This is a genomic window from Rhodoferax sp. (assembly GCF_018063565.1).
Lineage (GTDB): Bacteria > Pseudomonadota > Gammaproteobacteria > Burkholderiales > Burkholderiaceae_C > Rhodoferax.
Window position 1 is genome coordinate 1 of the sequence record NZ_JAGPBB010000024.1, and the last position, 47,221, is coordinate 47,221.

Annotated in this window: 46 protein-coding genes; 35 read left to right on the plus strand and 11 right to left on the minus strand. The window is 60.9% G+C overall.

What is annotated here, in order from left to right; genetic code table 11:
- From KBF66_RS07690 to KBF66_RS07715, 6 genes are all read left to right on the plus strand, one after another.
- Positions 1 to 1,721, plus strand: a 1,721-nt coding sequence (locus KBF66_RS07690) for a nickel-dependent hydrogenase large subunit (RefSeq protein ID WP_296654756.1), incomplete at its 5' end; no start/stop codon positions are given.
- Between the two features lie 44 nt (positions 1,722 to 1,765).
- The gene (locus KBF66_RS07695; protein WP_296654759.1) at positions 1,766 to 2,365 is read left to right on the plus strand and encodes a HupE/UreJ family protein; all 600 of its coding nucleotides are present in this window, start codon (positions 1,766 to 1,768) and stop codon (positions 2,363 to 2,365) included.
- 38 nt (positions 2,366 to 2,403) lie between these two features.
- Positions 2,404 to 3,144 (plus strand): Ni/Fe-hydrogenase, b-type cytochrome subunit, encoded by a 741-nt coding sequence (gene cybH, locus KBF66_RS07700; protein WP_296654761.1) that lies wholly within the window; start codon positions 2,404 to 2,406, stop codon positions 3,142 to 3,144.
- A gap of 7 nt (positions 3,145 to 3,151) precedes the next feature.
- Positions 3,152 to 3,799, plus strand: a complete 648-nt coding sequence (locus KBF66_RS07705) for a HyaD/HybD family hydrogenase maturation endopeptidase (RefSeq protein ID WP_296654762.1) — start codon at positions 3,152 to 3,154, stop codon at positions 3,797 to 3,799.
- A gap of 3 nt (positions 3,800 to 3,802) precedes the next feature.
- Positions 3,803 to 4,120: a HypC/HybG/HupF family hydrogenase formation chaperone gene (locus KBF66_RS07710; protein WP_296654765.1), complete on the plus strand. Its 318-nt coding sequence runs from the start codon at positions 3,803 to 3,805 to the stop codon at positions 4,118 to 4,120.
- A 42-nt stretch (positions 4,121 to 4,162) separates the two neighbouring features.
- Positions 4,163 to 4,627, plus strand: coding sequence for a hydrogenase (locus tag KBF66_RS07715; RefSeq protein ID WP_296654767.1), 465 nt, complete (start codon positions 4,163 to 4,165; stop codon positions 4,625 to 4,627).
- A gap of 54 nt (positions 4,628 to 4,681) precedes the next feature.
- Here KBF66_RS07715 and KBF66_RS07720 read toward each other — a convergent pair whose 3' ends face one another.
- Positions 4,682 to 4,810, minus strand: a complete 129-nt coding sequence (locus tag KBF66_RS07720; protein WP_296654768.1) for a hypothetical protein — start codon at positions 4,808 to 4,810, stop codon at positions 4,682 to 4,684.
- Positions 4,811 to 4,841: 31 nt separating this feature from the next.
- On the opposite strand from KBF66_RS07720, the gene KBF66_RS07725 reads away from it, so the two are divergent.
- The 13 genes from KBF66_RS07725 to KBF66_RS07785 all read left to right on the plus strand — a co-directional run bounded on the left by KBF66_RS07725 (position 4,842) and on the right by KBF66_RS07785 (position 17,495).
- Positions 4,842 to 5,735, plus strand: a complete 894-nt coding sequence (locus KBF66_RS07725) for a hydrogenase expression/formation protein (protein WP_296654770.1) — start codon at positions 4,842 to 4,844, stop codon at positions 5,733 to 5,735.
- Positions 5,732 to 5,959, plus strand: a complete 228-nt coding sequence (locus KBF66_RS07730) for a rubredoxin (RefSeq protein WP_296654771.1) — start codon at positions 5,732 to 5,734, stop codon at positions 5,957 to 5,959. The genes KBF66_RS07725 and KBF66_RS07730 overlap by 4 nt, the downstream gene beginning before the upstream one ends.
- The gene (gene hybE / locus KBF66_RS07735) at positions 5,956 to 6,501 is read left to right on the plus strand and encodes a [NiFe]-hydrogenase assembly chaperone HybE (RefSeq protein ID WP_296654773.1); all 546 of its coding nucleotides are present in this window, start codon (positions 5,956 to 5,958) and stop codon (positions 6,499 to 6,501) included. Before KBF66_RS07730 ends, hybE begins: the two co-directional genes overlap by 4 nt.
- Positions 6,498 to 7,772 carry a nickel-dependent hydrogenase large subunit gene (locus KBF66_RS07740; protein WP_296654776.1) on the plus strand — a complete coding sequence of 425 codons (1,275 nt, stop codon included), beginning with the start codon at positions 6,498 to 6,500 and terminating at the stop codon, positions 7,770 to 7,772. Before hybE ends, KBF66_RS07740 begins: the two co-directional genes overlap by 4 nt.
- A gap of 24 nt (positions 7,773 to 7,796) precedes the next feature.
- Positions 7,797 to 8,921, plus strand: a complete 1,125-nt coding sequence (gene hypB / locus KBF66_RS07745; RefSeq protein ID WP_296654778.1) for a hydrogenase nickel incorporation protein HypB — start codon at positions 7,797 to 7,799, stop codon at positions 8,919 to 8,921.
- 248 nt (positions 8,922 to 9,169) lie between these two features.
- Positions 9,170 to 10,366, plus strand: a complete 1,197-nt coding sequence (locus KBF66_RS07750) for a carbamoyltransferase HypF (RefSeq protein WP_296654780.1) — start codon at positions 9,170 to 9,172, stop codon at positions 10,364 to 10,366.
- Complete coding sequence (locus KBF66_RS07755) at positions 10,366 to 10,734, plus strand: VOC family protein (RefSeq protein WP_365732530.1); 369 nt, start codon at positions 10,366 to 10,368, stop codon at positions 10,732 to 10,734. Before KBF66_RS07750 ends, KBF66_RS07755 begins: the two co-directional genes overlap by 1 nt.
- A 107-nt stretch (positions 10,735 to 10,841) precedes the next feature.
- A complete protein-coding gene (locus KBF66_RS07760) occupies positions 10,842 to 11,081 on the plus strand; it encodes a HypC/HybG/HupF family hydrogenase formation chaperone (protein ID WP_296654785.1) in 240 nt (79 codons plus the stop codon).
- Between the two features lie 17 nt (positions 11,082 to 11,098).
- On the plus strand, positions 11,099 to 12,238 hold the full coding sequence (gene hypD / locus KBF66_RS07765; protein WP_296654787.1) for a hydrogenase formation protein HypD: 1,140 nt from the start codon (positions 11,099 to 11,101) through the stop codon (positions 12,236 to 12,238).
- Entirely contained in the window at positions 12,235 to 13,290 is a 1,056-nt protein-coding gene (gene hypE / locus KBF66_RS07770; RefSeq protein WP_296654789.1) for a hydrogenase expression/formation protein HypE, read from the plus strand. The genes hypD and hypE overlap by 4 nt, the downstream gene beginning before the upstream one ends.
- A gap of 276 nt (positions 13,291 to 13,566) precedes the next feature.
- Positions 13,567 to 15,027 (plus strand): sigma-54 dependent transcriptional regulator, encoded by a 1,461-nt coding sequence (locus KBF66_RS07775; RefSeq protein WP_296654791.1) that lies wholly within the window; start codon positions 13,567 to 13,569, stop codon positions 15,025 to 15,027.
- Entirely contained in the window at positions 15,020 to 16,033 is a 1,014-nt protein-coding gene (locus KBF66_RS07780; protein WP_296654793.1) for a HupU protein, read from the plus strand. The genes KBF66_RS07775 and KBF66_RS07780 overlap by 8 nt, the downstream gene beginning before the upstream one ends.
- A 10-nt stretch (positions 16,034 to 16,043) precedes the next feature.
- Positions 16,044 to 17,495 carry a nickel-dependent hydrogenase large subunit gene (locus KBF66_RS07785; protein ID WP_296654795.1) on the plus strand — a complete coding sequence of 484 codons (1,452 nt, stop codon included), beginning with the start codon at positions 16,044 to 16,046 and terminating at the stop codon, positions 17,493 to 17,495.
- Between the two features lie 39 nt (positions 17,496 to 17,534).
- Here KBF66_RS07785 and KBF66_RS07790 read toward each other — a convergent pair whose 3' ends face one another.
- Positions 17,535 to 19,895 (minus strand): EAL domain-containing protein, encoded by a 2,361-nt coding sequence (locus tag KBF66_RS07790; RefSeq protein WP_365732531.1) that lies wholly within the window; start codon positions 19,893 to 19,895, stop codon positions 17,535 to 17,537.
- A gap of 2 nt (positions 19,896 to 19,897) precedes the next feature.
- A complete protein-coding gene (locus tag KBF66_RS07795; RefSeq protein ID WP_296654798.1) occupies positions 19,898 to 20,944 on the minus strand; it encodes a substrate-binding domain-containing protein in 1,047 nt (348 codons plus the stop codon).
- A 231-nt stretch (positions 20,945 to 21,175) separates the two neighbouring features.
- Here KBF66_RS07795 and KBF66_RS07800 point away from each other — a divergent pair, with 231 nt between their 5' ends.
- From KBF66_RS07800 to KBF66_RS07810, 3 genes are all read left to right on the plus strand, one after another.
- The gene (locus tag KBF66_RS07800; RefSeq protein WP_296654800.1) at positions 21,176 to 22,531 is read left to right on the plus strand and encodes an ATP-binding protein; all 1,356 of its coding nucleotides are present in this window, start codon (positions 21,176 to 21,178) and stop codon (positions 22,529 to 22,531) included.
- 94 nt (positions 22,532 to 22,625) lie between these two features.
- Positions 22,626 to 24,248, plus strand: coding sequence for a mechanosensitive ion channel domain-containing protein (locus KBF66_RS07805; protein ID WP_296654802.1), 1,623 nt, complete (start codon positions 22,626 to 22,628; stop codon positions 24,246 to 24,248).
- A gap of 84 nt (positions 24,249 to 24,332) precedes the next feature.
- The gene (locus tag KBF66_RS07810) at positions 24,333 to 24,557 is read left to right on the plus strand and encodes a zinc ribbon domain-containing protein (protein WP_296654803.1); all 225 of its coding nucleotides are present in this window, start codon (positions 24,333 to 24,335) and stop codon (positions 24,555 to 24,557) included.
- 2 nt (positions 24,558 to 24,559) lie between these two features.
- Here KBF66_RS07810 and KBF66_RS07815 read toward each other — a convergent pair whose 3' ends face one another.
- Positions 24,560 to 25,462 carry a radical SAM protein gene (locus KBF66_RS07815; protein WP_296654804.1) on the minus strand — a complete coding sequence of 301 codons (903 nt, stop codon included), beginning with the start codon at positions 25,460 to 25,462 and terminating at the stop codon, positions 24,560 to 24,562.
- A gap of 20 nt (positions 25,463 to 25,482) precedes the next feature.
- On the opposite strand from KBF66_RS07815, the gene KBF66_RS07820 reads away from it, so the two are divergent.
- The 5 genes from KBF66_RS07820 to KBF66_RS07840 all read left to right on the plus strand — a co-directional run bounded on the left by KBF66_RS07820 (position 25,483) and on the right by KBF66_RS07840 (position 29,551).
- The gene (locus tag KBF66_RS07820; RefSeq protein WP_296654805.1) at positions 25,483 to 26,247 is read left to right on the plus strand and encodes a sulfite exporter TauE/SafE family protein; all 765 of its coding nucleotides are present in this window, start codon (positions 25,483 to 25,485) and stop codon (positions 26,245 to 26,247) included.
- Between the two features lie 17 nt (positions 26,248 to 26,264).
- Positions 26,265 to 26,477 carry a DUF3079 domain-containing protein gene (locus KBF66_RS07825; protein ID WP_296654807.1) on the plus strand — a complete coding sequence of 71 codons (213 nt, stop codon included), beginning with the start codon at positions 26,265 to 26,267 and terminating at the stop codon, positions 26,475 to 26,477.
- Between the two features lie 129 nt (positions 26,478 to 26,606).
- A complete protein-coding gene (locus KBF66_RS07830) occupies positions 26,607 to 27,902 on the plus strand; it encodes an ATP-grasp domain-containing protein (protein ID WP_296654809.1) in 1,296 nt (431 codons plus the stop codon).
- Positions 27,903 to 27,949: 47 nt separating this feature from the next.
- Positions 27,950 to 28,546, plus strand: a complete 597-nt coding sequence (locus tag KBF66_RS07835) for a YHS domain-containing (seleno)protein (protein ID WP_296654810.1) — start codon at positions 27,950 to 27,952, stop codon at positions 28,544 to 28,546.
- Positions 28,547 to 28,648: 102 nt separating this feature from the next.
- A complete protein-coding gene (locus KBF66_RS07840) occupies positions 28,649 to 29,551 on the plus strand; it encodes a patatin-like phospholipase family protein (RefSeq protein WP_296654814.1) in 903 nt (300 codons plus the stop codon).
- Here the strand turns inward: KBF66_RS07840 and KBF66_RS07845 are convergent.
- A complete protein-coding gene (locus tag KBF66_RS07845) occupies positions 29,538 to 30,953 on the minus strand; it encodes a heavy metal sensor histidine kinase (protein ID WP_296654817.1) in 1,416 nt (471 codons plus the stop codon). The genes KBF66_RS07840 and KBF66_RS07845 overlap by 14 nt on opposite strands.
- A complete protein-coding gene (locus KBF66_RS07850) occupies positions 30,941 to 31,627 on the minus strand; it encodes a heavy metal response regulator transcription factor (RefSeq protein WP_296654820.1) in 687 nt (228 codons plus the stop codon). The genes KBF66_RS07845 and KBF66_RS07850 overlap by 13 nt, the downstream gene beginning before the upstream one ends.
- A 168-nt stretch (positions 31,628 to 31,795) precedes the next feature.
- Here KBF66_RS07850 and KBF66_RS07855 point away from each other — a divergent pair, with 168 nt between their 5' ends.
- From KBF66_RS07855 to KBF66_RS07870, 4 genes are read left to right on the plus strand one after another with little or no spacing between them, the layout of a single operon-like run.
- Positions 31,796 to 32,119, plus strand: a complete 324-nt coding sequence (locus KBF66_RS07855; protein ID WP_296654823.1) for a copper-binding protein — start codon at positions 31,796 to 31,798, stop codon at positions 32,117 to 32,119.
- 50 nt (positions 32,120 to 32,169) lie between these two features.
- On the plus strand, positions 32,170 to 33,441 hold the full coding sequence (locus KBF66_RS07860; protein WP_296654826.1) for a TolC family protein: 1,272 nt from the start codon (positions 32,170 to 32,172) through the stop codon (positions 33,439 to 33,441).
- On the plus strand, positions 33,438 to 35,036 hold the full coding sequence (locus KBF66_RS07865; protein WP_296654829.1) for an efflux RND transporter periplasmic adaptor subunit: 1,599 nt from the start codon (positions 33,438 to 33,440) through the stop codon (positions 35,034 to 35,036). The genes KBF66_RS07860 and KBF66_RS07865 overlap by 4 nt, the downstream gene beginning before the upstream one ends.
- Before the next feature lie 9 nt (positions 35,037 to 35,045).
- Positions 35,046 to 38,240 (plus strand): CusA/CzcA family heavy metal efflux RND transporter, encoded by a 3,195-nt coding sequence (locus KBF66_RS07870; RefSeq protein ID WP_296654832.1) that lies wholly within the window; start codon positions 35,046 to 35,048, stop codon positions 38,238 to 38,240.
- 238 nt (positions 38,241 to 38,478) lie between these two features.
- On the opposite strand, the gene KBF66_RS07875 is transcribed toward KBF66_RS07870, so the two are convergent.
- Genes KBF66_RS07875 through siaB form a run of 5 tightly spaced genes read right to left on the minus strand, consistent with a single transcriptional unit; the run spans position 38,479 to position 43,317 of the window.
- The gene (locus tag KBF66_RS07875) at positions 38,479 to 39,465 is read right to left on the minus strand and encodes an ABC transporter substrate-binding protein (protein WP_296654833.1); all 987 of its coding nucleotides are present in this window, start codon (positions 39,463 to 39,465) and stop codon (positions 38,479 to 38,481) included.
- A gap of 12 nt (positions 39,466 to 39,477) precedes the next feature.
- Entirely contained in the window at positions 39,478 to 41,559 is a 2,082-nt protein-coding gene (locus KBF66_RS07880; RefSeq protein ID WP_296654835.1) for a SpoIIE family protein phosphatase, read from the minus strand.
- Between the two features lie 33 nt (positions 41,560 to 41,592).
- Complete coding sequence (siaD, locus tag KBF66_RS07885) at positions 41,593 to 42,372, minus strand: biofilm regulation diguanylate cyclase SiaD (protein WP_296654836.1); 780 nt, start codon at positions 42,370 to 42,372, stop codon at positions 41,593 to 41,595.
- Positions 42,372 to 42,749 (minus strand): biofilm regulation phosphoprotein SiaC, encoded by a 378-nt coding sequence (gene siaC, locus KBF66_RS07890; RefSeq protein WP_296654837.1) that lies wholly within the window; start codon positions 42,747 to 42,749, stop codon positions 42,372 to 42,374. Before siaC ends, siaD begins: the two co-directional genes overlap by 1 nt.
- Before the next feature lie 16 nt (positions 42,750 to 42,765).
- Positions 42,766 to 43,317 (minus strand): biofilm regulation protein kinase SiaB, encoded by a 552-nt coding sequence (gene siaB / locus KBF66_RS07895; RefSeq protein WP_296654838.1) that lies wholly within the window; start codon positions 43,315 to 43,317, stop codon positions 42,766 to 42,768.
- Positions 43,318 to 43,705: 388 nt separating this feature from the next.
- Between siaB and KBF66_RS07900 the strand changes: the two genes are divergently transcribed.
- From KBF66_RS07900 to KBF66_RS07915, 4 genes are all read left to right on the plus strand, one after another.
- A complete protein-coding gene (locus tag KBF66_RS07900; RefSeq protein ID WP_296654840.1) occupies positions 43,706 to 44,305 on the plus strand; it encodes a VTT domain-containing protein in 600 nt (199 codons plus the stop codon).
- 105 nt (positions 44,306 to 44,410) lie between these two features.
- Positions 44,411 to 45,577, plus strand: coding sequence for a GGDEF domain-containing protein (locus tag KBF66_RS07905; protein ID WP_296654843.1), 1,167 nt, complete (start codon positions 44,411 to 44,413; stop codon positions 45,575 to 45,577).
- Positions 45,574 to 46,677 (plus strand): hypothetical protein, encoded by a 1,104-nt coding sequence (locus KBF66_RS07910; protein ID WP_296654845.1) that lies wholly within the window; start codon positions 45,574 to 45,576, stop codon positions 46,675 to 46,677. The genes KBF66_RS07905 and KBF66_RS07910 overlap by 4 nt, the downstream gene beginning before the upstream one ends.
- 60 nt (positions 46,678 to 46,737) lie before the next feature.
- A partial coding sequence (locus tag KBF66_RS07915) for a nuclear transport factor 2 family protein (RefSeq protein ID WP_296654847.1) occupies positions 46,738 to 47,221 on the plus strand: 484 nt, incomplete at its 3' end.

Genomic DNA, 47,221 nt, shown 5'->3' on the forward strand with positions numbered 1-47,221 from the left:
TCAGCACCGGCACTATGTGGCGCGGGCTGGAAGTGATTTTGCGGGGCCGTGACCCGCGCGATGCCTGGGCATTTGTGGAACGCATCTGCGGTGTCTGCACCGGCACCCACGCGCTGACCTCGGTGCGCGCGGTGGAAGACGCGCTGGGCATCAAGATCCCGAAAAATGCGCACCTGCTGCGCGAGATTTTTGACAAGACGCTGCAAGTGCATGATCACGTCGTGCATTTTTATCACCTGCACGCACTCGACTGGGTCGATGTGGTGTCTGCCCTGAAAGCCGATCCAAAAAAGACCAGCGAGTTGCAGCAACTGGTATCCAGCGCACACCCCATGTCATCGCCCGGCTATTTCCGCGACATCCAGAACCGGCTGAAAAAGTTTGTCGAATCCGGTCAGTTGGGCCCGTTTTCCAATGGCTACTGGGGCAGCAAAGCCTATGTGCTGCCGGCTGAAGCCAACCTGATGGCGGTGGCGCACTATCTGGAAGCTCTGGACCTGCAAAAGGACTGGGTCAAGGTGCACACCATCATTGGTGGCAAGAACCCGCACCCCAACTTCCTGGTCGGTGGCATGCCCTGCGCCATCAACATGGACAGTGATGGAGCGTCCGGCGCGCCGATCAACATGGAGCGGCTGAACTTCATCAAGGCTCGCATCGACGAGATGAACACCTTTGTCGCCAATGTTTATCTGCCCGACGTGCTGGCCATTGGCACCCTGTACAAACACGCGGGCTGGCTACATGGTGGCGGGCTGGCGGCCACCAACGTGATGGACTACGGCACATTTTCCAAGGTCAACTATGACAAGAGCACCGACCAGCTGCCCGGCGGCGCCATCATCGGCGGCAAGTGGGATGAAATCCTGCCGGTCGATCCGCGTGACCCCGAGCAGATTCAGGAATTCGTCACCCACAGCTGGTACAAGTATGGGGATGAGACCAAGGGCCTGCACCCTTGGGACGGTGTGACCGAGCCTAACTTCGCGTTGGGGGCGAAGACCAAGGGCACCAAAACCAACATCCAGCAGATCGACGAAGAGGCTAAATACTCTTGGATCAAGGCACCACGCTGGCGCGGCCACGCGGTTGAGGTCGGCCCGCTGCCGCGTTACATCCTGGCCTATGCGCACGCGCTCAAGGGCAACAAATACGCCCAGCGTCCGAAAGAGCAGCTGGAGTTCTCGGCCATGATGGTCAACAGTGGCATCCCCAAGGCGCTGGGCCTGCCCGAGACCCAGTTCACCCTGAAGCAAATGCTGCCTTCCACCATCGGACGCACGCTGGCACGCTGCCTCGAAGGGCAATACTGCGCCGAAATGCTGGTGGACGACTTCAACGAATTGGTCGCCAACATCAAGGCCGGCGACAGCGCCACCGCCAATGTTGAGAAATGGGACCCGACGACCTGGCCCAAGGAATGCAAGGGTGTCGGCACCACCGCAGCACCGCGCGGCGCGCTGGCGCACTGGATCAAGATCAAGGACGGCAAGATCGACAACTACCAGTGTGTAGTGCCGACCACCTGGAACGGCAGCCCGCGCGATGCCAAGGGCCAGATTGGCGCGTTTGAAGCCGCACTCATGGGCACACCCATGGTGAACCCCGAGCAGCCGCTGGAGATATTGCGCACGCTGCACTCGTTTGACCCCTGCCTGGCCTGTTCGACCCATGTGATGAGTCCGGACGGCCAGGAGATGGCCAAGGTCAAGGTCCGTTGACCTGAGCGTCCGCCTAAGCAACCCTATAAGCATTGGAGAGGTTCATGAAATTTTCAACTCGTTTCTCGCGCCCAGTCGCGGTCGTCGGCCTGGGTTTGCTGGCCGCCACGGCACAGGCCCACACCGGCCATGGCACGTCAGGTCTGGCCGAAGGGCTGGCGCACCCGCTGGGCGCAGACCACCTGCTGGCCATGCTGGCAGTGGGTGTCTGGTCGGTGTCAGCGCTGCCCGCTGGCAAGACCTGGTGGGGGCCGGCGGTCTTTATGCTGTCCCTGGCAGTCAGCGCTGCCTTGGGCGCGGCGGGCGTCAGCCTGCCGTATCTGGAACAGATGATTTCACTCAGCGTGGTGCTGTTTGGAGTGATGCTGGTGCTGAGCCGGTACAAACTGCCGTTCGCGCTTGGGCTGGGTCTGGTCGCGTTGGCCGCCTCGCTGCATGGCCTGGCACACAGGGGCGAGACGCCTGAGTCCGGCTTTGCAGCTTATGCCGTCGGTTTTCTGGCGACCACCGCAACGCTGCACCTTGGCGGGGTGGCTACTGGCCTGAGTCTGCGAAAACTGCTTGCAGAGAAAGCCGCCTGGGCCATGGCCGCGTTGGGCACGCTGTGCGGTGGTGCAGGCTTATACCTGTTTGGCCAGCTCTGATGCATCTGCAGCGCCCGCCCGGCCCCTAAGGAGACACCATGAACTCAAGCGCAACCCCCGCCGTGGAAGAACTCCACGCCGCTTTGCCCTCCGAAGAACAGGAGATGTCGCACAGCCAGTCAATCAAGTCGGTTTATGTGTATGAGGCGCCGGTGCGCCTCTGGCACTGGGTCAACGCCCTGTCGATCACCGTGCTGTGCCTCACTGGCTACTTCATCGGCTCGCCGCTACCCAGCATGCCGGGTGAAGCCAGCGATCACTTTCTCATGGGTTATATCCGCTTTGTGCATTTCAGCGCCGGCTACATCCTGGCCATCGGTCTGCTCGGGCGTACCTACTGGGCACTTGCTGGCAACCACCATGCCCGTGAACTGTACTGGGTGCCGCTGACGCAGCGCGCCTATTGGCACGAAATGGTCTCCATGCTCAAGTGGTACGCCTTCATGGGGCCACGTCCTGGCCCCTACATCGGCCACAACCCGATGGCGCGTTTTGCCATGTTCTTCATGTTCATGTTCACCGCCGTATTCATGATCTTTACTGGCTTTGCCATGTACGGCGAAGGCGCGCAAGCGGGTTCGTGGGCACATACGATGTTTGGCTGGGTGATTGCGGCCATGGGCCAGTCGCAGGACGTGCACACCTGGCACCACATGGGCATGTGGGTGATCGTGATCTTTGCCATCGCGCACATTTACGCCGCCATCCGCGAAGACATCATGGGCCGCCAGAGCGTGGTCAGCACCATGATCTCGGGCTACCGCACCTTCAAGGATTGAACCGACCATGGCGCGCGACAAACATATTCTGGTGCTGGGCATTGGCAACGTGCTGTGGGCCGACGAAGGTTTTGGCGTGCGCTGTGTCGAGTCTCTGCAACGGGAATGGACTTTTGCGGACCACGTCGAGCTGATGGACGGCGGCACCCAGGGCCTCTATTTGTTGCACAACGTACAGTCGGCCAGCCATCTGCTGATTTTTGACGCGATCGACTACGGCCTTGAGCCCGGCACACTCAAGCTGGTTGAAAACGACGACGTGCCTCGCTTCATGGGCGCCAAAAAAATGAGCCTGCATCAGACCGGCTTTCAGGAAGTGCTGTCACTGGCGCAGTTCACCGGACATTTCCCTGAGCAAGTGTTGTTGATCGGCTGCCAGCCTGAAGAGCTGGAAGACTATGGCGGCAGTCTGCGCCCGATCGTGCGCCAGACCATGGTGCAGGCGCTTGAACGTGGCCTGGAGCGCCTAAGCGCCTGGGGTGCCGAGCCGCAACGCCGCGCCGTGCCGTTGCCCGAAGACGCCACCCTGACCGGTGCCATGCTGACGCTGGACCGCTACGAGAGTGAGCGCCCCAGCGCCGAGCTGGCTTGCCGCATTGGTGATGACCGCTTTATGCCCGACGGCGTCGCTGCGGCAACGGCGGCAGTGAGCTAAGTCATGTGTATCGGCATCCCCATGTTGGTGACCGCCACCGAGCCCGGTTTTGCCCAGGTGAGTGGTCGCGGTGAGCAACGCCGCATCACCACCACCCTGATTGGCGACGTGTGCACCGGACAGTGGCTGCTGGTGTTTCTGAACGATGCACGCGAGCTGCTGACGCCTGAGCGTGCGGCCGAAGTCAACGCCACGCTGGACTTGCTCGCCGCCGCCATGGGCGCTGGCGATGTGCAGGATGCCAGCGCAGATGCAGCGTTTGCCTTACCCTCAACGATGGACATCGATACCCTGCGCAGCCTGACCGGGCTTCAGGTCTAGACTTTAAAGCTATTTTGCCTTCCAGCTCTTATAGGACAAACGATGACAGCTATCGACATTGAAGCACCCGTATTGCTGCGCCAACTGGTGGACAAACACCAGGCATGCTGGGTAGAGCCCGACAACATTGACACCTGGCTGGCCGGACAACCTGGCAACCAGGTATTGCTGTTTGCCGGTGATGCGGTACGTTTTCCCGAGGGTATGGACGTGGCGGTGGTGTTGCCCGAGCTGCAGAAAGTCAGCGCGGCGACCGGCAAGCCCTTTGGCATTGCCGTGGCAGTGCCAGAAACAGCCGAAGACCTGGCCAAACAATTCGGCTCGAATCGGTGGCCCACCCTGATGTTTTTTCGCGATGGCCGGTATGTAACAACCGTGTGCGGCATGCACGACTGGACCGACTATCTGGCGCTGGTGGCCCAGGCCCTCGACGCCCCCATCAGTCGGGCGCCAACCATTGGCATTCCTGTGGTCAGCGCCGTGGCCAGCGGTAGCCACTGTCATTGACCTGGGTATGACGCGCATGAACCGGTCTGACGTTCGCGAGCACGAAATGCGCGTTCATCGCGCGTTCTCTGTTTCGGCGGTGCGCTGCGCGGATTCAGGGCGCAGCGCTCGCAACAGCACAACCCGGCCCAACCACCATTCGTGATGACGACGTTCGGTCACCCAGAAAATTGAATCAAACATTCCCTGTCCACAGACCCGAGGCCAGCAGCATATGAACTTTACCCGCGACATCAAGCCCTTCCCCATCCCGGTGGTGGCCAGCGGCGGTCCTGATGACTTTGGCCAAGAAGATGGGCTGGACTACCTGGCCATGCCCAAAGACATGGAAACCTATCGCCCGCCACAGATGCCCGAACCCGAAGACATCGCCCAACACGCCGGCGCGGTGCAAGTGCTGCACCAGGTGCTGGCTGCGCTGCGCCAAGTGGCTGACGGTGGTGCGCCAGCGCGACAAACGCTCAGTGTCTCGCTGTCGGGCTTATCGCCGAAAGATCTAACTCTGATCAACCAGGTGCTGGGCGAAGGTGAAGTCAGTGCCCAGGTGCTGGCCGGCCAGGAGGCACCCACGGTACAGATTCAGGAATCTGTATTTGCCGGTGTCTGGCGGGTGATAGAACTGCTCAGCGATGGGGCGGTGCGTGACAGCATTGAGGTAGGTGCGGTGCCCGAGGTGTTGCGGCACACGGCACAGGTCGATGGTCAGCAGCTTTCAGCCGACCCAGCCGAAGTGCCGCCGCAGGTGATGAACGTGCCCAGCGTGCTGGTGGAGCTGCGCGACCAGCAGCAGAACTGGCAGGCCGGGCAATCGGTCCATGTGGTCAATCTGAGCCTGCTGCCGCTGTCGCCCAGTGACATCGCTTTTCTGGACCATCGGCTGGGCACCGGGCGCGTGCTGATTTTGTCGCGCGGGTATGGCAACTGCCGCATCACCAACTGCTGCGTGCCCAAGACCTGGCGCGTGGTGTATTACAACTCGCAGGACGCGGTGATTTTGAACTCGGTTGAAGTGACCGACATGCCCGAGGTGGCCTGCGCTGCCCCCGAAGACCTGCAGGACTCCGTGGATCGGCTGACAGAAGTACTGCAGTGGGTGAACCAGGCGTGAGTGGAATTAGCGGCCAGCAGTTTGAGGGCAGCTACCTGGGCGACCGCACCCGCCTGCCCGTGGATGCGCGCCTGGAGTGCAAGATCTGTTGGTGGGTGTATGACCCGGCCGAGGGCGACCCGCAATGGCAAATTGCACCGGGTACGCCGTTTGCCGACCTGCCAACGCATTGGCGCTGCCCCCAATGTGACGGCGCGATGGATCAGTTCATGGTGGTGACGTGAGTGATGGGGCAGCCAGTGCAGCCACCTTAGGGCTGGCTGACGCGCTGAGGCAGCGGGTGGCCGCACTGGAGGCGCTGTTTGACGACATTTCAAACACCCGGATGGCCGGTGTGCCAGTCAAAAACCCGGCGCTCAAGGTCCAGGCTGTTGGTTTTGCGCCGGTGCCACATCAGCCAGACATGTTGCAGGGGGTGCTGATCACGCCGTGGTTCATGAACCTGGTGCGCCTGCCGCTGCGCAATGAAACCGCCTCAGACCGGGTGCTGGCAGAGCGCCAAAAAGCCACGCGCCAATTCGGCAACACCGACTTTGAATTCATCGGGTCTTTCGAGGTGAGAATCGGCGCTTTTGAAGTCTGCTCGCTGTATTCGCCCATGTTTGAATTTGCCGACCACGCCGCCGCAACGGCCACCGCGCAAGAGGTGTTGAACCAGTTGCATCGGCCAACGCCCGGGCCCGCCCGCACTGCGCCAGCGGTGCCGAGCCGGCGCGGCTTTTTGCTGGGTCGCAGCGCGGGCGGCGCGCCGGGCGACCGCACATGAGCGGTTTTGCCGGCTTGGCGGGCAGCTACACGCTGCATCCGGGGGCAGCTGTCAGCATCACCGGTCATCGTCCGGTCCTGGGTCAGGGTTTGCTGACACGCCTGTTGCGCGGGCAAAGTGGTGACCAGGTGGAGCGCACGTTGGCGGCGCTGTTTACGCTGTGCTCGCACGCGCACCGACGCGCGGCGCGCCTGGCTCTGAATGCAGCGCGCTTGCCAGATCAGGTGGCGCTATCGGAACCGTCGGCACTGTTGCTGACACCGGAAACCGTGCGCGACCATCTGCGCAGCATAGCGCTGGACTGGCCGCGTCAATTGGCCCAGTTGGACCTGGTTAACGGCGAAAATTACATATCAAATCAGCCTCTAGCCCAGGATGGTAGTGCGCCAAAAGATATTGATAGTGAAGCACTGAACTGGCTCAGGGCCTGCCCACTGCCGCTGGCGCAGCCTGCTCAGGCGCTGAACGAAGTGCAGACGCAAGAGGTGCTGATGGCGCTGCACGCCTGGCTGCAAGATTGCGTGTTGCATCAGCCCCTGGAAGACTGGTTGGCTCACCACCGTGCACCTGAGGTGCTGGCGCACTGGTGCCACAGCCGGACTGCCGACCTGCCACCGGCGCGCTTTCTGGCCGCTTGTCATACTCAAGCCAGTGCTTTGTCGCTGCAAGGCTTGTCGCTGGAGGTACTGGATCTGGATGCGCCTACTCAAGCCGTGCTGCTGGCTGACCTGGCACAACACATCACCACCCAAGCCGGTTTTGCCCAGTTCCCGACCTGGAGTGGCCAGTGTCAGGAAACCGGCCCCTGGACGCGCCTGCGCCATCGTCTGCCATCCACCGATGGTCAGAGCGCCGCTGCGACAAGCGCCTGGACCCGCCTGGCCTCACGCTGGCTGGAGTTGATCGAGCTGGTCTTTCTCGGCACTCAGCGCGCGCACGATGCAGGTTTTTTAGGGTCGGATTCCAATTTCCATGCGAAGCATCTGCCGCCTGCACCACTCGCAAGCGGCGCCCTGAACCTCGCCCCCGGCCAAGCCATCGCCTGGGTCGAGATGGCGCGCGGCCTATTGCTGCACTGGGTACAACTCGATGAGCAGGGCAAAGTGGCCGACTACCGCGTGATCGCCCCCACCGAATGGAACTTTCACCCCGAAGGCGCACTGGCCCTGGCACTGAGCGCTTTGCCCCCCGATGACGCGGCTTCGGCATGGGTTTTGGCCGCTGCTTATGATGCGTGTGTGGAATGCAGCGTGGCGGTCAGCTCAACTTAGAACGATCAAGATAAGGAAGACAACATGTGCGTAGTTTGTGGATGCGGCAATACCGCTGATGCGTCGGGCACCCCGGGCGTGACCGTACAACCTGGCACCGGTGACCTGCACTTTGGCGCAGGGGCGGCCAAGGTATCGGTACCCGGCATGAGCCAGGAGCGTGCCATCAAGCTGGAGGCCGATGTGCTAGGCGCCAACAACGCCATTGCCGCACAAAACCGTGCCCACTTTGCCTCGCATGGCGTCACCGTCTACAACCTGGTCTCCAGCCCCGGTTCTGGCAAAACCACGCTGCTGTGCGCCACCATCGAAGCCCTGCGCCAGCGCCAGCCCGAACTGGCCGTCGCCGTGATCGAGGGCGACCAGCAAACCAGCTTTGATGCCGACCGCATCCGCGCAACCGGTGCGCCCGCCATTCAGGTCAACACCGGCAAAGGCTGCCATCTGGACGCGCCCATGATCGCCCAGGCGTTCTCCAGGCTCGATTTGCATACCAGCGGGCACCATCATGACCACAGCGGACACGGCCATGTGCACAGCCACCCGCACGATCACGAGCACGCTGAGCACGCGCATGGCCATGAACACGGCGAGGTAGCGCACACCCACGCTCACCCGCATTCGCATCAGCACACGCACGATGACGGCCACGATCATGCCCATCCCCATTCGCACTCGCATCACCAGGAAGATGGTCATGAACACGCTCATGTGCATCCACATCAGCACGACCATGCCCACGAAAAGCAGGCGCTGCTGTTTGTCGAAAACGTCGGCAACCTGGTCTGTCCGGCGATGTGGGACCTGGGCGAGAAGGCCAAGGTGGCGATCCTCTCGGTCACCGAAGGCGAGGACAAGCCGCTGAAATATCCCGACATGTTTGCCGCTTCCAAACTGATGGTGTTGAACAAGATCGATCTGCTGCCGCATGTGTCGTTTAACGTAGCACGCTGCAAGGAGTTTGCGCGCCGCGTCAACCCGGGCATTCAGATTCTGGAGTTGTCGGCCACCACGGGCGAAGGCATGGGCGCTTGGCTGGACTGGCTGCTGGCGGAACCGTCTGCAGCTGCGGCCCCTGTTGAAGCGGTGGCTGCCCGGATTGCGGCGCTGGAGGCTGAGCTGGCCAAGTTGCGCGCGTTACCAGCCTGACGCTTCTTTCGACTTGGATTGATGATGTTTTTTGGTTCTAGCACTTATCTGAACTGCGCTTATCGCTACGTTTTTGAAAGCATTTGCTTGGTCAGTGCTATAGCAAAACTGGGGTCAGATCCCGATTCGGCCCCATGCCATCAAGTTCGTGGGATCGGCTCATTCGAACCAAGCTCTGACCCCAATTTTGCGTGCCATCGTTCACAAAACTCGCAAAAACCAGAGATTTCGACTAGGAAAGTCCGGCCATGGCACTGATCCTGGCTTTTGGCGCTTTCCTGAAAAACACCGCCTGCTTGTTGGACACGCAGGCGCCAAAAGATGTGCGCTGGTCTGCCGTCCACGGTGACCTGTCCGACCCAGCGGCCTGCGGTGCCCTGCGCGATTCAGTAACACGGCTACTGGCGCAAGCGCACAGCCCCATCGACGCCGTAGCGCACGATCTGCACCCTGACTTTTTCAGCACGCATCTGGCACTGCAAACTGCCGCCGAACTGCAGGTACCCGCTATTGCCGTACAGCACCACCACGCGCATGTTGCCGCGGTCGTGGCCGAACACGGTTTGAGCCAGCTGGTACTCGGCCTGGCGCTGGACGGTGTCGGCCTGGGCAGTGATGGTTTGGCCTGGGGCGGTGAACTGCTGCGTGTTGACACTGCCGGGTTTGAAAGGCTGGCACACCTGCTGCCGCTGGCCTTGCCCGGTGGCGACGTTGCAGCGCGCGAACCCTGGCGCATGGCTGCATCCGTCTTGCACGCGCTTGGAGCAAGCGATCAAATCGTTCTGCGTTTTGGTCCGCCGGTGGGCGATCAAGCCGCTAAAACGATTTCCACCATGCTTCAACGAGGGCTGAATTGCCCACAAACCACCGCCGCTGGCCGCTGGTTTGACGCGGTGGCGGGGCTATTGGGCTTAAGCGTGCGACAAGAATTTGAAGCCCAAGCCGCCATCGCGCTAGAGCAAGCCGCCGCACGCCACATGCAACGTCATGGGGTCGCCGCGGTCGATCCGGCTCTCTGGCACATTACCCCGGACGGTACCATCGACCTGCGACCTTGGGTGGGTGAGCGCCTGTTGCAGGTGGACACGCAAAACCCCGCCGACGTGGATGAAGCTGCGCTGAGCTTTCACCTGACTCTCGCGTCTGCCTTGTGCCAGCGCACCATTGCCCTGGCACGAGCCCACCAGATCACCCACGTGGCGTTGGGCGGTGGTTGTTTCTTCAACCGCATCCTGACTGATTCCACCATCTCGCAGCTGGAGCAGGCGGGTTTGAATGTGCTGCAAACCCGAAGCCTGTCATGTGGCGACGCGGGGCTGGCGCTCGGGCAGGCGTGGGTGGCCAAGCATGTGCTGACGACGGGGCTGGACCCAAAGCAACAGAAAAATACGGCTTTAGCGCATGTGGAACATGCGCAGAAAGCTCCTTACTTGATAGCGCAATGATGTCAACCCTTAAGATCACTGAAATCAAGGCGTTTGTTCCCTCAAAGGACTTCGAGCTTTCCAAGCAGTTCTACAAGGATCTGGGATTCACGATGGCCTCTGAAGGGGGTGGCATCGCATACTTTCATTTTGGTCATGTCAGTTTCCTGCTTCAGGACTTCTGCGCAGAATCATTTGCTGAGAATTTCATGATGCATATCCTCGTCGAGGATGTGAACGCATGGTGGAATCATGTCCAAAAGAGTGGCGTGCTCACAAAGTACGGGGTCAGAATCACGGCGTTGGAAGACCAGTCGTGGCGTATGCGGGACTTCTGCCTCTACGACCCGTCGGGTGTTCTATGGCGCATTGGACAGAATACCGACTAAATCGGAATTGAATCCCGTGTTACCCATAACAACCATCCCGTCCTTCCAACGGACCGACTCGGTGGCCGCTCAATTCCAGCTTTGAATACATCCAAAAGGACCCCATCATGTGTCTAGCCCTCCCCGCCCGCGTGGTGGAACTCTTACCCAATCAACGTGCCGTGGTCGATCTCGGTGGCGTGCGCAAAGAAGTGTCGATTGACCTGGTCGATGACGCGCAGGTTGATGACTACGTGATCATCCACGTCGGTTACGCCATCGGCAAGATCGATCCTGAAGAGGCCGCGCGCACACTGGCGCTGTTTGCCGAGCTTTCTGATGCTCAAACCACCAATCAGCCCATATAAACACAGCGCGAACCGCTATGAAATACATTGATGAATTCCGCGACGGTGCCGCCGCCCGGCGTGTTGCCGACACCATTGCCGCTGAGGCCAGGCCGGATGTGGCCTACAACTTCATGGAGTTCTGCGGCGGCCACACGCACGCCATTTCGCGCTACGGCATCAGCGGCATGTTGCCCGCCAATGTACGCATGATTCACGGCCCGGGTTGCCCGGTGTGTGTGCTTCCGATTGGCCGCATTGATCTGGCTATTTCGTTGGCGTTGGACCGGGGCGTGATGCTGTGCACCTATGGCGACACCATGCGGGTGCCGGCATCCGAGAATCTGTCGCTGATCAAGGCCAAGGCGCGCGGGGCTGACATTCGCATGGTTTATTCCGCTGCAGACGCGCTGAAACTGGCCGAACAGCACCCGGACCGCGAAGTGGTGTTTTTTGCCATCGGTTTTGAGACCACCACGCCACCCACCGCCCTGGTGCTGCGCGAGGCACAGGCGCGCAACGTGCCCAACTTCAGCGTGCTGTGCTGCCATGTGCTGACGCCTGCGGCCATCACCCACCTGCTGGAATCTGCCGAGGCACGAGAACTCGGTGCCGTGCCCATTGACGGTTTTATCGGCCCGGCGCATGTCAGCATCATCATTGGCTCTGAGCCTTATGTGCACTTCGCCAAGACTTACCACAAGCCGGTGGTGATCACCGGCTTTGAGCCACTGGATGTGATGCAGGGCATTTTGATGCTGGTGCGCCAGATGAACAGCGGTCGTGCCGAGGTTGAAAACGAGTTCTCACGCGTCGTCACGCCCACGGGCAACCAAGCGGCCCAGAAAGTCATGGCGCAGGTGTTCGAGCTACGCCAGAGTTTTGAGTGGCGCGGCCTGGGCGAGGTGCCCCACAGCGCCCTGAAAATCCGCCCCGAGCTGGCGGCCTGGGACGCTGAAGTCAAGTTCGGCCTGACCTACGCCAGCGTGCCCGACCATAAACAGTGCGAATGTGGCACTATCCTGCGCGGGATCAAGCGCCCGGCCGATTGCAAGCTCTTTGGTACCGTCTGCACGCCCGAGACGCCCATGGGCTCGTGCATGGTGTCCAACGAAGGCGCGTGCGCCGCGCATTACTCTTATGGACGGTTTCAGGACATGGCGGTGGTAACAGCATGACATCCAAGAAAAATTACCTGCGTCCGATTGACTTCAAACACGGACGCATCGACATGACGCACGGCGCCGGTGGCCGGGCTGCGGCGCAACTGATCGACGAGCTGTTTGCCACCGCGTTTGACAACGACTATCTGCGCCAAGGCCACGACGGTGCCTTGCTGCCGCAGCCGCAAGGCCGGCTGGTGATGGCCACCGACGGCCATGTGATCTCACCGCTGTTCTTCCCCGGTGGTGACATTGGCTGCCTCTCGGTGCACGGCACGATCAACGACGTGGCCATGTCGGGTGCCCAGCCGCTGTACCTGGCGGCAAGCTTCATCATTGAAGAGGGTTACCCGCTGGCGGATCTCAAACGCATTGTCGAGTCCATGGCCGCCGCCGCGCGTGAGGCGGGTGTTCCAGTCGTCACCGGCGACACCAAGGTGGTCGAAAAAGGCAAGGGCGATGGTGTCTTCATCAGCACCACCGGCGTTGGCGTGGTGCCCGATGGCTTGTTGATTGACGGTCGCCAAGCCAAACCAGGTGATGCGATTCTGGTGTCGGGCACCTTAGGTGAACACGGTGTGGCGGTGATGTCGTTGCGCGAGTCGCTGGAGTTTGAGACCGCCATCATCTCCGACACCGCCGCGCTGCACACGTTGGTGCAGGCCATGCTCGCGGCGTTACCCACCCCGGGTGACTTGCATGTGCTGCGCGACCCAACCCGTGGCGGGTTGGCCACCACGCTCAATGAGATTGCGCGTCAGTCCCAGGTCGGCATGAGCCTGGTCGAAGGCGACATCCCGGTGCTGCCGCAAGTCGAAGCCGCGTGCGAGCTGCTGGGCCTGGACCCGCTGTATGTGGCCAACGAAGGCAAGCTGATTGCCATCTGCGCCCCCGAAGTGGCCGACACCCTGCTGGCCGCGATGCGTGTTCACCCGCTGGGGGCAGCGGCCAAGCGCATCGGCACGGTGACCGCAGATGACAACTGCTTTGTGCAAATGGCCACCCGATTTGGCGGCCGACGGGTCGTCGATTGGCTCAGCGGCGAGCAACTGCCGCGCATTTGCTGATTGGCGTGATGTGGTGAACGTTGCTATGTTTGGTGAAGCTTGTAGCGCAATGTGCCGAATCGGGATCCGACCCCATTTCAGCTACACCGGGGCGCATTTGACAAATACCAGCCGTATCCAGTCCGTCGTGCAACACGCGGCTAATTACCGTAGCCGGCCAAATAGGGCTGTTCAGCTCCCCCGCGCCCGGCGGGGCGAGGGGGCCGCGGGGAGTGGGGGGAAAACCAAACTCACCATCTACCCCAACCAGCAGGCGCAGCAACAAAGTCCGAACTCATGAATCCGCCGTCCGCATTACCCTGCGTTCTGGTCGTCGACGACGAAACCCGCTCGCTCGACGCCATCCGCCGCAACCTCGACGAAGATTACACGGTGCTCACCGCCACCAGCGCCGACGAGGCCCGCGGACTGCTGCAGCGCCACGAAGTCAGCGTGATCCTGTGCGACCAACGCATGCCTGGCATCACCGGCGTGCAGTTTCTCAAAGACGTGCGCGACCAGTGGCCTGACGTGGTGCGCATCATCATCAGCGGCTACACCGATTCGCAAGACATCATCGCCGGCATCAACGAAGCCGGCATTTACCAGTTCATCGCCAAACCGTGGATGCCCGAACACCTGTTGGCCAGCGTTGGCAACGCCATCGAAGCACGCAGCCTGCAGTTGCAAACCCAAAGGCTGAGCCTGGAGCTGCGCACCAGTGCCCCGGTGCTACGCCAGCGCAAGCAGTCGTCGCAGGCGAGCGCGCAGGCGGCGTTTGGCTTTGAATCGATGGTGCGCGCACCCGGCAGTCCGCTCGACGATGTGTGCGAAATGGCGGCGCGGGTGGCGCGCTTCGACCTGTCGGTGCTGGTCACCGGCGAATCCGGCACCGGCAAGGAACTGCTGGCCCGCGCCATCCACTACGCCAGCCCGCGCAGTGAACGCGCGTTTGTGATGGAAAACTGCGCCGCGATGAGCGACACGTTGCTGGAGTCCGAGCTGTTTGGCCACAAACGTGGCTCGTTCACCGGTGCCTTTGAAGACCATGTGGGCCTGTTTGCTCGCGCTGATGGCGGCACGATCTTTCTGGATGAGATCGGAGACACCTCGCCGGCTTTTCAGGTGAAGCTGCTGCGTGTGTTGCAAGAAGGCGAGGTGCGTCCAGTGGGGGCCAGCCGCGCCGTGCCGATCAATGTGCGCGTCATTGCCGCCACCCATCGCGACCTGGAAAAAGCCGTGCAGGCAGGGCAGTTTCGCGAAGATCTATATTACCGCGTGGCCAGCCTGACGCTCTCCATGTCGCCGCTGCGCCAGCGCCCGGGCGACATCCTGCCCATTGCCCAGATGCTGCTGGCCCGCGCAGCACAAGAGCTGGGCCAGGCCCATTTGCGCTTTGCCGATGATGTGCCGGCCAACCTGCTGGCCTACGCCTGGCCCGGCAATATCCGCGAGCTGCGCAACGAGATTTACCGCGCCGTGGCCTTGTCAGACGGGCAAACCGTGTCAGCTACCGCGTTTTCGCGGCGCGTGCTGTACGGTCAGACCGGGCAGACGGCGCAAGCGCAAGCCGCCGGCTTGCCCCAGACCGGCAGCCTGCAGGAGCGGCTCGATGCGATGGAGGCGGTGATCCTGCGCGAGTGCCTGTTGCGCCATCGCTGGAACAAGACCCATGCGGCCAAAGAGCTCGGCCTGTCGCGCGTGGGCTTGCGGCAGAAACTGGCGCGGTTTGGGTTGGATGGGCAGGTCGATGCGTGATCCGCCCTTGAACGTCCTGTGGCTGCAGTCTGGCGGTTGTGGCGGCTGCAGCATGGCGCTGCTATGCGCCGACACAGCGGATTTTCACGCCCAGTTGCGCCAGGTGGGCGTGAATTTGCTGTGGCATCCGTCTTTGTCGCTGCCAACCGGCCACGAGGTGCTCGAAGTGATCAACGACTGCCTGAGCGGGCGCACGCCCCTGCACGCGTTGTGCATCGAAGGCTCGGTACTGCGCGGACCCGAAGGCAGCGGGCGCTTTCACATGATGTCGGGCACCAACGAGCCAATGATGAGGTGGATCGAACGCCTGAGTGCAGTGGCGCAGCATGTGTTGGCCATTGGCAGTTGCGCAGCGTTTGGCGGCATCACCGCCGCTGGCAGCAACCCCACCGATGCCTGCGGCTTGCAGCATGAAGGGGATCAGGCTGGCGGTTTGCTGGGCGCACATTGGCGTGACCGCAGCGGCCTGCCGGTGATCAACGTGGCCGGTTGCCCGACCCATCCCGGCTGGGTGCTGGAAACACTGGCCGCGCTGGCTGATGCGCAGCCACTGCAAGCCGAGCAGCTTGATGCGCTGGGACGCCCCCGAGCCTATGCCGATCAACTGGTGCACCACGGCTGCACCCGCAACGAGTATTACGAATACAAAGCCAGCGCCGAGTCGCCCGGCGACCTGGGCTGTCTGATGGAGCATCTGGGCTGCAAGGGCACGCAGGCGCACGCCGACTGCAATATCCGGCTGTGGAACGGCGAGGGCTCGTGTGTGCGTGGCGGCTACGCCTGCATCAGCTGCACCGAGCCGGGTTTTGAAGAGCCGGGCCACGCCTTTCACGAAACACCCAAGGTGGCCGGCATTCCGATAGGCTTGCCCACCGACATGCACAAGGCATGGTTTGTAGCGTTGGCGTCACTCTCCAAGTCCGCCACACCGACACGGGTCAAGCGCAATGCCACCTCCGACCATGTGCTGGTGACGCCGCAAATCAAGAAAACGCGACTCAAATGAGGCCGCAACCATGAACCGCCTGATCGTTGGCCCCTTTAACCGGGTTGAAGGTGACCTGGAAGTGCACCTGGATGTGGCCGATGGCCGGGTGCGCCAGGCCCGGGTCAACGCGCCGATGTACCGGGGTTTCGAGCAGATTTTGCAAGGCAAACACCCGCTCGATGCGCTGGTCTATGTGCCGCGCATCTGCGGTATCTGCTCGATCACCCAGTCGGTGGCGGCCGCGCGTGCCTTGGCTGCTGCTTGCAATGTCTCGGCCCCGCCCAACGGCCAGCATCTGATCAATCTGATGTTGGCGTGCGAAAACGCCGCCGACCACCTGACGCATTTCTACCTGTTCTTCATGCCGGATTTCACCCGTTCGGTGTATGCCGGGCGGCCCTGGCACGCGCAGGCGCTGCAGCGCTTTGCGAACGGTACGGGCGAGCATGCGCGCGAAGCGATTGCGGTGCGCCAGCGCTGGTTTCACATCATGGGCACGTTGGGGGGCAAATGGCCGCACACCCAGTCGATTTTGCCGGGGGGCAGCACGCGCAACCTGAGCGCCACCGAACGCTATCGGCTGGGCGCGCGGGTGGCGGAAATGCGCAGCTTTCTGGAGCGGGTGCTGCTGGCTTGCCCACTCGAAGAAGTGCTGGCACTGCCGGATGAGGCGGCTTTGGCGAATTGGCACGGGCAGCACCCCACGGGCGGCGACCTGCGCCTGTTTTTGACAATGGCCGGGGATCTGAGCCTGGACGCGTTGGGCTGCGGGCCGGCATTGACGCTGAGTTACGGCGCATTTGCCCAACCCGAGGGCGGCTTTACGATGACCCCCGGGGTGTGGGACGGGCTCACCTTGCAAGACGTTAACCTGGCACAGATCACCGAAGACGCCTGCCACGCCTGGCTGAGTGATGACGGAGCGCCCCGCGCGCCCGCCCAGGGCCTCACCCAAGCCGACAGCGGCAAACCCGGGGCCTACACCTGGTGCAAGGCGCCGCGCCTGGCCGGTCAAGTGCTGGAAACCGGCGCCCTGGCGCGCCAATTGGCCGACGGGCAGCCGCTGATCCGCGCCCTGTGGCAGCGCAGCGGTGGAAATGTGCTGACGCGGGTACTGGCCCGCATGCTGGAGCTGGCCCGCCTGGTGTTGCTGACCGAGCACACCTTGCGCGCCATCGCACCCGACGCCCCCAGTTGTGTCAATGCCCAGGTGCCGCAACACGTCGATGCCTACGGCCTGTGCGAGGCCGCACGCGGCAGCCTGGGGCACTGGCTGTCGATCCGCGATGGCCGCATTGCCAACTACCAGATCATTGCCCCGACCACCTGGAACTTCTCGCCGCGGGACCGGTCGGGCGTACCCGGCGCGCTGGAAGCCGCACTGGTCGGCGCCCCGGTGGCAGACGGTGATAAAACCCCGGTGTCGGTGCAGCACATCGTGCGTTCGTTTGACCCATGCATGGTCTGCACTGTGCATTGATCCGCCCAGGCGCAGACCACTGCCGCCTGCGACACCGCATCAATCTGCGGATTCCCGTGCAAATGCCTCCAGAGCAACCAACGGCAGCGGTCGACTGAAAAGGTAGCCCTGGTACGCGTGGCAACCCAGATGCGCCAGGAAGTCAGCCTGAGCTTGCATCTCCACGCCTTCGGCAATGACCGCCAAGCCCAGACTCTCGGCCAGGGCCACCACCATTTTGGCGATGGCCGCATCGTTGGGGTCGGTGACGATGTTGCGCACAAACCCCTGGTCGATCTTGAGCTGATCCAGCGGCAGGCGTTTCAGGTAGGTCAGCGAAGAGTAACCGGTGCCAAAGTCGTCCAGCGAGAAGCCGACGCCGTGGCTTTTGAGAGCGCCCATCTTGCCGATGATGGCTTCAACGTCCTGCACCAGCATGCTCTCGGTCAGTTCCAGCTTCAACAACCTGGGTGTGGCCCGGGTCAGCGCCAGCGTGCGCAGCACACCATCGACAAAATCGGCCTGCTGAAACTGCCGAGCACTCACGTTCACAGCAATCGTCAGGTGTGCCATGCCGGGCTGTTGCGCCCAGGCGGCCAATTGGCTGCAGGCTGACTCCAGCACCCACTGGCCAATCGGCAGTATCAGGTCGGTTTCCTCTGCCAATGGAATGAATTCCCCCGGTGACACCATACCCCGCTGGGGATGTTGCCACCGCAGCAAAGCTTCCACACCGGTCAGACGGCCATCACCCACCACCTGTGGCTGGTAATGCAAAAGGAACTGCTGTTGCTGCACGGCCACGCGCATATCCGCTTCCAGTGCGGCACGGGTGGTCACTTCGGCTTGCATACGTGTATCGAAAAAGCGCAAAGTGTTGTGCCCTGCGGCCTTGGCTTGGAACATGGCCAACTCGGCCCGTTGCAGCGGTTGATCCTTCTCTTCCAGTGTCATGCCGCCGAACAGGGTGATGCCGATACTGGTGGTGGCGTGATGGGCGCCACTATCGAGCGTGAAGTCTGAAGCGAAAGCGTTGCGAATTTTGTCGCCAACGGTTTCGGCCTGCGTGGCGGCCTCGATATCATCTTCGCTGAGGTCTTCGAGCATCACGACAAACTCGTCAGCGCCAAGTCGCGCAACGGTGTCACCCTCGCGGATGCAGGTTCTCAGGCGTTGCGCCACCTGATGCAGCAGCAGGTCACCCTGAAAGTGCCCGAGTGTGTCGTTAAGTGTCTTGAAATCATCCAAATCAACGAACAGCAAGGCATTTTTGCGCTGATGCCGGGTGCTGGCATTGCATGCCTGTTCAAGCCGGTCCATCAACAAGCGACGGTTGGGCAGTTGTGTCAATGGGTCGTAAAAGGCCAGGGTATCAATTTGCGATTGTGCTTTGACGCGCTCGGTGATGTCACTGAAGATGGCCACGTAGTGCGTGGTCACACCCGCCCGATCTCGCACGGCACTGATGCTGAGCCACTCGGGGTAAACCTCACCACTCTTGCGTCGATTCCAGATCTCACCCTGCCAGGCACCGCTGTCCTGCAGGCTTTGCGCCATCGCAGCATAAAAGGCACGGTCATGGCGACCAGACGCCAACAAGCTGGGGGTTTGACCAACGGCGTCCTCGGCGCTAAAGCCGGTAATGACCGAAAAGGCACGGTTGACCCTGAGAATCACGTTGTTGGCATTGGCAATCACCATCCCCTGCTGGGACTCAAACGCGGTGGCAGCGATGCGCAACGCTTCATTGGCTTGTTTGCGCTCCGTCACAAACTGGTTGACAGCGTCCACCAGGACATCGATCTCATCGCGACGGAGACTCTTCTTGCGGTCCAGAACCAGCCTTGTTGCCTGATCGGCATCCCCAAGCTTGGTCACATCATTCGCCAATTGATGCAGATGCCGCGCAACCTTGCGATAAACGATGGCAAACAGCACAAGTGCCAGTCCAATGATCTTGATCAGATCGGTCAGTACCAGCGTGATCATCGTATCTGCAACCTGCGCGTTGGCCTGTGCGTACGATTCCGATATGCGCAGTGTTCCGATGACCGTCTTTTGATCCTGAGCCAACACTGGCAGAGACCAGACCCGGTCAACCGACGAGGTGAAGCCAGGCTGGCGCACATCGGCAATGACCTTGTCCAGACCCAGCACTTCGGCGCGAACCACCGATCCGGTGAGCACCAGCCCATTGAGCACGGCATGGAGTCCAGCCACATCGAATTGCCACAACGACATGCCGATTGCCGCAAGGCTTTGTCGTGCGGCATCCGCGGCATCGATCTGGGCATGCTGCAGCGCCTTGTTGCGCTCGTAGGCGATGCCAAACGCGGTCGCGACTGCAAAAACGGCAAAACTGGCCAGCAGAACCCAAAGCAGGACTTTGAGCGCCAGCACCGATTGCCTGAAAAACCCCATCGCTATTTCCCGTTCCAGATGGCCGAATATGCGGACTCAAACCCCAATGTCGCTTCAATGCCGCGACTACCGGTGGCTTTGAGCAACTCGGTGGTGACAAGAATCGGCCTGGTCTGGAAACCGCTGGGCGGCGCACCAGCCAAAGCCCGGTTAAGCTCATCCGCGAGCTGATACCCCTGCATTTTCAGGGGTTCAGCCACCGTTGCGACCTGTTGGGAGACGCCGGACCCAATGCGGCCCAGCGCCTTGGTGGATCCGTCACCCGCCGAGACGTTGAGAATATCGGCCCGCTTGGCCAACAGCAAGGGATAGTTGATCTCGTCAAAATAAACGTCGTTGATGGCAAGCGTGTAGGTCCAGGCTGCCCCATGCGCTGTCACCAATTTCGGAACAACCTCCGGCATGGCGGTTGCCGCTTGCGAGATGAACACATTTTCGACCGCCAGCACCCTGCACCCCTGGTACCCCGGGCACGCCTGAAGGGTTTTCTTCATCGCCTCGGTCTTGGCATTGGCCACGGCATACTGGTTGTCGTTGAAGATGACCACACCCACTGGGCGCTGCCTGGCCTTGGCATCATGGATCACAAACTCGGCCGCCAATGCCGCCACATCATCCGGTTTGGTGGACACATTGGCGAACAGATCTTGGGTGGGGCCCGGGTCCTGCGCGGCGTGCCAACCCAGCAAAGTGACCCGGTTTAGTCTGGCGCGTGCCACCTGCTCCTTGAAGTCGTCCGGGTCAAAGCCGCCAAAAACGAGGCCATCGGGTCGGCTCGCCAGCACCTGAGTGAGAAGCGCACCCTGCGTGGCTTTGAGTCCTCGTCCATCTTCCAGGCGAATCTTCCAGCCGAGCTTTTGTGATGCCTCCTCGAATCCCCGAAAAACACCCATCACACCGCCATTGCGGAAGTCGGAGGCTATAAACGCCACGGTTTTGCCCGACTGTGCAGTGGGGCCAGGCGGCGGTGTCTGACTCAAACCCTGTGCGCACGACACAGCCGCCAGCAACGCAAAACCACCAGCGATACACCTTTGGATCTTCGTCATGGTTCTCCTCGCTTCAAACAATGCAGCCGCTGCGCAACTCATGCCTGCGCGAACCACATTTTTTGCCCAAAGAACCTGGGGCCATGGCACCCAGCGAATTTCGCATGGTACACCGCGGGCCTCACGGTGGGAGACCTTTTGATGATTTGGGCCAGGTGGCCGATCTGAGCAGCTGGTTTGGCATCCCGGGCAACCTGATGCCGGCCCTTGAAGATGCAAAATAGCCCACTCATGGATCTGACCCGTACCACCCCGACCCGTGCAACCGCGCCTCTCGACGGCATGGACGAGGGCGCCTGGTTGGACGTTATCCAGAAAATGGACGAGGTGTACTCGCGCCTGCTGACGGACGAAGTCGCCCTGGAACAAAAAAATGCCGAGCTTGAAGCCTCTCAACAATTGGTCTTCAGCTTGCTGTCATCCATGTCGGACGTGCTGGTGGCCGCCAATGCGCAAGGTCAGATTGAACAAACCAACCAGGCTTTGTGTGACATGGTAGGCTGCACGGACCAGAAGCTGCTGGGTCAACCCATGCAGCGACTGCTGCACAACAGCGAGCAAACGCAGCGCCTGAACGAGATGATGCACCGCACCACCAGCCTGCGCCAGGGCGAAACGGTAGAACTGTTGCTGCACGACAAAGCGGGTCAGGCCGTGCCTGTCGATTTCACCGTCACGCCACGCTTTGATAGCCGCAAACGTTGTGTCGGTTATGTTTTTGTGGGCCGTCCGATGGCTGAAATCAAACGTGCCTACCGACAGTTGCACGAAGCACATGAGGCCCTCAAGCTGACGCAGCAACAACTGTTGCACGCCGAAAAAATGTCATCTCTGGGACGCCTTGTGGCAGGTGTTGCGCACGAGCTCAATAACCCGATCAGCTTTGTGCTGGGCAACGTGCATGTGCTGAATCGATATACCAACCGCCTGCGTCAGTACCTTGATGCCCTGCATGCGCAGGCCGCCATCAGCCAGGACCCCGCGCTGGTGGCACTGGCACAAAAACTGCGGATCGAGCACATCCTGCATGATTTGCCCTCGTTGATGGACGGCACCATGGAGGGCGCCCAGCGCACTGCTGCCATTGTGGATGGGCTCAAGCGTTTCTCGGTACTCGATGGTGAAGACCACGAAAGGGTCGCCATCAACAGCCTGATCGAACGTGCCATCCACTGGGTGCGCACCGGTATGAAACTGGAGTTCGAGGTGAGTTTTGAGCCTTGCCCTGGAGGCACGGTGACGGGCAACGCTGGTCAGCTGTTGCAAGTGCTGATGAATTTGATCCAGAACGCTTTTGATGCCGCTTTTCGTCCTGACGGTCCTGTGCCCAAACTGCTCATCAGCGTGCGCCAGACGCATGCTGTGCTGGAGATCAATCTGCACGACAACGGACCCGGTATCGCACCCGACGTGATGTCACGGATCTTCGAGCCATTTTTCACCACCAAGCCGGTAGGCAAAGGCACCGGCCTTGGCCTGTCAATCAGCTACGGCATTGTTGAACGCCATGGCGGCACACTGACGGCCATCAATCACCCACAGGGTGGGGCGGTTTTTGTATTGCGACTACCCGCATGCGAAGCGTGATTCGGCCGTTCAAGCAGGTCAGTATCCATGGCTGGGCCATCAGGATCTTGCTCAACACCAGCGGCAGTCCGGTCGGATTTCAAGGAAACCAATGATGAAGCGCATTTTGATCGGCCTTGTGATTTGTTTTGTCAGTGTGGCCTTTGCACAAACACCACCACCGCAGGTCGTCGCGTCCGGCATCCACATGAATGGCGCTGAGGCGACGGTGCGGGTCCTGAATCGAGAGATTTTCACCGCTCGTTCGAACCTCAGTGGCATTTCAGCAACTGACCGTGCCCGACGTGCCGTGACCCGAATCAAGGAGCAGTTGGAGCAACCCGGCCCAAACAAGGTCACGCTGGTGCCAGACAGCATCGGAATTCTGGTCCAAATTGATGGAGCGACGTCCTTTGCTGTGACCCCCGGTGACGTTGACCTGTCCCACGGTGAAACGCTGGAGTCTCGGGCCAATGCCGCCAAGGCCGCTCTGGAGACTGCCATCAATGAAAGCCGTGAAAGTCGCAACGCCCATTTCCTGCTGCTGGCCGCGCTCAAAGTTGCGCTGGCAACTCTGGTCGTGCTGGGCTTGATCCGGCTGGCCCTGTTGACTCGCCGCAAACTCCTGTCGGCGATGCTGAGTGCAACCCAGCGGCATTCCGAGCGGCTTCAGCTCGGCGGTGTCAAACTGGTGCGCAGCGAGCGTGTGGCCATGACTGTGCGCATGGGCTTGAACGTGGTGTACCGCGTTGTCTTGTTCGTTCTGGTTTACAACTGGCTGAGTTTTGTGTTGTCGTGTTTTCCTTACACTCGCATCTGGGGCGAGACACTCAATGCCTTTTTGATTGACCTGCTTGCCAGCATGGGAGCGGCCATATTGCATGCCGTTCCGGGTATCGTCACCGCCGGCGTGATTTTTTTTCTGGCCAAATGGGTGTCAAACCTGTTCCACAGTTTTTTCGAGCGCGTACGCACCGGCCAGATTCAGCTGACCTGGCTGGACGCCGACGTGGTCGCACCGACACGGCGCATCGCCAAGACGCTGGTCTGGCTGTTTGCACTGGCAATGGCCTACCCCTATTTGCCTGGCTCCGGTACCGAAGCCTTCAAAGGTCTGTCAGTTTTGGTGGGCTTGATGCTCTCGCTGGGCGCCTCCAATCTGGTCGGCCAGGCCGCCAGTGGTCTGATCCTGACCTATGGCCGCGTTTACCGCAAAGGCGAGTATGTGCGCATCGCAGACTCCGAGGGGACAGTGACCGAAGTGGGCATGTTTGCCACCCGCATTCGAACCGGTCTGGGCGAGGAACTCACCATTGCCAATTCAAAAATTCTGGAGAACACCACCACCAACTACTCACGGGTGGTTAAGGGTGGGGGCTTTGTACTCGACACCAAACTCACGATTGGTTACGACACCCCCTGGCGTCAGGTGGAGGCCATGCTGATTGAAGCCGCCAAACGCACTGAAGGTGTGCAGATGGACCCGAAACCACTGGTCTTTCAGACTGCATTGTCCGACTGGTATCCCGAGTACCGCTTGGTGTGTCAGGCCATTCCGTCCGAACCCAGGCCGCGCGCGCTGGTGCTGAGTGCCTTGCATGCCAACATCCAGGACGTTTTCAGTGAATACGGCGTACAGATCATGTCGCCGCAGTACTTTGAAGATCCGCCAGAACCCAAAGTCGTCAAGCCCGACAACTGGTACCCGGCACCCGCCGTGCGACCCGAGGGCAAATGAGTTCCCGTCCCCTGTGTCGAGCGAAAGCAAAAGGCAGCCTGCCCGGCCGCGACCGATAATCGGTGCTCTCCCGGAGTTCACACCATGCCCATTTACGAATACGCTTGCCGCGACTGCGGCCATCAGTTTGAAACGCTTGTGCGCTCGGACACCACGCCCGAGTGTCCCCAATGCCACTCGATCCAGCTTGAAAAGCAGTTGTCGGTATTTGCCACTGCCGGTGCGTCGTCCAGCATGCCCGACCTGCCACCCAGCCCCTGTGGCAGCGGTGCCTGCTGTATGCCCGGAGGCGGTTGCGGCTTTCAGTAGCGCTACAAGCCACGTTGCCAGGCTGGGCGCAAGCGGGCGGCCTGCGGTGCCTCGATGGCGGCGCGCACCTGCGCCAGCAGGCGGGCCTTGTCGGCGCCCAATGTGCCCTTGAGCACCAGCCAATTGGACGCATGGTCGCTGCGAAAGACCGTGCGTTTAAGTTCCAGCGCCTGCAGCAACTGCTGCATTTCAACGAACAAGCCCTGCTGTGTCAGCGGCTCCCAGCCAGGAAAACCGGCCCGAAAGCGCGCCTCACCTTGCGGAAAGCTCACCACCAGCGTCGACAAAAACTCGGGCTGGGTCTGGTTCATCAGCCGGGCGGATTGCTCGGCGTGTTGGACCGACAGCGCCTGACCACCCAGGCCGTTGAGCAGCATCACTGATCGGCTGATGCCGGCCGCACCCAACTTCTCAAGCGCCTCGGCAGTGGTGGCATACGTATCACCCTTGTTGACGCGAGCCAACACCTCGTCGTCGCCCGACTCGGCACCCACATACACCAGCGAGAGCCCCGCCGCGCGCAGCGCCTGCAACTCGGCCACCGATTTGTTGCGCAGGTTGCGCGCCAGGCAGTAACTGGAAATACGCCGCACGCCGGGCAACTGCTGACCAATCGCCTCCAGCACTGCCAGCAAGCGCCGACTTGACAGCGCCAGCGCGTCGCCATCGCCAAGAAAAACGCGCTGCACCTGGCTGCCAAACTGTGCGGCGCAGTCAGCCAGGCTCTGGCGCAGTTCGGTCTCGTCACGCGCGGCAAACTTTTTCTGCGGTGCGGTGTACATCTCGCAGTAGGTGCAGCGATTCCACGAGCAGCCGTTGGTGAGCGGCAAAATCAGCGACTGGGCCTCACTGGGTGGGCGAAAGACAGGCTCGATGTAGTGGACAGGAAATTCTTGCATCATCATGGCGCGGCGACAATCATCGCATGATGCCCGATTCTTGGACCTATGCGCCGTTACTGTTTGCCGCCGCGTTCGGCGCGGGTGTGCTCAACGCCATTGCCGGTGGCGGCAGCTTTTTGACGCTGCCCGCGCTGATCTTTGCCGGCGTACCCCCGATCACCGCCAACGCCACCAGTGCGCTGGCGGTCAGCCCGGGCTACCTGGGCAGCACGCTGGGTTTTCGGCCCGAATTGCGCAGTTTGCCCATCCAGCGATTGCGCCGGGAAATGCTCATTTCTGCCTCTGGCGGCGTTATCGGGGCCATTTTGTTGCTGGTCACCCCGGCCAAGGTGTTTACCAGCATCGTGCCCTGGTTGCTGCTGTTTGCCACCGTGTTGTTTGCGGCAGGGCCGACCATCGCCAAGCGGGCGGCGGGCGTGAATGGCGCTGCACACGGACTGACCCGCTGGCGGGAGCCTGGCCTGGCGCTGGTGGCCATCTACGGCGGATATTTCAATGGCGGGCTGGGCATCTTGCTGATGGCACTGTACGCCGTGACGGGTGAGGCGCGTCTGCACACCGCCAACGGTTTGAAGAATCTCAATTCCCTGGTGCTGTCCTGGCTGTCGGTCGCCGCATTTGTACTGGCCGGTGTCATTGCATGGCGGGAAGGTGTATTGATGATGCTGGCGGCCAGCCTGGGCGGTTACTTTGGGGCGCGATGGTCCAAACGGTTGCCGGTCACCATGGTGCGCCTGGGCGTGATCAGCACCGGTCTGGTCATGAGTACGGTGTTTTTCTTGCGCTGACACGAACGCACGACACCGTGAGCAAGAAATTTCCTGATCAGCCGAAGAACCCTGAGCGCATTTGCTGGGGCTGTGACGCCTATTGCGCCGTCGGCGACATGCGCTGCGGCAACGGCTCTGACCGCACACCGCACCCGGCAGAGCTGTTTGGTGACGACTGGCGTGACTGGGAGCAGCCGCAAGCCGACCCATCCGGGCCATCCAAACTCCAGGATGGCTCGATCAAATGAAAACCGGCCAACCTGGACGATGCCTGATGAGCCACTGGGTGTGCGCAATATTGTGTCAACGTTCTTGAGGTTGCGTGGAATCGTGCCGGCGTCGGGCATGATGCAGATCCCACCAAAGGGTATTTCCGAATGAAGACACTGGTTTTATTCAACTACGACTGGGACCTGGCCGGCTTTGCGCGCAACGCAGCACAATGGCCGCATGATGTAGCCGGGTTTGATCTGTTCAGTTTTCCGAGCAACGCAAACCTAGCCTGGTTTGACATGACGCGTTTTGTCGAACGACTGGCGCGCCAGGCCGAGCGTCGCGGCTGGACCGCCGTGGTCTCCAACCACGAGCAGTTTGGCGCTCTGGCAGCGGCACTGCTGGCCGAGCGCATGGGATGGCCGGGCACACCGGTCAACGCGGTACTGGCCTGCCAGCACAAGCTGTACGCGCGCGAAGTCATGGCACGGGTCTGCCCCGATGCCAACTGCGGTTTTACCCGCTTGCCAGCCCGCTATGGCGACCCAGCACCCGAAGGTCTGGTTTACCCGACCTTTGTCAAGCCGGTCAAAGCCGCGTTCTCCGTGCTGGCGCGCAGCGTGCACAGCCGTGATGAACTACAGCGCCATACGCGCTTTGGCTTTTGGGAGCTGTGGGTGATCCGCCATCTGGTTGAGCCGTTTGAGCGCATCGTGCGCCAGCGCCTGCCAAACGCCGGCACGGCGCACAGCCTGATGCTTGAAGAGCCCGTGCCCGGCGCGCAGTTCAATCTCGATGGTTATGCCTTTGCCGGCGTGGTGCACGCGCTGGGCGTGGTGGACGCCATCCACTATCCCGGCACCCAGGCTTTCATGCGCTTTGTGTACCCCAGCACGCTGGCCGCCGATGTGCAGGCGCGTGCGTTGGAGGTGGCGCGACGTTTCCTGTCGGCGGTCGGCTTTGACCACGGCCTGTTCAACATGGAATTTTTTTACGATGCGCCGAGCCAGCGGCTCACCGTGATCGAATTCAACCCGCGCATGGCGGCGCAGTTTTCAGACCTCTACCTGCGCGTGCTGGGGGTTGACCTGCACCAGCTGGCTCTGGCGCTGGCGCATGGACAAGACCCGGCCGTGGTGCCACGCAGCCCAGCCACGGCGGGTGCAGCGGCGAGTTTTGTCTACCGCAGCTTTTCTGAAAGCGATGCGGTGCACCTGCCCGATGCGGCGCAACAGCAGGCGCTGGCCCGGTCGTTCCCGCAGGCGCTGCTGTTTTGTTTTGCCAAGACGCCAGGGCAGATTGCGCGTGATTTCAAATGGCTGGGCAGCTACCGCTACGGCATCTTGCATCTGGCCGCAGCCAACGCACAGCAGCTCAAGTGTGACTGCGAGAACGCCAGCGCATTGCTGGGCTGGCCAGCGCCGTATGCCGATGCCGTTTGCCAGCACGAATCTGCCTGATCTGGCATATTCGCGCTTTGATTTGTGATTGACTGGAAAACTCCACCATGCCGACCTCTCGCCTGATACACCTCTGCGCTGCCGCCCTGATTCTCATCACTTTGACGGGCTGCGGTGCCATCACCGCGCAAAACCCCTCGGGCAACTACCGGCCAGTGAACGCGGTGGCCGATGACCCCGAGGCAAGACTGCTGCTCAAGGGTGCCGACGTGACCGCCTATTTCACCCAGGGCAAATTTGTGCAGGGCAGCGCGCAGTTCCGCAGCAGCTACGAAGGGGTTGATTTCAGATTTGCCAACGCCCAGGCCAAAGCGCTGTTTGACCAGTCGCCCACTCAGTACCTGCCGCAATATGGCGGCTACTGCGCCAACGGGCTGGTCTACGGCATTCCTTGGGGTGGTGACGCCAATACCTGGAAGATGATCAATGGCAAGCTCTACATTTTTGGGGGGCAAGGCTCACTCGACGCCTTTGAGCTCGACGAACAACAAAACCTGGCGCTGGCAGACAAGTACTGGAACGAAGAGGTCAAGGACAGCAATAGCTTCTTGCAGCGCAGCAAGCGGATGGTTTTGCGGGTACCCCATTACAAGAGTGGCGAGGAACTGGCCAGGCTGGTGACAGCAGCCAAAGCCAAACCCTAAGCAGTGACGCTGGGTACATCGTCTATTTTTATGAAAAATGCACTCCAGCCCTTATAAATCAAGCCTGGCAAGCTCTCTACCCTATAGCGTTCTGGAGTACCCATGAAACGCCGCCTGGCACTTAGCGCATTGGGCGTCAGCACCGCAGCGGTGTTGTCCGGATGTACCCTGGGGCCACGCGACGGCGATGCCGACGCCGATACCCCCGCGCAAAAACCATCGACCCGGCACTACCCGGTGGCCTGGGTGCTGAGTTCAGGCGGGCCGCGTGGTTTTGTCCATGTCGGCGTACTCAAAGCACTGTCTGAGCTGGGGCTCAAACCCGACCTGGTGGTGGGCAGTTCGGTCGGCGCGCTGGTGGGCTGCCTGCTGGCCTCAGGCGTAGGCATGGCACAGATTGAGACGCTGGCGCTGGAAACCTCGATGACCAGCCTGTTTCGGCTCAACTTTTCGGGCGACTTGTGGCTCAATGGCGGTGGCCTGGCGGCGCTGGTGAACGACACTGTCGCCAACTTGCGACTACAACAGTTTCCCACCGCATTTGCAGCCGTTGCGCTGCGCGCAGACAACGCCGAACTGGTGGCTTTCAATTGGGGCAACGCCGGTCTGGCCGTTCAGGCCGCCTGTGCTGTGGAGGGGCGTCTGGCACCGGTGGCGATTGGCCCGGCCCTGTATCTGGATGCCGACCGCGTCAGCCCGCTGCCGGTTCGTCTGGCGCGCCGGTTGGGCGCGCTGCGGGTGCTGGCCATTGACGCTTCGGCGCACGAAGACAAGGCACCGCCCACGGCCAGCGCCTACCGTGCCTCCGACCTGCGCAAACGCGCGCTGACACAAGCCGATGCCCTGCACGCCGACCTGGTGCTGCACCCCGAGTTTGGCTACTACACCGGCGTCAGCCGCGACTACCGCGAGCGCAGCATCGATGCGGGCTACCAGCAGACGTTGCGGCAAGCGCAGGCGCTGCTGCATTTGCATGAACCATCCGGGCAAATCAAACAGGCGTAGCGGCGATCGGCAACACGATCGAAAAGCGGGTAAGCCCGCCAGACGATGTGACTGAAATCGTGCCACCATGCGCGGCAACAATGGAGCGGGTAATGGCCAGGCCAAGGCCGGTGCCTTCCTGGTTGCGCTGGCGTGACGGATCGACGCGAAAGAAGCGGTCGAACACGCGCGCCAGAAACTCGGGCGCAATCGGGTCGCCACAGTTCTCCACATCGATCGTGACTCGATCCGCCGTGTGCCCGAGGGCGATGTCCACACGGGTGCCCGCGCTGGCGTGGCGCACGGCGTTGGACAACAGGTTATGGATGGCCCGACGCAACATCAGCCGGTCGGCCGGCACCTGGGCGAGGCCGGTCAGGCGCAGCGCCAGGTTCTTTTCGGCAGCAAGCGCATCGTAGTAGTCAAACAGGGCCGTCACTTCGGCGTTCAGGTCGACGGTCTCACGGTTTGGCACGACCAGGCCGTTTTCTGCCTTGGCAAGCAACAGCATGTCGGCAATCATGCGCGCCAGGCGTTCGAACTCTTCGGCGTTGGACTCAAGCACCGCGCGGTAGTCACTGGCGCTGCGGGCACGCGACAAAGCCACCTGGGTCTGGGTCATCAGGTTGCTGACCGGCGTACGCAGTTCATGGGCAATGTCGCTGGAAAAGTCAGACAGTCGCTCAAACGCCACTTCGAGCCGTGCCAGCATGTCGTTGAGGGACTGGGCCAACTCGGCCAGCTCCGGCGGGACCGTTTGCACCGGCAACCGGTGGCTGAGCTGCTGGGCTGTGACGACCTGTGCCTGGCGGCGCATGGATTGCAAGGGCGCAAGGCCGTGACGCACCACGAACCATCCCAATGCACCGGTCAAAGCTGCAGCGGCAGCGACAAAGAGCCACAAAGTCTGTTGAAACGACTGCATGAAAGTCTGATGGTGGCGAATGTCAGTTGCGGCAACGACCAGCACGCGCTGGGCAGCACCGGCCGGATCGGGCATTGCGGTCGGTATTTGCGCGGCAATGACGCGGTAGGTTTGTACGCCATGTGTCCAAAGCATGGGCGTTTCATTCGCCCGGGCGGCTTTCTCGACCACCTGCGCCGGGTCGAAGTCGGCCTGCGCAGTGGCAAAAATGATGGACCGATCGGCGTCCAGCAGCATCACCTCCAGCCCGTGATGCCCGACCAGCGAGCGTGCCAGCTGGTGGGTGAATGCCGTCAACGCGCCCGCCGTGTCGACCGTTTGCAAACCCTGACGGATCAGTGCCATCTTGCCCGACAGCACTTCCATGTCGAGCTCCTCGAAATGTTGCTCGACGGCTCTTGCCACCACATACCCAAGACCCAGCAGCACCGATGTGGCCACCACCACAAACATCAGCGTGAGACGGTGTGTGAGCGACACCCGGTTCAGGGCGAGCAAGCCGCATCCTCCAGCACATAGCCCATGCCACGCACGGTGCGAATCAACTTGAGCGCAAAACCATCGTCCACTTTGGCCCGCAGGCGGCGCATGGCGACTTCGATCACGTTGGTGTCACTGTCAAAGTTCATGTCCCAGACCTGCGATGCAATCAGGGAGCGCGGCAACACCTCGCCCTGGCGGCGCAGCAACAGCTCCAGCAGGGCAAATTCCTTGGCCGTCAGGTCGATGCGGCTGCCAGCCCGGCTCACGCGCCGACGCATCAGGTCAAGCTCCAGATCCCCCGCGCGCAGAAACTGCGCGGCTGGTGCCCTGCTTCCGCGCCGCAGGAGCGTACGCACCCTGGCCAGCAGTTCCGAGAAGGCGAACGGCTTGACCAGGTAGTCGTCAGCACCTTGCTCCAGCCCCATGACCCGGTCATCCACAGCATCACGCGCGGTCAGGAACATGACCGGCATATCCTTGCCCGCGTGGCGAATTCCCGCCAGCACAGACCAGCCGTCCTGGCCCGGCAGCATTACATCGAGTATCGCGAGGTCATGATTTTCCGTGAGTGCCAGATGAAGGCCGTCGACGCCATCGCGCGCCAGATCGACGGTAAAGCCCGCCTCCGTCAGACCTTGCTTGAGGTAATCCCCGGTTTTGCGTTCGTCCTCCACGATGAGGATTTTCATGACAAGGTTCCATGGTGACTTTGGGTGCTGCGATTCTGCCTTGCGATCGACATGGCATTTTCAGATTACAAAAAAGTAATCTGGCAGACAGCTTGCTGTCGGGCAGCAACAGCGAGACTGTCCCCCATCGCGACCACGAACCATCACCCGATCTTCATTGAAAATGCCATGTCAGCCCATATTGCAAAAGCACTGATAGCTACTATTTTCGCAGTGTCCGTGCCAGTTTCCGCGCAAACCAGTCACAACCAACACGGCACAGCGGCGGCGGCCACAACGACTGGTGAAGGTCTGGTGAAGAAAGTGGACAAGCGCAAAGGTACGGTCACCCTGGCGCACGGCCCAATGAACGGTATGCCGGCCATGACCATGACCTACAAAGTCAAGAACGCGGGCTGGCTTGACAAGCTGCAAGCGGACCAAAAAATCCGCTTTACCACCGACCCGGCCGATGGCGGCATGACAGTCACCTCATTCGAGCCCCTCAAGTAGGCCCACCACGGCGCGCCGGGCCACATCGGTTGCCAGTGCCACACCCCATCATGCCAACCAAGTTTCCTGCTGCGACACGCTGTGTGCTGTTGATGATCGCCGCCTGCGCAAGCGCGTTCGCCGCCGAGCCGCCGCTGGGCACCAATGTCGAAGGTCTTCTGGCCCTGGCCAAGGCGAGGAATCCTGATGTTGCGGCGATGCGCCATGAGGCAACCGCTGCGCAAGAGCGTGCCCTGCCGGCGGGTGCGCTGATGCCACCGCGCTTCAAGATGGAATTGCAGGACATCACCCGGTCCGACACTCAGATCCCAACCCTGCTGCCCGGCCGGGTTGGCGCCGCACAGTACACCCTGTCACAAGACCTGCCCTGGACAGGCAAACGCGGGCTCAGGAGTGAGTTGGCCGCCAGGGAGATAGACGCCGCACAGGCCCGTGCGGTGCAAGTCTGGCTGGAAACTGCCGCACGGATCAAGGCGGCCTACCTTCAGCGCTACCTGGTCAAAGCGACCGAGCGACTGGTCAGCGAGAACCTCGACCTGATGCTGCAACTCGAAAAGGTACTGCAAGTGCGGTATGCCGGTGGTCTTTCGGCACAGCAGGACATCACCCGGATTCACGTGGAGCACACGGGCATGCGCGTCGAACTCGCTGCACTGGCCGGCGAGTGGCAGGTGACCCAGGCACGCCTCAATGCCTTGCTGGCTCGTCCGCTGGATGCACCACTTGCGGCACCGGAGCAACTTCGGCCCCTGCCAGACCGCGCCAGGCTCAGTCTCTCAGCGCTATCTGAACGACTGCGCCAGACCAGCCCGGCTCTGCAAGCGGCATCGGCACGGGTCTCGTCCGCTGAAAAGACACGGGATCTGACGCTGAAGAACCGCTACCCGGATTTCACCCTTGGTGTCAGCGCCATGCAACGCCGTGGAACCTGGAATGAATGGGGTTTGATGCTGGAGCTCAATCTGCCAATTCAAAGTGATGTCTTGCGCGCTCAGGAGCGCGAGTCTGAGGCCATGCTGGCAAGCGCGCAGGCACGCCAGGAAGCGGCGGCAAATCAGGCTTTGACAGATCTGTCAGAAAACCTTAGCGCGCTGGAGACGGCACGCCAGACCGAACACCTGATGACTTTCAGCCTGATGCCGCAAGCCGAGCTGACCTGGCGCGCCGCCCTGGCTGGCTATGAAAACGGCAAGGCAGACTTTGCCACCCTCCTCGATGCGCAGCGCCAGATTCGTCAGGCTCGGCTGGGCCAGCTCAAAAGCCAGGTCGAGGCACAACTGCGACTGGCCGAGATTGAACGGCTGATTGGAGAAGAAGTATGAACAAAGCTGCGCTGTCTGCCGTGAGCGCGGCCGTGCTGGCCGCTGCCGTGGGTGCGGGCTATTGGCTGGGCCAGTCGGGACACCCATCGCCTGATGCGACGGCATCTGCCACCATTGCCGGCGCACCCGACACGGCATCCAAAAGGCCCAAGTTGCTGTACTACCGCAACCCGATGGGTTTGCCAGACACCTCGCCAGTGCCGAAAAAAGACCCGATGGGCATGGACTACATCGCGGTATTTGAAGGCGAACTGGCTGACGACGCCAGCGCCTCACCCAATCAGGTCAACTTCAGCACACAAAAAGTGCAAAAACTTGGCGTGCGAACGGAAGCCGCCCAGTTGCGCAGCTTGGACAGGGCGGTTCGCGCGGCAGGGCGTGTCGAGCCCGACGAGCGTCGCATTGCCATTATTGCGCCCAAGTTTGAAGGGTATGTGGAGCGACTGCACGTCAATGTGACCGGGCAGTATGTGGCCAAGGGCCAACCACTGTTTGAGGTGTACAGCCCCGAGTTGGTGTCCGTCCAGCGCGAGTACGCCATCGCCGTGCAGGGCGCTGCGTCGCTCAAAGGGGCTGACAGCCCGGCGCAACTGGGCATGGGCCGGCTCGTGGAGTCGAGCTTGCAGAGGCTCAAGAACTGGGATATTTCTGAGGAGCAGATCAAGACACTGATCGCCACGGGCGAAACCCTGCGCACGCTGACGTTTCGCTCACCCGTGTCGGGCATTGTGACCGAGAAGAAGGCGGTGCAAGGCATGCGGTTTATGCCCGGTGAGGCGCTGTACCAGGTGTCGGACTTGTCAGCGGTGTGGGTGGTGGCCGATGTGTTTGAGCAAGACCTGGCGTTGGTCAAAACCGGTGCCAGAGCGCGCGTCACGGTCAATGCGTATCCGGACAAACTGTTTGAAGGCAAGATCACTTACGTCTACCCAACGTTGAAAGCCGACACGCGGACCGTGCCGGTGCGGGTGGAGCTGCCCAACCCCGGCACACTGCTCAAGCCGGGCATGTTTGCGCAGATGGATTTGCAGGTGTCGGGCAAAGGCCAGGCCATCACCGTGCCCTTGTCTGCGGTGATTGACAGCGGCACGCGGCAGATCGTGCTGGTTCAGCTGAAAGAGGGCCGCTTTGAGCCACGGGACGTCAAACTGGGGGCCCGCAGTGACGCCCATGTTGAAGTGTTGTCTGGCGTCAATGACGGTGAGCTGGTAGTGGTGGCGGCCAATTTCCTGATTGACGCCGAGAGCAATCTGAAAGCCGCTATCGGAGGTTTTGCCGGGCCTGCACCCTCGGTGTCCGTGGCAGCATCCGCCACAACCGTGAACGCGACACCCGGCAAAGGGGCTGGCCACCGCGCAGAGGGCAAAGTTGAAGACGTCGATCACAAGGCAGGCACAGTGAACATGACGCACGGGCCCGTTGCGAGCCTGAAATGGCCGGCGATGACGATGGAGTTCAAGGTGGCCAACGGCGAACTGCTGAAAGCCTTGAAGCCCGATGCACGCGTGTCGTTTGAGTTTGTGGAGCGTGCGGCGGGTGAGTGGGTGATTACCAGCGTGACGCCTGCTGGGCACAAAAGCGACATTTCTCACTAGCAGAACCCCATGCTTTCCAACATCATCGACTGGTCAGGTCGCAACCGTTTTCTGGTGCTGCTGACCACGCTGTTCATCGTGCTGGCCGGCGTCTTTGCCGTGCTGCGCACACCGATTGACGCGTTGCCGGATCTGTCTGACGTGCAAGTCATCGTCTACACCGAGGTACCGGGTCAGGCGCCGCAGGTGGTGGAAGACCAGGTGACTTATCCACTCACCACGGCGATGCTGTCAGTACCCAAATCGAAGGTGGTGCGCGGGTTTTCGTTTTTTGGTGCATCGTTTGTTTACATCATTTTTGAGGATGGCACCGACATCTACTGGGCTCGCTCGCGGGTGCTGGAGTACCTGAACTTTGCCGCTGGCCGCATGCCCAAAGGCATCACGCCACAAATCGGTCCGGATGCCACTGGCGTCGGCTGGGTGTATCAGTACGCACTGCTGGCCAAAGACAAGACACTGGCCGAGCTGCGCAGCATTCAGGACTGGTATGTGCGCTACCAGCTCACCAAGGCGCACGGCGTGGCCGAAGTGGCCTCCATTGGCGGCTTTGTGCAGACCTATCAGGTGACCGTTGATCCGGTCAAGCTGCGTTCGTTTGGCATCCCCTTGATGCGCGTGGCGCAGGTGATTCGCGACTCTAACCGCGATGTGGGCGGCCGCGCCGTGGAAATGGCCGAGACCGAATACATGGTGCGCGGCAAGGGCTACCTGCGAGGAGCAAGCGACATCGAGATGCTGGTGGTCAGGGCCGACAAAGGCACGCCGGTGCTGATCCGCGACATCGCGCGGGTCGAGCTGACGCCCGACGAACGACGTGGGCTGACCGAACTCAATGGCGAAGGCGAAGCGGTGTCGGGCATTGCCATGGCGCGCTACGGTCAGAACGCGCTGGAGGTGATTGCCAACCTGAAAGACAAAATCGCTGAGATCGGCCCCGGCCTGCCCGAGGGCGTGACGGTACAGACGGTGTACGACCGCTCGGAACTGATCAACCGCGCCATCGACACGCTCAAACGCACACTGCTGGAAGAGTCACTGATCGTCGCCGCCGTCTGCATCATCTTCCTCATGCATGTTCGCAGTGCCTTGGTGGCAATCCTGATGCTGCCGGTGGGCATCCTGATGGCTTTCATTGCCATGCGCCTCCTGGGCATGAGCTCCAACCTGATGAGCCTGGGTGGCATTGCCATCGCTATCGGCGCCATGATTGACGCGGCGATTGTGATGATCGAAAACGCCCACAAACACCTGGAGAAATTGGGGTCGGATCCCAATTCAGGGCAGGGCCTTCGAGCGGGCAAACCCGGCGTCACTGAATTGAGCTCTGACCCCGATGGGTCGCAACGTGCGCGCGCCATCCTGCAAGCATGCAAAGAAGTCGGCCCCGCCCTGTTCTTTTCCCTGCTGATCATCACCGTCTCGTTCCTGCCCGTCTTCGCCCTCGAAGGCCAGGAAGGCCGCCTGTTCTCGCCCCTGGCCTACACCAAGACCTTCGCCATGGCCAGCGCGGCTTTCCTGTCTGTCACGCTGGTGCCGGTGCTGATGCTGCTGTTCATCCGCGGCAAAGTCATGCCAGAAGCCAAAAACCCTGTGAACAAGGTGCTCATTTGGCTTTACCGACCAATCATCACGGGTGTGATGCGCTACAAAAAGGTGACCATTCTGCTGGCGCTGTTGGCGCTGGGTGCCACCTATTACCCGGCCTCCAGATTGGGCTCGGAATTCATGCCCACCCTCAACGAAGGTAGCCTGCTCTACATGCCCGCCTCGCTGCCAGGCATGTCGATCACCAAGGCTGCCGAACTGCTGCAAACGCAAGACAAGATCATCAAGAGCTTCCCCGAAGTGGCCTCGGTGTTCGGCAAGGCCGGCCGCGCCAACACCGCCACCGACCCGGCACCCACAGAGATGTTCGAGACGGTGATCAACCTCAAACCCGAATCCGAGTGGCGCGCGGGACTGACCATGGACGCACTGATTGCCGAGATGGACAAGGCGCTGCAGTTCCCCGGCGTGGCGAACAGCTGGACCATGCCGATCAAGGCGCGCATCGACATGCTGTCCACGGGCATCCGCACGCCGATTGGCATCAAGGTGTTTGGCAAAGACCTCGACGAAATGGAAAAGCTCGCGCGGCAAATCGAGGCCGTGGTCAAAACCGTGCCCGGCACCAGCAGCGCCTTTGCCGAACGCATCACCGGTGGTTTTTACCTCAACATCGAGCCGGATCGCACCCAACTGGCCCGCTACGGCCTGGCCGTGGGTGATTTGCTGGACGTGGTAGGTGTTGCACTGGGTGGCGAGATGGTGACAACCACGGTGGAGGGGCGCGAGCGCTACGGTGTCACGGTTCGTTACCCGCGTGAGTTGCGCAGCGACCCGCAACAGATTGCCCGCGAGGTACTGGTGCCGACCATGGACGGTGCCATGATTCCTTTGGGCCAATTAGCCAAGGTGATCGTCGCCAAAGGCGCGCCAGGCATCCGCACCGAGAACGCGCTGCTGTCAGCCTACATCTATGTGGACATCCGCGACCGCGACATTGGCAGTTATGTGGCCGAGGCCAAACAAGCCGTAGCGGCACAGGTCAAGTTCCCGAGCGGTTATTACGCCACCTGGAGCGGCCAGTTTGAGAACATGGAACGGGCGTACCAGAAGATGAAAGTGGTCATCCCGGTGACGCTGCTGAGCATTTTTCTGCTGCTGTACCTGAACTTCAGGCGCATTACCGAGACCCTGATCGTGATGCTGTCGGTGCCGTTTGCGCTGGTCGGCGGGGTTTGGCTGATGTGGTGGCTGGGCTACAACCTGTCGGTGGCGGTGGCGGTGGGCTTTATCGCACTGGCCGGAGTGGCGGCAGAAACTGGCGTGATCATGCTGATCTACCTGGATCATGCCTGGGAGGCCGTCAAGAGTCATCGCCGCTCGGACGGTCGTATGCCCGATGTGGCTGACCTCTACGCAGCGGTGATGGAGGGTGCGGTAGAGCGGGTGCGCCCCAAGATGATGACGGTGGTGGCCATCATGGCCGGTCTGCTGCCGATTTTGTGGGGCACCGGCACGGGTTCAGAAGTGATGAGCCGCATTGCCGCGCCGATGGTGGGTGGCATGATTTCATCTACTGTTTTAACGCTGGCGGTGATTCCGGCGATTTATGCCCTGGTCAAGCAGTGGCGAATTGGGCGAGGGCTTGAAGGGTGATGGCTGTGGTGTTCAGCGAAGGTGTTGCTGCTGTTCTTTTTAGATTTCTTGGCATGTACTTTTCGAGGAGGAAATGCTTATCGGTGCAGCCCATTCGAAACCCTTCCTCATTTCCGCTGGTTTCTGGCGCGGCGGACTAACAGCTTGCTGTCACGGACCAGCAGCATCAGGTTGCCGCTTGGCAGCGAACTTGGATCCCATGCCGCCCAAACTGACACATTCAAAGGGCATCCCTGCATCACTTGATGACTTTGTCGGCCTTGTTCAGGAATTCCGCCGTCAGGGTCACCCCTTGAAGGGCAGCGGCTCTCTGATTAATGACCAGGCTGAATTTTTCTACCGGCCCCCATGGAATATCGCCGGGTTGGCTGCCTTTGAGAATCAGCCCGGCCTTTTTGCCGGCCGAATAGCCAACCAGGTAGTAATCCAGGCCATAAGCCGCCACTGCCCCAGCGGCAACGCTGTCGACATCACCAGCGAAGAGGGGAATTTTCTTCTCGTTGCAAAGCTGCACGATCGACGTCAGGTCGGCGACCGCTGTGTTGTCTGAGGTGATCGTCATCGCATCAATCTTGCCGACCAGCGATGCCGCAGCCTGGGCGACCGCCTTGCTGTTATCGACGTGTACCTCGACCAGTGTCAGTCCGAGTTTTTTCGCGGCTGCGCGCATCCCCTTGATATGTATCACGGAGTTGGGTTCAGACGGGTTGTAGATCGTGCCCCAGCGTTTGGCATTCGGTAACATTTTTGCGTAGATTTCCATTTGCAGCGCCACCGGCCATTGGTCGCTGACACCGGTCAGGTTGGTCCCGGTCTTCTTGCCAGGCGCACTGTCTTTGGGCACGATGCCGGCGCTGACCGGATCGGTGATGGAGGAAAACACCACCGGAATGGTCTTGTGAAGCTTGACCACAGCCTGCGTGGTTGGGGTTGCGATGCTGTGAATCAAACTCACTTTTTCATCTGAAAATTGCTTGGCAATGGCTTGCGCCCGGACCAGGTCGCCTTCGGCATTCATGCGCAGATAGCGAACATTCACGCCTTCCTTGAAACCGACGCTGGCCAACCCGGCCTCGAATCCTTTCTCGTCGGCATCCAGGGCGGCATGCGTGGCAATCTTGGTCACGCCAATGGTGTGCATCTTTTTCTCCTGGGACAAGGCTGAAGTGCTGAGCAGCGCGCAGGCCAGCAAGGCGATGATTCGTCGTAATCCAAGAGCTTTCATGTCTGTTCCTTTTTATGGCAGCCGAAAACCGAGAAGGGTGATGTCGTCGCGCTGAGGATAGGCACCGCGATAGCCATCGATGGTTTCGATCAGGCGCTGGCGTTGATCGGCCAGCGGCAAATGGGCATGTTGCAGTATCCAGTCACGCAAGCGCTGGTTGCCAAAACTGTGCCCATCGGGTCCGCCTGCCTGATCGAGCAGGCCATCGCTGACCAAATAATAAGTATTCGTCGGCGCGACCGCTCGCGTCACGTTGTTATAAGTACCGCGTTTTCGGTCATTGAGGCTGCGACGCCCGCCGCAGATTTCTTCGCAGACCGTGCCATCGGTCCAGAACAGGGATTGATGCGCGCCGGCAAAGGTGATCGTGCCGGCTGCGGCATCGTAGTGACAAAACGCCGCATCGATGCTGGCGACGATGCGCTTGTCCAAAGGCAGCATGTTGCGCACCACTGTATCGGTATGCAGCAGCAGGCTGGCCGGGTCGTTCCAGGCCACCGCCTGGCTGGCCACTTCGATGGCCGCGTGTGCGGCCATAGTCATGCAGGCACCCGGTACCCCGTGGCCAGCGCAGTCGATCACCCCGAACAGTTTGCCTTGCGCGTTGCCCTGATAGAAATAGAAATCGCCACCCACCACGTCGCGGGGCAGCCAGAGCACAAAGTGCCGGTCGGCCATCTGCTGGGCGAGCTGGCGGTCCGGCAGAATGGCATTCTGGATCAGGCGCGCATAGTCGATGCTGTCAGTCAGGCGCAGGTGCGCGTCCTCCAGCGCCTGGGTTCGCTGCGCGACCAGCTGTTCCAGATTTTCGGAGTGGGCCTTGACGCGCTGCGCCATGTCTTGCATGGACGCAAACAGGGTAGCGACTTCCTGTATCGGGCTGAGCTTAGGCGCAGTCGCTGGCCAGTTGCCTGTGGCCAGGCTGATCGATGACTGGCTCAACGTCCGCAACGGTCGCGCAATATAGTCCGAGGCGAACAGGCCGATGATGATGCAAAACAGCGCCACCGCCAAAGCCAGATAGACGATATTGCGCAGCATGTCACTGGCGACAGCGGCATAGCGGGCTTGCGGCAGCAACACGCCGACGGTCAGGCGCGGCCCCTCTGGTAACTGATAGCTTTGCCATTTCAGCAGATGACGCGCGCCATCCAGGTCGGCGAAGGTGCTGCCAGCAGGCTGGTCACCGCTTGCAAGCCGATTACCGGTCAGGCGCAAGAGCGGATTGGCACTGGTGGAGAGTTTGAGGCGGATCACCGCGCCGTCGACCACGCGATAGATCGGCTCGGGTATCGAGGTCGCAAGCAGTTCGCCGCCACTTTCAGCGATGAAGGCGATGCCACCGGTTTTGGCGGTCAGCTCGCCGAGGTACTCGCTGAGGTGCGACAGGGCAACATCGGCCGTGATCACGCCGATAAAGTCGCCCACCGGATTGAACAGTGCGGCAGAGACACCGATTCCCATGGCGTCGTAAGCATCGGTGCCATCGTTGATCAAATAGCGGTAGGCCGGGTACCAGGCGATGCCATGACGACCGGTGGTGGCCGCATACCACGGCAACTGGCGAGCATCGAAAACGTCCTCGCCTTTGGACAATTGTTGCGCCGTCTGACCGGTTTCATCGACCCGATAGACCTGCAGCTTGCGCCCATCGGCAATGCGCGAATGCAAGATGCGCAAGCCCCGGTCACTGCCGCGGGGCGGCCGGTTGCCGCCATAGTATTCGCCGTCCGACATGCCGATCGCAACGAAGGTCAGCAAGGGCTGCTGACGCAGTTGCAGCAGAAATTTCTGCACCATTTCGTCACGGTTGTTTTCACCCAGCAAGCCGTTATCGGCCAGATCCTGGTTGTAGGCCAAAACCCGTCGCGGTATTTCAAAAAACGCCAGCACCCGGTCTTGAATGCGTTCGCTGACCTCATTGGCCATGGCGTAGGTGAATTGCTCCGTAGCTTGTTCAGCGTTGCGGTACGACACCCAGCCGGTGATGGCCACAATCGGCAGGAACACCAGCATCAGCGCCCCCATCAGGAACAGACGCAGGCTGACCTTGCCAGTTTGTTTCAGTCCATTGGCAGGGGGGTGATCAGCCATCGCGGCGCGCCGGTTGCTGTGTCAGGGGCTGCGTTAGGGGCTGCCGACAACGCAATTGCGGCCGGCGTCCTTGGCCCGATAGAGGGCATCATCGACACGTTTCAAGGCCGCATCGATGGTTTCTGCAGACTGAAATTCGGTAAAACCGATGCTGACGGAGAGTTGCAGCCCAGGATGCAGGTCAGCCGTGCTGATGGATGCCACGGCCAGTCGTATCCGCTCGGCCAGTTGGGCTGCATTCTGTTGGTCGCAGCAGGCAAACAAAATCAGGAATTCCTCGCCGCCCCAGCGGGCACAGATGTCGTAGTCACGCATGCCTTCACGCATGCAGGCGGCCACGCGTTTCAGCACCAAGTCGCCGACGGCATGGCCCGCGCTGTCGTTGATACGCTTGAAAAAATCAATGTCCAGCAGTGCGATGGAAAACCTTTCACCATTGCGGTCGGCATGCGCGATGGCCTGCGTCAACCGCTCTTGCAGATAGCGACGGTTGGGCAGACCGGTCAGTTCATCATGGGTTGACAGGGCGGTGAGCCGGGCATTGAGATCCTGCAGCATGGACTGATAGCCATCGCTGATGCGCACGATCTTCTCGACCTGGCGTACTTTTCGCTGTAATCGCTCGGCGTAAGACAGCCCGCGATCGCGTTCCGCCTGTTGGTATTTGTCGGAAATCTGTGTCAGGCGCTCAAGCATCTGCTGTTGCGTGCGGCTATGCTGGTACAGGTCTGCCAGTGCAGCGCGCAAGTCGCCCACGGGCGCTGCCGGGTCCTTCAGCAAGCCCTCGATCCGGGAAGCAAGCGGCAGATCCATCAGGACTTGACGTCGATGGTGAAGGGAAAAGTGCAGTCTTCGCGAAACTCTTCTGCCAGTTGGCCAACCCGCTCATTGGCCGCCTCGTAGGACCAGCGCGCGCCAACGGTCTGGCCTTTTTTGTGGGCGACTTCCATCTGGTCAAAAATGTCCATCATTGAGCGAATGCTGCTGGTGTTGAGGTAAACCAGCTCCAGCTCCAGTTGTAGCGGCCGGTTCGCTTTGGCCAAAAAAGTTTCGACCCAGTCGATCAGCGGTTGAAACAGCTCAAACGAGTTTTCCGGGTAAGAGTCGCCCTTCATGCTGATGACACCAGCGCTCCAGTCAGCAGCGATGGCAGGCGAGGAGGACGATTGCGGGATAAGCAGATTGTTCATGGCGGTTCCTGATGTCTTAGAGAACGACCCGCAGGTTGAACAGGGTGCGTCCGTTGTCGAGGGCCTGCAATGTGTGCTGCAAAGGGGCGGCAGCCTTGCGCGCCATGTCGATCAGGCCCAGGCCGGCGCTGCCGGTCAGGGCACTGCGCGGTTGGCGCAACTGTGTCTTGAAGGCGGCCTTCAGGGCCTCCTTGTCAAGGTGAAATAACTGTCCAATGCGCTCGCCCAACGCATTGGCATCCTGATCCCGGACGATATTGCTGGCTGAGATGACATAGTGGCCGGCGTCATCACGGGAAATGAGGATGGTCGAAGCTTCATTCTCAAACGCCTGCGCTTGCGCATAGCGGCGGATGTTCTGCGCCATTTCGATATAGACGGAAAACACGTCGGATATCGCAGAGGGTGACTCTGCCTGGCCCTCCATGTGTTTGCGCAAGGCAGTACCGATTTCTTCAATCAGCGGTGCTGTGACCGGGCCATTGAAACACAGCATGATGTTCTGGCGATTGAAAATTTCCCGAATTGCCAGCAGATCGATCGGGGGTTCCTGGTTGGACATGGTCATTGAAGTGCATCCGGATGTTGCCGGGGCATTGTAGGAGTGCACCAAATTATTGCAGTGTGTCCGGACAAAGATGCCACTCTGGAGGAGGCCCATCACATTGGGCGACTGCCGGTTCAAGTCTCAAAAAATCTGTCAGCCTCCACCTCGTCACCAATCCGATTCAGCTATAAATTGACAAGCAAACAGTTCATATAAAACAAGGGCAAAACGCCAATTGAACATGCAAATGTCCAGCACTCGGTATGGCTCCTGCCATCTTGATTCACAATGACACCAGCATTTCCAGCCCCTGCCACACCCAGACATGACACTTGAGCTCTGCACTTTGCCCAATGCAACGGCCCCACACAAACCGCCAGATCACCGGGGGATCAAGACCTGATGCACCATGATGGACCTTGCCAGCATCCAACAAATACAGCAGGGCTTTCAGAGCTATCTCGGCACTCACCCGGCAGCCGTGACCGGGGCATTTGTCGCGGTGTTCACTACCATCACCGCGCTATGCCTTCCAGGTGCGGCGTTGTTGATGCTGTTGGCCGGCGCCAGTTTTGGGCTGTTCTGGGGCAGTGTGCTGGCCACGCTGGCATCCAGCGCCGGTGCCACCCTGACCATGCTGGGTGCACGCCATCTATTGCGGCATCGGGTCGAGCAGCGCTACCCCGAGCGTCTGCACGCCTTCAACCTGGGACTGCAGCGTGAGGGGGCGCTGTATCTGCTGTCGCTGCGGCTGCTGCCGGTGATTCCGTTTGTGCCGGTCAATCTGCTCAGCGGCCTGACCCGCTTGCCGGCCACTACATTCTTCTGGATCAGCATGCTGGGCATGCTGCCAGGCACGGCCCTGTATGTGAATGCCGGCGCTTACCTGGCGCAGCTGCAGTCGATGGATCAGCTGCTATCGCCGCGCACGTTGGCCACGGTGATGGCACTGGGCTTGCTGCCGCTGGCGGCGGCCTGGGTGCTGCGCAGGCGCGGGCGTCGCAACTGAGGAGGCTTTGCCTTGATCGCACGCGTCATGTGGTTTTTGCACAGCAAAGACATAGTGACGCACAATCATCATTAAACACCGCTCCCACCCACGCCACACCCCGTCATGACGCTTGACATCAATACGCTGTTGCTGGTCACAGTGATGAACATCGTGGTGCTGGCTCTGATCTCCTCGGCGGTCATGGGCACGCAGCTTGAGGCGGCCGCCAATGCAGCACGCTGGAGTCTGGTTGTGCACGCGGCGGCCTGGGTATGCATGATCGTCGCCAACCTCTGGCCCGAGACACTGGCCGACCGGACGCTGTCCACACTGTCATTGGCAGGATTCTGTGGCACCCACTGGCTCATGTTCAAGGCGCTTCAGGGGTGGCTGGGTCGGCGCCGGTTTGGGCGGGCGATCACAGCACTGGCCTGGCTGGCACCGCTGGGCTATTTTTTGCTGTTTGGCAGCTATCCATGGCGGGTGGGCTGGGCCAACTTTTTACTCGTCGCGCAATTGCTGTTGCTGACGACGGCCTGTTTTGCCCCCAGCACGTCGCTGCGCGGCCGCTGGCGCTATGTGGTGGCCGGTAGCCTGATCACCATGGCGGTGCTGACCCTCGGTCGGGGCGTGCTGGGGGCGTTCACCGATCTGTACCCCAGTTTTCTCACCCCGCACCCCTGGAACATTGCCGCCATGCTGATGACCAACATCGTGCCGCTGATGATCAACTTCGCCATTCTGGGCGGCTGGCATGAAGAAGCGGAAAGTGCGTTGCACCGTCAGGCCGTGACGGACGCCCTGACCGGTTTGCTTAACCGGCGTGGCTGGCAGGAGGTGGCGCAGCCGCTGGTTGCCAATGCCAAGCGCCACCAGTTGCCGATGGCCCTGCTGATGGTCGACATCGACTATTTCAAGAACATCAATGACACCTATGGTCACGAGGCGGGGGACCGGGCATTGCAGGCGCTGAGCCGCTTGCTGGGTGAGGCAAGCCGGGCCAGCGATGTGGCGGCACGCGTGGGCGGTGAGGAGTTTTGCCTTTTGCTGCCCGGCAACGATGCGCCGACGGCACAACTTCTTGACCAGCGCCTGCGTCAGCAGTTGCCCGCCATGGCCAGGGCGCTTGGGTTCCCGCTGAACTTCAGCACCGGGCTGGCCACTCTGCAGCCGGGTGAAACGCTGGAGCGCCTGATGATTCGCGCCGACATGGCCTTGTACGCTGCCAAGGGTGCCGGGCGTGGGCAATTGCAGATCGCTGCGGCCCAACGTGATGGAGAACAGCCATGAAAGTACACACGTTCGCGCTGGGCCTGCTGGCCCTGAACGCTGCCGCCGCACAGGCAGGTGGCATCGACCGCTCAGGCCAGGGCCTGGGTGTGCTGTTTGAGCCTGGAAACTATGTGGAGGGATCTTTCAGCCAGGTCTCGCCCAATGTCACGGGCATGGATGTGGCAAACGGGGCCACGGGCAGTGTGGTCAGCCGCTATCCGATGGCAAGCCTGAGCGCCAAGCTGCAGGTGAGCCCGACGCTATCGGTGGCTCTGGTGATGGACCAGCCTTATGGTGCCAAATTGCTGTACGCCAACAGCACACCGCTGCTGGGTGGCACGCAGGTGGATGTGTCTTCGTCCGCGCTGTTGGGTCTGGCGCGCTGGCACATTCACGAGCACTTCAGTTTGCACGGTGGCTTGCGTGTTCAGCACGCAAACGCCGAGGTGCGCCTGCAGGGTCTGGCTTATGGACCGGTAAGTGGCTACAGGGTGCAGCTGGCGTCTGACACTTCTTATAGTCCGGTGGTCGGAATGGCCTACGAGTTGCCTCATATCGGGATGCGGGTGGTCGGTACTTACCACGCGGCGACCGTACACAACATGCCCACCCATGAGACTGGCGGGTTTGCCATGCTCAACGGTCAATCCACCACCCGGATCAATACGCCGCGCGCGATCAATCTGGATTTTCAGACCGGACTTGCCAGCAGTACCTTGCTGTTTGGGCAGTTGCGCTGGGTGAACTGGTCGGAGTTCCGGGTTGACCCTCAGCGGTTTATGGCAGTGACAGGCGAGGGGCTGATTGAGCTGAGAGACAGCAGCAGCTACACGCTGGGACTGGCGCAGCGCCTGAGCAGCCGATGGAGCGGGGCGGCATCGCTCCATCATGAAGCCAAAGGTGCACCGCTGGTGTCGCCACTGTCGCCAGTAAACGGCCGCCGCGGCGCCACGCTGGCTGCAATTTTTACCGAAGGTCGCTTGCGAGTCAGTGCTGGCCTCAGCTATATGAAGCTGGGTGATGCGATGCTGGAGACCGGCACGCCCGACACGCAACGCGCGGCGATGCAAGGCAACCACACTGTGGGTGTCGGGGTCACGGTGGGGTGGGCACTTTAGGGCACGCGCCAGCGATCTGTGCGCATAATCACGACCCCCGCTGCTCTGGATTTGACATCCATGCCCAACTCCACCGATTCATCTGATCGTCACTCGCTCATTCGGGCGCTGTTTGATGGGTACATCGAGATGTATGCCGCGCGCAACGATCAATTGACCGGGCATTTCAGTGACAACTTCAGCGGTTACACCGGCGGTGGTGATTTTCTGGTGAAAGACCGGCTGGCCTGGCAAGCCATTACCCGCCAGGATTTTGCCCAGGTACCCAAACGCATCCGCATCGAGATGCTGGACTTGTGCCTGCAGGACATCAGCACCGACGTGGTGGTGTGCACCGCACTGTTTCATATCCATTTGCCGATGGCAGACCATGTGTTGTCCAACGAGGTGGCGCGGCTGGTGCTGATCTTTCGACTGGAAGGCGCACAGTGGAAGATTGTGCACAGTGGTATTTCGATCCCCTATCCGATGGTTCAAACGGGTGAGGTGTATCCGCTTGAGGGCTTGATGGAACGCAATCAGGCATTGCAAGCGCTGGTTGCCG

Bases quoted from the DNA above. Each gene is read 5' to 3' on its own strand.
- KBF66_RS07905 (WP_296654843.1), top strand. From the start codon at position 44,411: ATGACGCTTGACATCAATACGCTGTTGCTGGTCACAGTGATGAACATC.
- KBF66_RS07795 (WP_296654798.1), bottom strand. From the start codon at position 20,944: ATGACGAAGATCCAAAGGTGTATCGCTGGTGGTTTTGCGTTGCTGGCG.
- KBF66_RS07900 (WP_296654840.1), top strand. From the start codon at position 43,706: ATGATGGACCTTGCCAGCATCCAACAAATACAGCAGGGCTTTCAGAGC.
- KBF66_RS07755 (WP_365732530.1), top strand. From the start codon at position 10,366: ATGTCAACCCTTAAGATCACTGAAATCAAGGCGTTTGTTCCCTCAAAG.
- KBF66_RS07790 (WP_365732531.1), bottom strand. From the start codon at position 19,895: ATGGGGTTTTTCAGGCAATCGGTGCTGGCGCTCAAAGTCCTGCTTTGG.
- siaD (WP_296654836.1), bottom strand. From the start codon at position 42,372: ATGGATCTGCCGCTTGCTTCCCGGATCGAGGGCTTGCTGAAGGACCCG.
- KBF66_RS07830 (WP_296654809.1), top strand. From the start codon at position 26,607: ATGAAGACACTGGTTTTATTCAACTACGACTGGGACCTGGCCGGCTTT.
- KBF66_RS07785 (WP_296654795.1), top strand. From the start codon at position 16,044: ATGAACCGCCTGATCGTTGGCCCCTTTAACCGGGTTGAAGGTGACCTG.
- KBF66_RS07875 (WP_296654833.1), bottom strand. From the start codon at position 39,465: ATGAAAGCTCTTGGATTACGACGAATCATCGCCTTGCTGGCCTGCGCG.
- KBF66_RS07750 (WP_296654780.1), top strand. From the start codon at position 9,170: ATGGCACTGATCCTGGCTTTTGGCGCTTTCCTGAAAAACACCGCCTGC.
- KBF66_RS07810 (WP_296654803.1), top strand. From the start codon at position 24,333: ATGCCCATTTACGAATACGCTTGCCGCGACTGCGGCCATCAGTTTGAA.
- KBF66_RS07740 (WP_296654776.1), top strand. From the start codon at position 6,498: ATGAGCGGTTTTGCCGGCTTGGCGGGCAGCTACACGCTGCATCCGGGG.
- hypB (WP_296654778.1), top strand. From the start codon at position 7,797: ATGTGCGTAGTTTGTGGATGCGGCAATACCGCTGATGCGTCGGGCACC.
- KBF66_RS07760 (WP_296654785.1), top strand. From the start codon at position 10,842: ATGTGTCTAGCCCTCCCCGCCCGCGTGGTGGAACTCTTACCCAATCAA.
- KBF66_RS07870 (WP_296654832.1), top strand. From the start codon at position 35,046: ATGCTTTCCAACATCATCGACTGGTCAGGTCGCAACCGTTTTCTGGTG.
- siaB (WP_296654838.1), bottom strand. From the start codon at position 43,317: ATGACCATGTCCAACCAGGAACCCCCGATCGATCTGCTGGCAATTCGG.
- KBF66_RS07820 (WP_296654805.1), top strand. From the start codon at position 25,483: ATGATGCCCGATTCTTGGACCTATGCGCCGTTACTGTTTGCCGCCGCG.
- siaC (WP_296654837.1), bottom strand. From the start codon at position 42,749: ATGAACAATCTGCTTATCCCGCAATCGTCCTCCTCGCCTGCCATCGCT.
- KBF66_RS07720 (WP_296654768.1), bottom strand. From the start codon at position 4,810: ATGTTTGATTCAATTTTCTGGGTGACCGAACGTCGTCATCACGAATGG.
- KBF66_RS07705 (WP_296654762.1), top strand. From the start codon at position 3,152: ATGGCGCGCGACAAACATATTCTGGTGCTGGGCATTGGCAACGTGCTG.
- KBF66_RS07695 (WP_296654759.1), top strand. From the start codon at position 1,766: ATGAAATTTTCAACTCGTTTCTCGCGCCCAGTCGCGGTCGTCGGCCTG.
- KBF66_RS07715 (WP_296654767.1), top strand. From the start codon at position 4,163: ATGACAGCTATCGACATTGAAGCACCCGTATTGCTGCGCCAACTGGTG.
- KBF66_RS07840 (WP_296654814.1), top strand. From the start codon at position 28,649: ATGAAACGCCGCCTGGCACTTAGCGCATTGGGCGTCAGCACCGCAGCG.
- KBF66_RS07880 (WP_296654835.1), bottom strand. From the start codon at position 41,559: ATGGCTGATCACCCCCCTGCCAATGGACTGAAACAAACTGGCAAGGTC.
- KBF66_RS07805 (WP_296654802.1), top strand. From the start codon at position 22,626: ATGAAGCGCATTTTGATCGGCCTTGTGATTTGTTTTGTCAGTGTGGCC.
- KBF66_RS07725 (WP_296654770.1), top strand. From the start codon at position 4,842: ATGAACTTTACCCGCGACATCAAGCCCTTCCCCATCCCGGTGGTGGCC.
- KBF66_RS07910 (WP_296654845.1), top strand. From the start codon at position 45,574: ATGAAAGTACACACGTTCGCGCTGGGCCTGCTGGCCCTGAACGCTGCC.
- KBF66_RS07855 (WP_296654823.1), top strand. From the start codon at position 31,796: ATGTCAGCCCATATTGCAAAAGCACTGATAGCTACTATTTTCGCAGTG.
- KBF66_RS07860 (WP_296654826.1), top strand. From the start codon at position 32,170: ATGCCAACCAAGTTTCCTGCTGCGACACGCTGTGTGCTGTTGATGATC.
- KBF66_RS07775 (WP_296654791.1), top strand. From the start codon at position 13,567: ATGAATCCGCCGTCCGCATTACCCTGCGTTCTGGTCGTCGACGACGAA.
- KBF66_RS07835 (WP_296654810.1), top strand. From the start codon at position 27,950: ATGCCGACCTCTCGCCTGATACACCTCTGCGCTGCCGCCCTGATTCTC.
- cybH (WP_296654761.1), top strand. From the start codon at position 2,404: ATGAACTCAAGCGCAACCCCCGCCGTGGAAGAACTCCACGCCGCTTTG.
- KBF66_RS07850 (WP_296654820.1), bottom strand. From the start codon at position 31,627: ATGAAAATCCTCATCGTGGAGGACGAACGCAAAACCGGGGATTACCTC.
- KBF66_RS07865 (WP_296654829.1), top strand. From the start codon at position 33,438: ATGAACAAAGCTGCGCTGTCTGCCGTGAGCGCGGCCGTGCTGGCCGCT.
- hypD (WP_296654787.1), top strand. From the start codon at position 11,099: ATGAAATACATTGATGAATTCCGCGACGGTGCCGCCGCCCGGCGTGTT.
- hypE (WP_296654789.1), top strand. From the start codon at position 12,235: ATGACATCCAAGAAAAATTACCTGCGTCCGATTGACTTCAAACACGGA.
- KBF66_RS07780 (WP_296654793.1), top strand. From the start codon at position 15,020: ATGCGTGATCCGCCCTTGAACGTCCTGTGGCTGCAGTCTGGCGGTTGT.
- KBF66_RS07710 (WP_296654765.1), top strand. From the start codon at position 3,803: ATGTGTATCGGCATCCCCATGTTGGTGACCGCCACCGAGCCCGGTTTT.
- KBF66_RS07800 (WP_296654800.1), top strand. From the start codon at position 21,176: ATGGATCTGACCCGTACCACCCCGACCCGTGCAACCGCGCCTCTCGAC.
- KBF66_RS07815 (WP_296654804.1), bottom strand. From the start codon at position 25,462: ATGATGATGCAAGAATTTCCTGTCCACTACATCGAGCCTGTCTTTCGC.